This window comes from Cryobacterium sp. PH31-AA6, assembly GCF_030063195.1.
Classification (GTDB): Bacteria; Actinomycetota; Actinomycetes; order Actinomycetales; family Microbacteriaceae; genus Cryobacterium.
The window spans coordinates 228341-286011 of sequence record NZ_JASISS010000001.1; the positions used below are offsets into that span (position 1 = coordinate 228341).

Consider the following 57671-nt stretch of genomic DNA (forward strand, 5'->3'; position numbering starts at 1 on the left):
GCGGACGTCGGCAAGACGTTGGGGATCGATGGTGCCTCGGCGACTCTCCTCGTCTATGCGGATTCAGCACTGCTCCGCCCCGGCTCCAGCAACTGGGCGGTGGAGCGATGCCGACCTTTGTCGTCGGGGCCAGGCATCTGGCTGCGGTACTGGGGCAAGGACTGCCCGGTGTGGACGACGGTGCAACATGGCAGCTTGACCGCCTGCGGGCGACCGTCGCGGAGCGCGTGCGGTTCGCCTAGAAGCCAGCGGCGCGAGCAGGGCCAATGCTGTGTCGCGAGGATAGAGGGGCAGGCATCGGCTTACCGCCGCTAGCTAAGCTGGCCATACGAATCGACGGTCACGCAATGGGGAGACACACTTTGAAAAAGAGAATTAATGTGGTCGGTGCTGTCCTCACTCGGGGGCAGACGATTCTTGCGGCGCAACGTAGTTCGAGCATGTCTCTGCCCGGCATGTGGGAGTTCCCGGGAGGCAAGATTGAGCCGAACGAGTCACCGGAAGGGGCGTTGCTCCGCGAACTCGAAGAGGAACTGCTCTGCTCTGCAGAGGTTGGCAACCATGTCGCGACCACCGAGCACGAGTATGACTTCGGCATCGTCATCCTCACGACCTACTACTGCAGGCTCGTCGGCAAGGAACCTCGCCTAACAGAGCACGCGGAGCTTCGCTGGGTGGATGCCGCTGAGCTTGACCAGCTTGAATGGGCCCCCGCCGATATTCCGGCAGTCGAGCGGGTTATGAAAGACTTCCTCGTTTGAGTGACACCCGTAGTCAGCTCACGATCGACAACACTTTCGGTTTCCTGAATTCACACGTCACCGCTGATCAGGTTTTCCACCCCACTCTGATTTCAAATTCCGATGGCCAGACGATGCTTAAGGCGATCCTCGATGAGCTCAAGCGATCGCGAAATTTCGTATTTTCGGTCGCGTTCATCACACCGAATGCAATCGCGTTGCTTAAGCAGGCGCTCCTCGACTACCGAGGAACCGGCACGATCATCACGTCCACCTACCTCGGATTCAACTCGCCTGCCGCGTTCCGTGAGCTCCTCAACCTCAAAGGCGTGGATGTTTACGTGCATCCAGACTCCACCGCTGGGTTCCACGCGAAGGGATACATTTTCGAGCAGGAGGAGAGCACCACCGCGATTGTCGGCAGCTCCAACCTGACCGCAAAAGCGCTGTTGAAAAACCACGAATGGAATCTGCGCTTCTCCGCGCTCCCCGATGGGGACATTGTTCACCAGCTGAAGTCCGCGGCCCACGCACATATCGAAGCATCGACTGCCCTGACCCGGAGATGGATCGACGACTATGAGCTGACTTGGGCTCTGCAGCCTCGGCCGCCTCTTCAAGCATCCGCATCGATGGTGGCGCTTGGTGATCTGCCGCCGAGGGGAATGATTGTCCCGAACTCAATGCAGGTCGAAGCACTGGCTGAGATACAGACCCTGCGCGACGGAGGCGAGAATCGCGCAGTCGTCGTATCGGCGACAGGAACAGGAAAGACGATCCTTTCCGCGCTCGACGTTCGGGCATACGCGCCCAAGCGGATGCTCTTCGTCGTGCACCGCGAGCAGATTCTGGACCGCGCAATCGACGAGTTCAAGCTGGTGCTCAATGCCCCAGACAGCGACTTTGGCAAGTTCGTCGGGTCGAAGAGGGAGCTCGATCGACGCTACGTCTTCGCATCGATTCAATCGCTTTCTCGGCCCGAGAATCTTCGCGAGATCAGCCCCGATACTTTTGACTACGTTTTGATTGATGAAGTCCACCGGGCGGGTGCCGCGAGCTACCGGAAGCTGATCGATCACCTTCAGCCGGATTTCTTGCTCGGGATGACCGCGACCCCCGAGCGCACTGACGACTTCAACGTGTTCGAGCTCTTTGACTACAACGTGCCGTATGAAATCCGCTTGCAGAAGGCCCTCGAGGCAGACATGTTGGCGCCATTCCACTATTACGGCGTCACCGACTACGTGAAGAATGGCGAGGTCATTGATCAGGTCGCGGATCTGAGCCGGCTGGTCGCGAGCGAGCGCGTCGATCACCTCATTGCGCAGATTGAAAGGTATGGCCACGCTGGCGCTCCGGTCAAGGGGCTGATCTTTTGTAGCAAGAATGACGAAGCCGCAGAGCTGTCCAGAATTCTCAACCAGCGTGCTGTCCACGGACAACTCCTTCGAACGCGTGCCTTGAGCGGTGGCAATTCGGTCGAGGAACGTGAGCGGGCTGTGCAGATGCTGGAAAGCGGCGAACTCGATTACATAGCCACCGTCGATATCTTCAACGAGGGCATCGACATCCCCTCGGTCAATCAGGTCGTAATGCTTCGGCAGACGTTGTCGAGCATCGTGTTTACACAGCAGTTGGGTCGAGGGCTGCGAAAAGCTGCAGGCAAAGACCACCTCGTGGTGATCGACTTCATCGGTAACTACGACAACAACTACTTGATCCCTATCGCGCTGTTCGGCGACAGCACCCTGAACAAGGATTCGATCCGCAAGAAGATCATCGATGCGCAGGAAGCTGGAGCGATTGCGGGACTCTCGAGTGTGAACTTTGACGCGATTTCGAGACAAAAGATTTTTGCCTCCCTTGCGACAACAACTCTCGACAGCATGTCTAACCTCAAGAAATCCTTCGTTGATCTTAAGAACCGTTTGGGTCGATCGCCTGAGCTCATCGACTTCGCCCGCTTTGACACCGTCGACCCAACTGTCATTGCGACAAAACAGAAAAACTACTGGACATTTCTGAACAAGGTAGGAGCACTCGACGTCCAGGCGGAAGCCTTCGAGGGCGCGGTCCTGACGTTCCTTTCCGGAGAACTACTCAACGGCAAGCGGCCGCATGAGCTACTCCTGCTCGACACGCTTCTCTCGCAATCGGGTGGCGTGACGATTGAGCGATACCAGAATCTGCTTGCGGAGAGAGGGCTGGTTAGTGATGCGCCGACGCTCAATTCCATCCAGGCCGTATTGGACCTCACCTTCTTCACCGAAGCAGAAGCCGCCAAGTACGGCGCTAAGCCGATCGTCTTGCTTCGAGACGGGGCCTACAACCTCGCCGAGAACATCACAGCGGCATTGGCCGCAGACCCGATATTCAGAAAGCAGGTCCGAGATGTAGTCGATACCGGGTTGTACCTTGCGCGCCATCGTTATAACTGGAGCGGGCAGCTTGAGGTCGGGCGACGATACTCTCGCAAGGATGTCTGCCGGCTGCTCAACTGGCAGTCGAATCAGCAGAGCACAATCTATGGATACAAGGTCGACACCTTCTCAAACAGTTGCCCCATTTTCGTCACGTACCACAAGGGCTCAGAGGTATCCGAGAGCACGAAGTACGAGGACGAGTTTCTCAATCCGTCAACCCTGACTTGGTACACCCGGAGCAGACGAACACTCGCGAGCGGGGAGGTGAAGGCAATTGTTGAGAATCGTCTCCCGTTGCATGTGTTCGCCAAGAAGGACGATGCAGAAGGCACTGACTTCTACTATCTCGGCACAGCAAGATCGCGGGATGCTCGCCAGACGAAGATGTCCGGTGAGAGTGGGCATGACGTTGTCTCCATGACTCTTGGTCTGGCGAGTCCAATCGAGTCGAGTCTCTACGAGTACTTCGCGGCAAAAACTCCCGTGATCTAGCGGTTTCCGTCGGCGTTGCTTGCTCAGAATCCCTCTCCCGTGCGGACCTTGCCCCAGGGGTGAACGCCCAGCGCGGATCACCTTAGGTCGGGAAACATTCCACCCCGCCCCGCGTTACCCCTGACATGAAGTCAATTGTGTACAGCCAGACCGGTGACCCGTCCGTGCTTCAGCTCGTCGATCGGCCGGTGACCGAACCCGGAACCGGCGAGGTGCGGGTGCGGATCGTGGTCAGCGGGGTGAACCCCACCGACTGGAAGTCACGCCGCGGGTCGGCCCCTGGCCAATCGCTGGCGTTCGACGACGTCGTGCCCGGCCAAGACGGCGCTGGCATCGTCGAAGCGGTCGGCCCAGGCGTCGAGCACGTCAGCGTCGGCGACCGGGTGTGGCTGGCGCTCGCCGCGTACCAGCGGGCGAACAGCGGCACGTCACAGGAGCACGCCGTGCTGCCCGCGGAGCGGGTGTTCGCGCTGCCAGCGAATGCGAGCTTCGACCAGGGCGCGAGCCTCGGCGTGCCGGCGATCACGGCGTACCGGGCGTTGACGGTGGCCGAAGACGGGCCCAACCGGCTGCAGCCGGGCGCCCTGGCCGGGAAGGTCGTGCTCGTGGCCGGCGGCGCCGGCGCGGTCGGGCATGCGGCGATCCAGCTGGCCCGGTGGGCGGGGGCATCCGTCATCACCACCGTGAGCGGGCCGGCGAAGGCGGCGCTCGCCACGGCCGCCGGCGCGCAGCACGTGCTCACCTACAGCGACTCGGACATCGTCGACCAGATCCGGGCGATCGCGCCAGACGGCGTCGACCAGATCGTCGAGGTCGCCCCGGCCCAGAACGCGCCGCTCGACCTGGCCGTCATCCGCAACCGTGGGTCGATCGCGGTCTACGCCAACAACGGCGGCGACCAGATGACCCTCGACGTGCGCCGGCACTTCAGCCTCAACGTGCGCTACCAGTTCGTGCTGCTCTACACGGTGGGCGCCGACGTCATCCGTGCGGCGGCCGAGGACATCAACGCCGCGCTCTCCGACGGCGCCCTGGCCGTGGGGGAGGAGGCCGGGCTGCCCCTGCACCGCTTCGACCTCACACACACCGCGGATGCCCACGCCCAGGTCGAGAGCGGAGCGGTCGGGAAGGTGCTCCTCGACGTGTCGGCCGGGTGAACTTTGGGACTCTGCGCCCGGTGATCGAGGTTGAGTGTCGCGGGGCAGACCCAATGGTTCGCGCATCCGCGATGGGTGCTCCCGCAAGCGGGTGGACGGCGGTCAACTGCAGACCGACACTGCACATGTACATCGAGATCACGCGGATGTACATTTGAGGCATGTCGAAGTCAAGTGTCACCGATGCCAGGGCGCGCCTACCCGAGTTGATCGCCCAGACCAGCACGGAGGCCGTCTTCTTGGAGCGTCGCGGAAAGGTCGCTGCTGTGCTGGTGAGCCCCGAGCAGTACGCGCGCATGCAAGACGCGCTTGAGGACGCTGAGGATGTCGCGGCGTTTGATGTGGCGATGGCCGACGAGGGCGACAACATTCCCTGGGAGCAGGTCAAAGCGGATCTCGGCTGGACGTGAGCAAGTACCGGATCGAAGTGCGCCCGGCAGCGGTCAAACCCTTGCGGCGCATTGATCCGCAGGATCGTGGTCGGGTACACGGCGCCATCGCCCTGCTGGGCGAAGACCCACGCCCGCCCGGGGCCAGGGCGTTGCAAGGACGGGACGGCTATCGGGTGCGGGTGGGCGACTATCGGATTATCTACACCATTCGCAACGACATCCTTGTGGTGGTCGTGGTCACCGTCGGCCGTCGCCGGGACGTGTACGAGCAGCGCGTGGTGCAGTTGGGGATTGCGAAGGTCACGCCGACGAACCCTGCGCCGTGATGCACCCGACCCACACGGCGTCACGAGCTCGGGTGATGCCCACGAACAGTTCGCGGCGGTTGCGCTCGTCGCGTTCGATGCGCGAATCGGTCCACCCCTCGCCGGTGACGCCCGGGGACATCAGTTGTTCGTCGATCCAGGGCAGCAGCACCTGCTTGAACTCCAGTCCTTTGGCCCGCTTGATCGTGCCGACCTTCACGGCATCCGTTGGGCTACCGTCGTAATCGGTGAGTTCGACCACGGGAATTCCCGCGGTGCGGAGCAGTGTCACCGCGTCACGCACCTGCCAGGTGGTGGAGCAGAGCACACCCACGTCGCCCCAGCCCACACTCACGCTCTGCGCGGCCCGGCGGAGGTGCTGCACCAGTTTGCCGTCGTGCTCGGTTCGGGTGCGCGCCCGGGCGAAGAGGGGACGGTCACCGTGTCGCGGCGAGGTGATCGCGGCTGCGCTGGCCGCGGTGCCTTCGATGTCGACGTAGCTCGCACCATCGACGACCCGGGCGGCCAGGGCGAGGATCTCGGCCGTGTTGCGGTAGTTCACGTCCATGATCACACCACGGCCGGCGACGGAGAGACCGGCCTCGGCGAGAGTGTACCCGCCGGGGTAGATGGTCTGTTGGCCGTCGCCGATCAGGGTGAAGGCATCCGCACCTTCACCGGCCACGGAGGCGAGCATGCGGATCATCGCGCACGACAGGTCCTGAGCCTCGTCGACGATGACGGCGGTGTACCCGACCATTGGTTTGGCGCGCAGGGCCGCTTCGGCGAGCAGGATCAGGTCGGCGAAGTCGTGCACCTCGCGAGTGCGCAGAAGTGATTCGTAGCACTGGTAGAGCGCCCAGACCGAGCGGCGCTGGTCGAGGGTGAGGCGGCGGCGCCGGCCGATGCGGGCACAGTCGGCGTACTCGTCGAAGGTGGTGAGACCGCGGCCCTTGATCACGTGGTCGAGTTCCTCCTTCCAATATCGGGAGTTCGTGTCGATTTTCGCCAGCGGGCCGCAGGTCTGCTGCCAGGCCTCGTCGAACGACTGATCGGCCAGCTTCGGGCTGACCCGCACGTCGATGCCGCGCTCGTCGAGCACCTTGCGGGCGAACTGGTGCACGCCGCTGAACTCCACGCGACCCTCGACATCCGGGGCCATGCGGCCGAGCAGGTTGCTCAGTACATCGGGCAGCGTGCGCACGAACGTGGTCACGAGCACACGGGCGTTCGCCTGGGATCGTGCCAGGTACGCGGCGCGGTGCAGCCCTACGACGGTCTTGCCGGTGCCGGCAGCCCCGCGGATGCGAGAGGGTCCGTTGAAACTGCGGCGCACCAACTTGGCCTGGTCGGGATGCAGGAACGTCATCCACTCCTCGATGGGAGGGGCAAGGAGGCCTTCGAGGATCGCGGCCTCGATGTCGCTCTCGCTCGGGAGATGGTCCAGATCGAGAGCGGGTTCCGGGCCGATGATCGGTTCGGGCAGGGTCACATCGACCGGTGCCGGCGCGCCGATCAAGGGGAAGTACTTGATCGCGGCGGCCAACACCTGCTCGACGGCGGACGCGGTGAGTCGCTGCCCGCGGCGGGCGATGTGGCGCACGATGTCACCTTCACCGACAATCTCGACGCCGCCGACCGACGCGTTGACACCCTTGTGCCCGGCGAAAACGACCACGGGTCGTATCTCGCCTGGGGCGAGGCCGATCTCAGCCAGAGCCGCCTCCGTCTTCCAGGCGAGATCGGCGAGTCCGTCGAACTCGTCGGTGACATCGGCTTGCCCGCGGAATACCCGGCCCGCGGCGATGATCGGGTCTTTCCAAGCCTTGGTGTCCACGATGAACAGGCCGCCCGGCCCGACGACGACCATGTCGACCTGAGCGCGCCGGCTGCCGGGCCACTGACGATCGGGCAGGAAGTGGTAGCCGGCTGCGGCGAGGGGGGCGAGAACGTGGGCGATGCGTTTTTCGCTGTCGGCGGCGGCGAAGTAGTTGGCGGCCTTGGCCCGCGAGGATTCAGCGGCGAGCGCGTGCGCTTCTGAGAGCGCTAGCTGCCGCGTCGCTTCGCTCCATGCCGATCCGCCTGCCGACATGCGCTCCCCCAAGCCTAGATACAGGCTGAGCTTATCGGTATGTACTTGATCGGGGTGCCCCCTCGCTGTGGGGAAGAGGCCGGGCTGGCCCTGCACCGCTTCGGCCTCGCGCACACTGCAGATGCCCATGCCCTGGTTGAGAGTGGCGCGGTCGGGAAGGTGCTGATCGACGTTTCTGTGGGGTGATCGATCGACCAGCACTGGCGGCCGACGCCGGCGCCGACGGTCAGTAAGCGCCGGTCAGCACGGTGGGCTTGGCGCCGCTCAGCAGCGCGGCGCTGCCGGAGACACCGAGGCGGGTGGCGCCGGCTTCGATCATGGCCAGGGCATCGTCGAAGCTGCGCACCCCGCCCGACGCCTTCACCTGGGCCCGGTCGCCCACGGTTTCCTTCATCAGGCGCACGGCGTGCACGGTCGCCCCGCCGGCAGGGTGGAAACCGGTGGAGGTTTTGACGAAGTCGGCGCCCGCGGCCACGGCGGCCTGGCACGCGCCGACGATCTCGGCATCCGTCAACGCGGCGGATTCGATGATCACCTTGAGCACCTTCGGTGCCGGGATGCTCGCGCGCACGGAGGCGATATCGGCCTGCACGTCGTCGAACCGGCCGGCCTTGACGGCGCCGATGTCGATGACCATGTCGATCTCGTCGGCGCCCTGCGCGATTGCGAGGGCGGCTTCGGCGGCCTTGATGGCGCTGTGGTGCTTGCCGCTGGGGAAGCCGCAGACGACGGCGACCTTGAGGTCGGCGTCGGCGGGGATCGTGAGCGGCAGCATCGACGGTGAGACGCAGACGGAGTAGGTGCCGAGCCTGATGGCCTCGGCGACGAGGGCGGTCACGTCGGCGGCGGTGGCCTCGGGCGTGAGCAGGGTGTGGTCGATCTGGTTGGCGACGATGGCCGCGCTGAGGGTTACTGTGGGAGCGGAAATCATGGTTTGTCCTTAGTTGGTGACGAGCGCGGGTTCGGGTGAGGGTTCGCCTTGGCGCTCCACGACCACGATGAAGATGCGGTAGAGCACCAGGCCGAGGGCAGCGACCGCCGCGAGAATCAGCAACACCGTTCCGTAAGAGGCCGCCTGGTCGGTGCCGGCGACGCCGCCAAGCAGGTTGGGCTTGAGGTTCATCAGTGCTGCGGTGTAGGCGATGCCGATCGGCACGGCAATGTTGATGGTGAGGTTGTAGAAGCCGATGGCGATACCGGAATTCTCGACCGGCACCCGCCCGATGGCGGTCGACACGAGGGGGCCGTACATCAACGCGAAGCCCATCCCGAACAAGATCATCGAGATCACGAAGATCCCGATCCACTTGTCCACCACCAGTGCCGGGATCAGCATCGAGGCGATGATCACGATCAACGCCGTGGTGATGGCCTGCTTGGAGGTGAGGACCCGGGCGATCTTGCCGGTGGCCGAGCCGACTATTACGGCGGCGATATAGCCGGGGATCAGCAGCAGCGAGACCTCGCCGAGGTTGTAGCCGTAGATGTCGGATACCAGGAACGGGAAGAGGAAGGTGTAGCCCAGCTGCACCGAGTAGATGACGAACACCACGATGATCATCAGCGAGTATTGAGCGTTGGCGAAGAACGCGATGGTGATCACGGCGTTGTCGTGCGTTCGGATGTGCCAGATGAACAGGATCAGCCCCGCGACGACGGGCATCAGGTACCAGAGGTTGAAGTTCTGCATGAACAGGATGATGCCGGTGGCGAACACCGCGATCAGGAACAGCCCGAAAACGTCGACGTGGCCCTCATTCGTTGCCTCCGCGGCAACGGTGCGGAGCACGACCGGGATGGCCAGCAGCGAAAGCAGGGTGACCAGGAAGAAGGCCGCCCAGCCGATGTAGGTGGCGATGAAGCCGCTGCCGACGGTGCCGATCAGGAGCGACAGCTGGAAGGCTGCGGTGCTGAAGCCCAGGTACTTCTTCTGTTCGTCGCCCCTGAAGTGCTTGGTGACGTAGATCACGTAGAGGGTCTCGGCGGCCGCCAGGCCGGCCGTCTGGATCAGCCGGCCGACCAGGATCAGCCAGAAGTTGGTCTGGAAGATGAAGCCGACGAGCGACCCGATCGTCATCACGATGATCGCGAAAATGATGAGTTTCCGGATGCTGATCGAGTCGGCCAGCGCGGCGTAGACCACGGCACCGATACCGATCAGGATGCCGGTCAGAGTGGCTTGCAGGCTGACGGTGTTGACGGGCAGGTTGAGACTCTGCGCCAGCGCTGGCGACATGAACTTGAAGCCATTGTCCAGCACCAGCGAAAACACGAACAGGAACAGCAGGATGGGCACGGCCCGGGTCGGTGTGAAGACCGGGGTTGCACGCGTGGCGGGAGTCGCGGTGCTCATCAGATCAGTTCCAGCGCGATCTCGATCATTCCGGTGAACGCGGTCTGTCGTTCCTGGGGGGTGGTCTTGGCGTTGGTGACGAGGTGGTCGCTCACAGTGAAGATGCCAAGCGCATCGACGGCCCCGGCCGCGGCGTTGGCGAACAAGCCTGCCGACTCCATCTCGGCGGCCAGGATGCCCATCTTCATCCACTTGCCCATGGCGTCGGGATCGGCGCCGTAGAACAGGTCGGAGGAGAGTACATTGCCCACGTGGGTGCGTTGACCGCGCTCGTCGGCGATCCGTTTGGCGTGCTCGAGCAGCCTGTACGACGACAGCGGCGCCCATGAACCGGGCAGGTCGAACTGCTGAAGGTAATTGGAGTCGGTCGACGCGCCCTGGGCGATAACCACGTCGTAGAGCTCCATGTTCTCCTGCATGGCGCCGCAGCTGCCCACCCGGATCAGGTTCTTAACCCCAAAGAAGTGGATCAACTCATAGCTGTAGAGCGAGATGGAGGGGATGCCCATACCCGTACCCATCACGGACACGGGGCGCCCCCGGTACGTGCCCGTAAAACCCAACATGTTACGAACCTTGTTGAAGCAGCGGATGTCGTCGAAGTAGGTCTCGGCGATGAACTTCGCTCTCAGAGGGTCCCCCGGAAGGAGGATCGTCTCGGCGATGTCCACCCCCTTCGGATCGATGTGCGGCGTGCTGCGCGTGGGGGGATACAGACCCTTCGTCGTTGACTGTGATCCGACCCTCGTGGTGGTTGAACTCATGTTGACTCCTTCGTCGATGCAGTATGAGGTTATACCTCTCCGGTCACATATCAAATGTGGTACGTTCGGCGTTGACAAGGAGGTCTCGTGACGACCCGTTTGGAATCGCACCCGTTCTTGCACCAGCAGCTCCAGCTCGCCGTCGGCCAGCCGATTCGAGTCGCCGTCTACACGCGCCTCGCGGATGGAATCCGCTCCGGCGTGTTCCGGCTCGGCGAAATGCTACCGAGGGAAACGGAGCTCTCGGCGATGCTCGGCGTCAGCCGCACACCCGTACGCGAGGCGCTGATGCTCCTCGAAGAAGACGGGTTACTGGTCACCCGCCGCGGAGTTGGGCGATTCGTCACGGACTTCATCCCGCACGGCGGACTGGAGCAGCTGCGGCCATTTGAGATCGCCTTGGCCGACCCGAACATGACGTTGACTGTCCAGCCGGTGCGTTTCGAGTTGGAAGGGGTTACAGACTTCGTGGCCCACCGGCTCTCGCTCGACCCGGCTGCCAACGCCTGGATCCGCGAGAGCGTCTTGCTGCAGGATGGCGTTCCCGTTGCCACTGTTCAAGAGCATCTCCCCGCTGGGCGCTACCTTAGTGACGTGAGCGCGCGAATCGCATCCGAACTCCCGGAAATCGCCGCCGAGCCACGGACCCTCCTCGCCTCCATGCAGGCCAACGGCCACGTCTTCACAAACGGCGTGTGCCAGATCGTCGCAACCGACGCTGGCCCCACGCGAGCGAAACTGCTGAACATAGGGCCGTCAGCGGCGGTCCTCATCCTCACCCAGACAGCGGAGCACGGCGGAGTTCCCATCTACGCCGCAAAATGTGTCGTCGCGCCCGGTCACGGGTCGCTCTCGGTAAGGCAACATAACCCTAACTAGAGGCACTTCGGCGGGGGCAGGCTGAGGCGGCGTCGGCGCCGGCGGTCAGTACGCGCCGGTCAGGACCGGTGTGGCACCGCTGAGTAGTGCTGCGCTGCCGGAGACGCCGAGGCGGGTCGCCCCGGCCTCGATCATGGCGAGGGCGTCGTCGTAGCTGCGCACGCCGCCCGACGCCTTTACCTGGGCTCGGTCGCCCACGGTTCGCTTCATCAGGCGCACGGCGTGCACGGTTGCCCCGCCGGCCGGGTGGAAACCGGTGGAGGTCTTGACGAAGTCGGCGCCCGCGGCCACGGCGGCCTGGCAGACGGCGACGATCTCGGCATCCGTCAACGCGGCAGATTCGATGATGACCTTGAGTACCTTGGGTGCCGGGATGCTCGCGCGCACGGCGGCGATGTCGGCCTGCACGTCGTCGAAGCGGCCGGCCTCGGCCGCACCGATGTCGATGACCATGTCGATCTCGTCGGCGCCCTGCTCGATGGCGAGCGCGGCCTCTGCGGCCTTGATGACGCTGTGGTGCTTGCCGCTGGGGAAGCCGCAGACGACCGCGACCTTGAGGTCGGCGTCGGCGGGGATCGTGAGCGGCAGCATCGACGGCGAGACGCAGACGGAGTAGGTGCCGAGCCTGATGGCCTCGGCAACCAGGGCCGCCACGTCGGCGGTTGTGGCCCCAGGCGTGAGCAGGGTGTGGTCGATCTGGCGGGCGACGCTGGCGGCGTCAGGGGAGAGGGAGGTCATGAGGTGCGTCCTTGGTTGGTGATGAGTTCGAGGGTGCCCGGCGGCGGCGTGGCGGCGAGGGCGATGTGCGCGGCGGCGTTGACGCATCGAGGTGGATGCCGCGGCGGCGCGATAGCTCGGGGCCGACGGCGGACTCGGCAGATTCTTCACCGGGCGCCACGCGCCCGTCCAGTCCCCACCAACGATACCAAGCGTGGCTGTGGCTTGCCTCCACTGCTCGGCGGGCACGGAGGGTGGCGGGCAGTCCCGGGTCGCGGCGCTCCAGCTTCGAATGCGGGCTCGACGCCGTGCGTGCGCTCGTCACCCGGCAGAAGGCGGCAGCACCCCTGAGACTTCGTGTTTCTCGGCGCGGAATACCGCCGACCCCTGCAAATGCGAGATTCCTGCGGATAATCTGGAGCGCGTGAGGTACTTGTATCTCAAGGAGGTGCGTTCACGTGGCCATTTCAGTACGACTGACTCCCGAGGATGAACAACGTCTCGAGCAGCTCGCGGCGCGCACGGGGCGCTCGAAGAGCTTTTACGTTCGCGAAGCGATCCACGAGCATCTCGATGACCTGGAAGAACGGTGTTGGGCCGATCGGGTCATTCGTGGGTGGGAGGAATCCGGAAAGGAAAGCAGGCCTGCGGATGAGTTGTGGGCTGAACTCGGGCTAAGAGTCGCTGGCGATTGGAAACCACGGCGGAGTTCGATCGCGCGGCCCGAAAACTCGACAGATCAGCGCTGATTCGGGTGAAGAAATACCTGGACGGTTTGCTGGACCTGGATGACCCCGGTGAGGGCGGGCGTCGCCTGACCGGAGGCCTCTCAGGCTAGTCGCGCTTCCGTATTGGCGACTATCGCTTGATCGTCGAGATTCACGACGACGTACTGGTTCTAATTGCCGTCGGACTGGGGCACCGGTCCGAAATCTATCGCAAGGGTTAGGAAGCGGCCTTAGGGCAGGTCGACGATCTGCTGGCCGAGCGGCATCAGCGCCACGGGGATGAGCTTGAAGTTGGCGATTCCGAACGGGATGCCGATGATCGTGATGCAGAGCGCGATGCCCGAGACGAGATGGCCCAGGGCGATCCACCAGCCCGCCAGCAGCACCCAGACGACGTTGCCGAGGAACGACCCGACGCCCGCGTTCGGCGAGGCCACCACGGTCTTGCCGAACGGCCAGAGCGCGTAGACGCCGATGCGTGCCGCCGCGATTCCCCAGGGGATGGTGATGATGAGCACGAACATGATGAGCGCCGCCAGCATGTAGCCGAGGAACAGCCAGACCCCCGAGAGCACGAGCCAAATGACGTTGAGGAGGGTTTTCATGATGGTGTCATTCTCTCAGATCGCGTTCATGACCCGCCGAGGCGCTCGTCGATGTCCGTGGAATGCTGCATGATGAATTGGGGTACGTTGCACAGGTCGTGATGTGTTCAGTCGCTCTCAACGCTGTCGAGTCAAGGGGAGGCAAACACCGTGTCCACAGAAGGCCACGCCGCAGCATCCTTCAGCGTGTTCAGCCACCTGAACGCGCAGAACAGCGACGCCTATCGGCGAGTGCTCAGCACCTTTGTGACCGCCAAGGAGCGGTTCCAGGTGCACCTACGCCCCGACGACGTGCTCAGCCAACTGCGGCGCGATTCCGCGGCAAGCGATGTCCTCGCGTCGGCAGCGGATGCTTTTCGCCCGGCCGACGACCTCACGATCGAGGCCGTGACCGCAGCCCTCGATTCTCTGGTCGACTGGGGCAACCTGCAGGCGTCCCCCGATACCGGGCGGGTCGTGCAGGTAGAGGATTTCTACCGCAAACGCCATCTCTTCCAGCTCAGCCAGGCCGGCGAGGCCGCTGAAGATGCCCTCGAACGATTCGAGGAGATCCTCGGCCGGCACGGGGCGCTGCAGAGCGTCGCCCTCGAAGACATCGCGGTGACCCTGCACCAATTCGTGACGCTGATCGGAGCCGAGGACCTCGACCTCGGCCTGCTGCACCAGACCCTGGCCGCGCTCACCGTACGGTTCACCGAGCTCGCCGACAACGCGAGCGCGTTCATGGCGTCGCTGCAGCGCACCATCGACCTCACCGACTCCGATGAAGAGGCCTTCGTGGCCTACAAATCCCGGCTGGTCGACTACCTTGAACGCTTTATCCAGGACCTCACCGTGCGGGGCCCGCAGATCGCGAAACTGCTGGACGGAGCCGACAGCAGCTCGGTCGACCGCGCCCTCCACGCCCTGGCCGGCCGCGACGCGAGCGCCGAAGCGCCCGATCCGGATGACCCCGAGTCTCTGGCCGAGGCGGCGCGGCACTACGCCGCCTGGACGAACCGCTGGGAGGGCCTGCGATCCTGGTTCCTCTCCAGCGGCGGCCGGGACAGCCAGGCGAAGCTGCTGCGGATGGCGGCCCTCGCCGCAATTCCGGCGCTGCTTGATGCCGTGCGGGCCGTCAATGCCCGCCGCTCGGGCCGCTCCGACCGGTCCACCGATTACCTGCGCCTCGCCCAGTGGTTCCAGGAGGCGCCCGACGATAGCGACCGGCACCGACTCGCGCGGGCGGCGTTCGGTCTCTACTCCGCCCGGCATCTCACTGTTGACTCCGCAACCTGGCAGCACTGGACCGACAACGCCGCACTCGTGGGCGCACCCTGGGCGGATGCGCCCGCCATCGAGATCTCGCCGCAGCTGCGTCGAACGGGCAGTTACGAACGCAAAGGCCGCCCGAACCAGGTCATCGACCGGTCGAATGCCCGTGCCCTGATCGCGCTCCAAATGCGGGAACAGGCCGAGCAGATCGCCGCCGCCCGGAAGCGACTCGCTACCGACGGCACCGTCGAGTTGCGCGCGATCGCCGGGCTCGACAGCACGGCGTTCGGACTGTTCCTCACTCTGCTCGGAGATGCGCTCGTGGCCCGACCGCGGGGCGGCGGGCCGGTTCGAACCGCCTCGAGCGACGGCACCATGAGCATCGAACTGACCGAGCTGCCGGATGCAGCCTTCGTTGCTCTCGAGACCGAACGTGGCACGCTCTGGGGGCCTGACCACCTTGTGCGGATCACGGATCTGATGGTGGACGAAGCCGACGAGCCGATTGCCCAGAACGTCTTCGTGGAGGTTTCGTGAGCGTCTCCGCGGTTGACGACAAGCAGAGGGCCGCACGCCTTCTGTTGCGTACCCCTCTGATTCGCTCAGCCGATGAGGAGCGCTACCGCCTGGTCCGGCGACACGCGGGTGACCTGGCGGAGTGGTTCGAGATCAATACCGGCTGGGCGCTGCACGTGGACAGTGAAGTGGTGCGACTCGAACGCGAGCCGGCATCCGTGACGGATGCGACGCATCCGTTTGCCGCCCGGCGCGGAGGCGCGCCGTTTTCGCGCCGCCGCTACGTGTTGTTGATGCTCAGCCTGTCGGTGCTCGAACGCAGCGACAGTCAGATAGCCCTGGGTCGTCTCGCCGAGCAGGTGATGGTGGTTGCGACGGCTCCCGAGCTCGCGGGCGCGGGCTTCGTCTTCGAGCTGGCCAGCCGCGAAGAGCGCAGCGATCTCGTGGCCGCGGTACAGCTTCTCCTGGAGTGGGGCGTGCTCGCCCGGGTGGCCGGCGACGAAGCGGACTTCGTTCAGAACACCGGCGACGCTCTCTACGACGTGTCCCGCCGGGTGCTCTCCGAACTGCTCGTCACCCGGCGCGGGCCGTCGACCGTCGCGGCGACGACCCTGAACGAGCGAATGACGGCGATGCGTGACCGAGGAACCGCCCCGACCGCAGACCTGCGCAACCTTCGCCTGCGACACAGTCTCACCCGCCGACTACTCGACGACCCGGTGCTCTACCTCGACGAGCTCGACGACGACGAGACCGCCTACCTGCGCAGCCAGCGCTCACTGATCTGCCGTCGCATAACTGAGTTCACCGGTCTCGTCGCCGAGATCCGTCTCGAGGGAATCGCTATGGTCGACTTCGACGACGATTTCAGCGACGTGCGGATGCCGGAGAAAGGCACCGAAGGGCACGTCACCCTCCTGCTGGCCGAGTTTCTGGCCCGATGCGGGCAGCCGGAAATCGCCTTCGACGCCCTCGTCGCGCATGTGCGTGCACTCGCCCCCGACTACGCCAAATACTGGCGGAAGGGTGCCGACGAGGACGCGGTCGACCTGGTCGAGACCGCACTCGGCCGACTTCTGGCCCTCCGGCTCGTCGTTCGGAACGGGGACAGCATCCGCATCCTGCCCGCGCTCGCCCGATATGCCCTCGCTACACCGACGATCATTGGAGCTCGACAGTCGTGACCCTCGACATCGTTTCATCCCATAGTGCCCGTCAGAGCAGCGCTGAGCATCTGCCGGTCCCGACGAGTGGGCGCTGGCAGCCCCAGCGGCTGGGCCTCGTCGACCTGTTCTACTACGACAACGAGGAGTTCCCTTTCGTCGACGGCCGGCTGCTGCTGCGGGGCAACAACGGAGCGGGCAAGTCCAAGGTGCTCGCGCTGACCTTGCCATTCCTCCTCGACGGCGACCTGTCGCCGCAACGGGTCGAACCTGACGGTGACCGGCAGAAGCGCATGGACTGGAACCTGCTCCTGGGCGACGAACATCCAAACAGCGAACGGCTCGGCTACAGCTGGCTCGAGTTCGGCCGCATCGACGAAGCCGGGCAGCCGCGGTTCGTCACGATCGGCGCCGGTCTGAAGGCCGCGCGGGGCCGGGGTGTGACCCGGCACTGGTTCTTCGTGACCGAGGAGCGTGTGGGCGACACTCTCGACCTGATCGACGCGAGCCGGCTCGCGCTTGGGCGTGAGCGACTCGCCGAGGCCCTTGGCGACACCGGGCGGGTCTACGACACGAAGGGCGAGTACCGGCAGGCCGTGGACGCGAAGCTTTTCGGCCTCGGCGAGCGACGCTACGCGGAACTGATCGAGCTGCTGCTGCAGATCCGTGCCCCCCAGCTGTCCAAGAAACCGAGCGAGGCCGCACTCTCTGAGGCGCTGACCCGCGCCCTGACCCCGGTCAGCGACGACGTCATCAAGTCCGTCGCCGACGGTCTGCGTTCGCTCGACGAGGAACGCGACGAGGTGCAGCAGCTCGCCGCCGCCCAGAAGGCGGTGCACGGATTCCTGCAGCACTACCGTGGCTACGCGCAGGTGATGCTGAAACGGCAGGCCGTGGGCCCGCGACGTGAACAATCCGAGCATGACCGGTTCGGGCGCGCGATCCTCGAGGTGAACGCGGAACTCGAGCGTCTCCGGGGCTCCCTCGCCGCGGTCAGCGCGGCCAGCGGCGAGCTCCGTATCGAGCACAGCGCCCTCGAGGCCGAGCAGGAGGCGCTGCGCGACAGCGTGCACGCTGAGAGCGAGCGCCTGCTTGAGCTGGCGGATGCCGCAGCTCTGGCGGCAGGAGAACGCTCGGATTCCGCCAAGGCGGGTCTGGATCGCGCCACGTCCGCGCTGGGCGTTGTCGAGACCGAGGCCGTGGAGGACCGCACCGCGGTCACAGTAGGCGAGGTCCGGTTGCGCGAGGCGAGTTCCGCGGCGATCGCGGCCGCCGTCGGCGCCGGGATCGTGCACGGCCCGCTGTCCGTGCAGCCCCTTCCCGACGATGGCTTCGAGGCCGGGCTCGTTCACGAACGCACCGAGACGGCTGCCCGCGTGACCCGCCTACGCGAGTCGCTCGAGCGGGTCTCCGCGCTGATCGCTGTGCTGGAACAGTCGGAGGCGCGGGGCAGCGCGGCGGCCCAGCGCGAGGCCGAAACCGAGACACGCCTCGCTGAGGCGATCGACGACCGTGCCGTCACCGATGCCGAGGTCGAGATCGTCGTCGACGCCTACATCTCGGAGGTCGAGATCGTCCTGGCCGGGCTCACCGAACTCGCCGTCTCGGACGACGCGTTCGGTCGGTTCACCGACTGGGTGCGCCCCCGCACGGCCGAGAACCCGGCCAGTGTCGCCCTGCGGCAGGATGCGCAGCGTCTGCAGGCCGAGCTGGAACGGCAGCGTGCCGTTGCGCGGCACCGTCTGGGCGAACTCGCGACCCGTCGTGATGCGCTGAGCGCGGAGATCGCCGGGCTCGAGCAGGGGCAGTCGGTCGAGCCGACCCTGCCCCATACCCGTGGCATCGCACCCAAGGGGTCGATTCCGCTCTGGCGCGCGGTGAGCTTCCGCGATGAGGTCAGCGCCGGGCACCGGGCCGGTCTTGAGGCGGCGCTCGAGGGCAGCGGGCTGCTCACTGCGCTGGTGTTGCCTGACGGGGATGTGCGCCAACCCGGCGACGGACAGCTGTTGTTGCGCGGGTCGCGTGACGCGGCATCCGCTCGCACGCTGGCGTCGGTGCTCATGGCAGAGCCGCCGGCGGGGTGCCTTGTGACGGCGGAGACCATCGAAGCGGTGCTGCGAGGCATCTCCGTTGTCGACGGTGCTGCTGGGAATGAGTCTGAAGGTGACTCCTCGTCGGTGTGGGTGGGGCTCACCGGGCGGTATCGCCTGGGTTCCGCGCTCGGAGCCTGGTCGGTCGACACGGCGCGGTTTGTCGGCGAGAGCGCCCGGGAAGCGGCCAGAGCACGCCGGTTGCACGAGGCTCAAGCAGAAATCGACTCGATCTCCGCCGAGCAACGCGATCTCAACACCGACCTCGAGCGGATCGCTGCCCGGGCCGCGGTCGTGGAGCGCGAGCAGGCCTCGGTGCCGCATCCGACGGCGCTCGAGGCTGCGGATCGGGCCGCCGTGAGGGCCGCCGACCACGTCGTCCAACGCACGATCGAACGAGAAGAGGCGCGCGGCCGGACCGCCGTAGCACAGCGAGAACTCTCCGAGGCCACGGCCGAACTGGCCGAGGATGCCACGACGCTCAGACTTCCCACGGATCCTGATGCGATCCGCGGGCTCAGCACAGCGCTGTCCGAATACGAACGACGCGTCGAGGTGCGGTGGAACGAAGCCGAGCGGTGGGTGTCCGCGGTGCGACTGCTGGTGCGTGCCGAGGCTCGGCTCGCCGACTCCCTCGTCGAACGGGACCGTATCGCAGCCGAACGCGAAGCTGCCGACGCCGAACACACTCGCAGCCGCAGCTACCTCGAGACACTCCGCGGGCAACTCGGTGCCGACGTGCAGGGCTACCGTGAGCGGGTGGCCTCGGCGGTCGCGAGACTGAAAACGATCAGTGCCGAGCTGCGTCGCCTCGGCGAGAACGCACGACGGGACGGCGAGAAGCAGGCCGGTCTCGGGGAGCGGCTGCGCGGAATTCGTGCAGACCAGGACCGCGTGCATGCGAACCGGGTCGCCGCTGTCGCCGCGCTGCAGCGCACCACCGCGCTCGGCCTGGTGCAGGTCGCAGACCTGGCCTCGCTCGTCGGGAGCATCGTGGTCGGGCCGGACGCGGCCGGAGACGGGGATTGGACCGTGACCCGCGGGGTGCAATTCGCCCGCGCCATCGAAGCGGCACTGCCCAATCTTGACGCCTCCGACGAGCGGTATACCCGGCTGCAGTCGCAGGTGTTCACCGAGTTCGCCGACCTGCAACGTTCGCTCGGCCGCCATGGCCACGAGGCGGCGTACCACCCGAATGACGACGGGGTGCGCGTTGTCGTAACATTCCGGGGCCGGGAGATGCTGCTCGTGGAACTCGCTGACCAGCTCGGCGGGCAGATCGAACAGCACCTGCGCCTGCTCAGCGCCAAGGAGCGCGAGATCATCCAGTCGCACCTCGTCACCGAGGTGGGCGCGCAGCTGTCGGAACTGATCGGGGATGCGGACCGGCAGATCGTGCAACTGAATGAGGAGCTCCGTGCCCGGCCGACCACGACCGGCATGATCTTGCGGGTGCTCTGGAAGCCCCGCCCCGATGGCCCGGCAGGCCTGGTCGAGGCCCGGCGTCTGCTCGCGACGACCGCCGATGTCTGGGACGAAATGGACCGCGCGGCGCTCGGCGACTTCCTGCAGGCGCGCATCGCGGAAGTGAGGGATGCCGACGAGGCAGGGAACTGGTACGACCACCTCGGCGAGGCCCTCGACTACCGCCGGTGGCACCGTTTCACCGTCGAGCGCCAGCAGAGCGGGGTCTGGAAGACGGCGACCGGGCCGGCGTCGGGCGGGGAACGGGTTCTCGCCGCAAGCATCCCGCTTTTCGCTGCCGCGTCTTCGCACTATCGCACCGCCACCAATCCGCACGCCCCGCGGATGATCATGCTCGACGAAGCCTTCGCGGGTGTCGACGACAATTCGCGGGCGAGCTGCCTGGGCCTGCTCGCCGAATTCGACCTCGACGTGGTGATGACGAGCGAGCGGGAGTGGGGCTGCTACGCCGAGGTCCCCGGCCTGGGTATTTCCCAGCTGACCCGCTTCGACGGGACCGATGCCGTGCACGTGCAACGGTGGCGTTGGGACGGGCGGCGGCGGACGGCCGTAGCCGAAGACGATACGGCCGCGGGCGGGGCGGCAGGTGGGGGTTTGTGGTGAGGGGCTCCGAGGGAGACGATATCGAGGCTCTCTCGCGCATCCGGCGCCTGTTCGGCACTCCCGAGATGGCGTGGCTGCTGACGAGAATGCGCTCGCGGCTCGAGCAGAAGGGCACTCTCGAGGGAACCGTGACCAAGCAGGGAGCGAGCGCGTCCGAGCGGATGGCGGCGGCCCGGCTCTTCGGTCGGCCTGTGCGCTCGGGCTCGTCGGCGTCGGTGTCTCTCGACCAGCTCGACGAGATGCTGCGCCGTGATGCCTGGCCCTCCGGCCTTTCCTCCGCGGTCATCGCGCTCGTCGGTCCCATCGTTGGTCCCGATGTACGCCGTGCGGAACGCTCCAGCTGGCAGGAGGTGGCGGACACCCTGCGCGTGATCGCCATCGAACGGCCTGAGCTTTCGGCGTGGGTCGATACCGTGAACCGGTCGGGAGCGCTTCGGCGAGCAACGGCATCCGCTTCGGCAGCCCAGACGATGACGCTCCAGCTCGGTGTGCTCGCTCGAGCACTACCTGCGGAAGGCGATGCCCTTGGTGTGCTCGCGGCGCGCCTGTTCGGGGACGCCCATGCCCTCGACCCGAAGACGGCGCTCGGCTCGATGGCAGTCGGGCTCGCGGCGGCCCTGACCGGGCATCCTGCAGGCAACGGATCGCGATGGCGGCGCGACGCCTGGCAACTCTCGGGTGTCGTGGTGGACGAGCTGTCATCGACTGTTCTGACACTGGGGTTGCCGGGCGGGTTGTCGTCGCCGACGGCCCGTGCCCTGGCGGCGCTCGGTGAGGCAGGTCAACCCGCGGTGCTGACCTATCGGCAGTTGGCCGCGGATGACATCGGCCGTGCCCCGTCACGCGTGTCGGTGTGTGAGAATCCGGCCGTAATCGCGGCGGCGGCCGACCGCTTCGGTGTCGGAGCCGGTGCGGTGCCGCTCGTGTGTGTGAACGGGCAGCCGGGGGCCGCGGTGATCCGTATGCTGACCCAGCTCGTCGCTGGCGGCGCGCGCCTGCGTTACCACGGCGACTTCGACGCGGGCGGGGTGGGGATTGCCCGCACGGTCGCTCGCAGCGTGCCGTGGACGCCGTGGCGCCTCCGCGAGGCGGACTACCGCGCCGCGTGTGAGTCGAGTCTCGCAACATCAGTTTTCTCGGGCGCGGTCGGCGATACCCCGTGGGATGAAGGGCTCTCCGGAGCAATGGAGGAGCTGCGGCTTCGGGTCGAGGAAGAGTCAGTTCTTTCGGATCTGCTTGACGACCTCCGAGTGGAATAACCCCGCCCGCCATCCATCCATCCATAGTTCATAGCGGTAGGTGCATAACTCCTGCAAATTCAGGACCTCGGGGGATCTTCCCGCGTAATCACGCGGGAGTATCGGAGAGCGCCTCGAAATTGCAGGAGTTATGCGCGGTAGTGGCGGTGGTCACCCGGTCGCCGCACAGCTGAGGGACGTCGAACGCGCCAACTGGGCTCGAGAACTCTCTTCCCGAGCAACGGCCCGGTTGTCGCCCCGAGCGGCGGCGCGTGGGAGGCCTCGGCGATGAGTGTGGGGAGGGCGGGGATGTCGTCGGCCGAGCCGGCGGCGCGCACGGCCGCGATCCCGCCCAGGATCAGTGCTCCGCCGAGCAGCTGAAGGGGCGTGAGCGCTTCGCCGAGGAGAATCCAGGCGAAGAGGGCCGCGAAGACGACCTCGAGCAGGGAGACGAAGGAGACCAGCCGCGACCCGAGCGCCTCGGCCGCGGTGATGCCGGCGACGTAGGCGATCGAGGTGCTGACCACGGCGACGATGATCAGGGGAACCCACCATGGCAGCTCGACGCCCGCGAGCGGGAGGTCGCCGAGGGTGGCGGTGAAGGGGAGCAGGCCGGTGAGGCCGAGCAGGCCGAGCACGAGGCCGCCGAGCACGAGGCCGAAGGCCGCAAACGCCACCGGCGGCAGCCCGTCGCTGGGGCGGGCCGCGACCACGAAGTAGATCGCGCAGCCGACCATGGCGAGGAACGCGAAGGTGAGGCCGGCCGGGTCGGCGGCGCGCACGGCACCCGGCCCGATCACGAGCAGAAGGCCGCCCACGGCGAAGACCGAGCCGACCAGCACCAGGGCGCGCGGGATGCGCCGGCTCATCGCCCAGACGACGCCGACCAGGAGCAGCGGGGCGAGCAACTCGATGAGCAGCGCCGTGGAGACGGGAATGGTCTGGATCGCGGCAAAGTAGAAGAGCTGGGTGACGACGACACCGACGATGGCCATCAGGCTCACCCGCCACCGCGCCCGCCACAGGGCAGACCAGCGGCCGCGCAGCGACACGAGCGCGACCGGGAGCAACACGAGCCCACCCACGACGACGCGCGCGGTGACCGCGGCAGACGGGGACCAGCCCGACTCCAGCAGCGGCTTGATGAACGCGCCGGAGGTGCCGAACGAGACAGACCCGATGACGGCCACAACCAGGCCGGAAGACGTCGACGAGATTTTCACAATGCTTCCTTCTGACGCGCCCCGCGTTACGGCCTAGAATCGGTAATGACCATAACGTTAGGCGATGGTCCGTTAGGAGTCAACATGCAGTTTGCCCATGACACCGAAGAAGCGTTGGAATTCGCCGTTGTGCTCGGTAACACCGAAGCCGCGGCATCCCGGAGCGGGGCCGACGAGCTCGGCACGCTCGAGCAGCTGGTCGAGTTCAACTCCCGGTATCCCTTTTCCGGGCGCGTCGACGGCGACGAGCACGAGCGGCAGGATGTGCTGCGGGCCCGCGACCAGGTGCGACTCCTTTGGAGCCTGGGTCGCGACGACGCGGCGCTCCAGGTGAACAGCATGCTCGCCGAGGCCCACGCGCAGCCGTACCTCACTCGGCACGACGGGTCCGACTGGCACATGCACGCCACCGAGCCCGAAGCGCCGCTGGGGGAGCGGATGCGCGTGGAGTTCGCGCTGGCCCTGATGGACGTCATTCGGATGGATGAGATGCAGCGTCTGCGCATCTGCGAGGCCGACGATTGCACGGGGCTCATCATCGATCTTTCGCGCAACGGGTCCAAGCGCTTCTGCAGCGCACGCTGCGGCAGCCGGGTGAACATGATCGCGTTCCGCAAGCGGAAGGGCGAGCAGGACTCAGACGCGTCCCATTAGCGCTGCCCGGATGCCGCGGGTCGGCCAGGGCAGGTCGACGATCCGCTTGCCCAGCGGCAGGAGCGCCGGAGGTTCAACGCTCGCGGGTCAGGCCAGCGAGCCGGCCGGAACCCGGCCGGCCAGGGTCGCCTGCGCTGCCGCGACCACCGCATCGAGGTGGATACCGCGGCGGCGCATGACCTCGGGGCCGCTGCCCGACTCGCCGAACTCCTCGATGGACACCACGCGTCCGTCGAGTCCCACCCAGCGGTACCAGGCGTCGCCGCGGCCGGCCTCGACCGCGACCCGGGCGTGCAGCGCGGCCGGCAGCACGGACTCGCGGTAGTCGGCGGTCTGCTCGGCGAACCACTCCAGGCAGGGCATGGAGACCACGCGGGCGGAGATGCCCTGCTCGGCGACGTGGGCGGCGGCCTCGATCGCGAGGTGAACCTCACTGCCGGTGGCGAGGATCGCCAGGTCGCTGCCGTCGCCGTGCTGCCAGCGCACGTAGCCGCCGGCGGTCACGCCCACGGGGGTGGTGTCGGTGCTCTCCAGCACGGGCAGGTCCTGCCGGCTGAGGATGAGCGCGACCGGCCGGTCGGGGGAGGCGAGGATGCGGCGCCAGGCCGCGACCACCTCGACGGAGTCCGCGGGACGCACCACGTCGAGCCCCGGAACGGTGCGGAGCGACGCGATCTGTTCGACCGGCTGGTGGGTGGGGCCGTCTTCGCCGACGGCGACGGAATCGTGGGTGTAGACGTACACCACGCCGAGTTCCATCAGCGCGCCGAGACGGATGCTCGGGCGCATGTAGTCGCTGAACACCAGGTAGGTAGACGCGAACGGGCGCCACGGGCCCTGCAGCGCGATGCCGTTGAGGATCGCGGCCATGGCGTGTTCGCGGATGCCGAACCGGATGAACTCGCCGGCGGGGTTGGCAGCCGAGAAGCGTTCGCCGTCGACCTCCACCGTGGTGGAGCCGGCGAGGTCGGCGGAACCGCCCCAGAGGGGAGCCTCGCCCTGCAGGGCGCGCAGCACGGCGCCGTTGGTCTTGCGGGTGGCGATCATGTCGCCGGCGGCGCCCACGCCGACGGTGTCGAGGGCGGCGGTGCTGAACTCGCCACCCCGGAAGGCGCGCCAGCGCGCCGCGGCCTCGGGCTCGCGGATGCTCCACTCGAGGAGATCGGCCTCCCAATCGCGGTGCAGCTGCTCGCCGCGGGCGAGCGCGCCCCGGGTGTGCGCGAGGGTCTCGGGCGTGACGAGGTCCTCGAGGGGAGCGTCGGGGGCGAAGCCCAGCGTGGTCTTGACGGCTGCCAGCTCATCGGCGCCGAAACCGCCGGCGTGCGCGGCCGACGTGCCGCCGAACCGAACGGAGGGAGCGCCGATGACCGTGCGGAGGGCTACCAGGGTGGGGCGCCCGGTGGTGTCGGCCGCGTCGCGCAGGGTGGCCTCGATGGCGTCAAGGTCGTCGGGGGTGTCGACCTCGAGCACACGCCAGCCATAGGCCCGGTACCGGGCGCGCACGTCTTCGGAGAAGGTCTCGTCGGTGCCGGAGTCGATGGTGATGCCGTTGTCGTCCCAGATCAGCACCAGGTTGTCGAGGCCGAGGGTGCCGGCCAGGCTCGAGGCCTCACCCGAGACGCCCTCCTGCAGGCATCCGTCGCCCGCCACCACCCACGTGGTGTGGTCGAGGAGCGCGGATCCGGGGGTGAACACGGCGCTCTCGTGCCGGGCGGCCATGGCCATCCCGACCGCGGAGGCGACGCCCTGACCGAGGGGACCGGTGCTCATCTCGACGCCGACGGTGTGGTGCACCTCGGGGTGTCCCGGTGTCTTCGACCCGAGGGTGCGGCTCTTGGCGAGGTCGGCCAGGCTCAGCCCGTAGCCGGTGAAGTAGAGCTGGGTGTAGAGCGACAGGCTGGCGTGACCGGCCGAAAGAACGAAGCGATCCCGGCCGGGCCAGTCGGGGTGGCCGGGAGAGTGTCGCAGAACCCGGGAGAACAGCACATGGGACAATGGCGCCAATGCCATGGCGGTGCCGCCGTGTCCATGTCCTTTTGTCTGAACTACGTGGGCGGCCAGCGCCTGGGCGCTCGCGACGACTCGCGCGTCGAGCTCGGCCTGCGTCGGCGTTGACGGGGGATTCGAAGATTCGGTAGTCATGCGACATACTTTGGTATATAAATGTACTTAAGTCAATTACGGGTCCGGCGCCGTGACGAGCACAGGTCGGATTCGTAACGGGGATAGGAAATCGATGGCGCACACACTGTCCACAGGCTCCGGTGTGGTGCTTGGCCTCATTCGATCCGGCCAGGCCACGACCCGCAGTGATCTGATCGACCAGCTCGGCTGGTCGCGCATCACCCTCGCCAGGCGGCTCGACGAACTTCTGCTCGCATCGATCGTGGTGAGTGTCGGGCAACTCGATTCCCGCGGTGGTCGCCCACCCGAGGAGTTCGCGGTCAACCCGAACGCCGGCCTGTTGCTTGCCGTGGACATCGGGGGGTCACACACCCGCCTGGCCGTCACCGACCTGGTCTCCACCATCCTCAGTGAGGACGACGCGGACATCGGACTGGGCGAAGGTCCCGAGGATGTATTCGACTGGGCGATCCAGGTCTTCGACCACATGCTCGAGCGGCTCGGCAAGACCCGCGGTGACGTGGTGGGGATCGGTGTCGGGGTGCCCGGCCCGATCGACTTTCTGACCGGGCGACTCGCCGCCCCGCAGGTCTGCCCGCAGTGGGAGGGCGTGCTGGTGGAGGACTACTTCGCCGGACGATACGACCATGTCGTCTTCGCCGTCGACCGCGACGTGAACATCATGGCGATGGCCGAGGTGCGCGAGGGGGGGAGCGGATATCGGGACGTCGCGGTGCTGAAGGCCGGCATGGGGGTCGGTCTCGCATTCGTGCTCGACGGCTCGATCTACCACGGCTCACGCGGGGGAGCGGGCGACCTCAGCTCGGTGCGCGCAGGCGGAGCGCAGACGGAACGGCTCGAGACGATCGCCAGCGGTGCGGTCATCCGCCGCGAACTGCAGCGCCGGGGCTACAGCGTGCGCACCAGCACTGACATCGTCGGCCTCGCGCACCAGGGCGACCCGGAGGTGCTTCGGCTGCTCGGCGAGACGGGCACCGCCATCGGGCAGAGTCTGGCGCACGTGGTTGGGCTGCTGAACCCGGAGGCCGTTGTGATCGGCGGCAATCTCGCCCAGGCCGGCGAACCCTTCCTCGGGGCGATCCGGGAGGCGATCTTCTCCGGCGCCCGGGACTTCGCCCTCCAGGGGCTGGTGGTGGAGAAGTCGCGACTCGGTCATATTGCCGGGGTCACGGGTGCCTCACTGCTCGCGCAGGACGCGCTGTTCGATGCTGATCGAATCAGTCGGCTCACGCGCGGAGGCGTGCCCGGAGTCTCTCTCCGCGCCCTCGCGAACTGATCCTGCGCCGGTGGGGCGGCTGAGCATAGATCAAAGAACTTTGGTTCATTTGTAGACAAAAGGTCGCTAAGGGAAATAGAGTAAACCCAGTCGCCCCTTCTTGCAAGGGGGCCCGAATCCAAACAAAGGAGTTCATTCGTGACATTCAATCTGGCCGAGGCGCTGTCGTCGATCGTGACCCAAGCGGATGCAGCCGACTGGCGTGCCGCGATCCGACTCGCGGGCGATGGGCTGGTGGCCGGAGGGGCAGCGACTGAGGCCTACACCGACGAAATGATCGCGGCAGTCGAGCAGCACGGACCATACATCGTCATCGCACCGGGTATCGCCCTCGCGCACTCCCGTCCGTCGCCGGCGGTTCTCACCGGCGGCCTCAGCTGGGTCAGCCTGGCCAGACCCGTCGAGTTCGGCAACGCGGCAAACGACCCCGTGTCCCTCGTGATCGGACTCGCCGCAGTCGACCACGACGCGCACCTGCAGGTGATGCGAGCTCTCGCCGGAGTGCTATCCAACAGCTCGGCCATGGAGCGGCTCCACGCCGCCACGACGCCCGACGACGTTCGGGTCGTGCTCGGCGAACTCGCCACCGCCGCCGCGTAACGCACACCACGGGCATCCGCCCCCCTCTTTCTCACTCGTATCTCACCTCAATCGAAAGGCACCCCCATGAAGATCGTCGCCGTCTGTGGAATGGGCATTGGAACGTCAGTGCTCCTGAAAATGAACGCCGAGAAGGTTCTCGCCAAGCTCGGCATAGATGCGGATGTCGAAGCCGCCGACATGGGCGTTGCTCGCGGTGCCGCGCAAATGGCCGAAATCGTGCTCACCTCTGCGGAACTGGCCGAGGAACTCGGCGATGTTCCCGCCGAGGTCATCGTCATTAAGAACTTCTTCGATCTGGACGAGATCACCGAGAAGCTCACCGCGGCCCTCGAGTAACCCCCACACCTTCCCCCCTCTTTCTCACCCACTCACAGAATTAGGAGCACTCACATGGAGTGGCTCGTCGTCGTACTCAATTTCATCGGGCACCAGGTCCTCAACGTCCCCGCCTATCTGATCGGCATCATCACCGCCATCGGGCTCATCGCGCTCAAGCGCAACTCCGGGCAGGTGGTGGGCGGCGCACTCAAAGCGGCTCTCGGCTTCCTGATTCTCGGTGCCGGAGCCAACGTGGTGGTTGGCTCCCTCGACCCGCTGGGGAAACTGATCCTTGCGGTGACCGGCGCCCAGGGCGTCATCCCCACCAACGAGGTCATCACCGCCATCGCGCAGGAGCAGTTCGGCGCCCAGAGCGCCTACGTGCTGACCCTGGGGTTCCTGGTGATGCTCGCACTGGCGCGCTTCACCCCGCTCAAGTACGTGTTCCTCACGGGGCACCACATGGTCTTCATGGCCACCATGCTCACGGTGGTGCTGTCCGTCGGTTTCGGCGACGGCCTCGGCTGGCTCGTGGTCGTGATCGGCGCCCTTCTCCTCGGCGTGATCATGGTCGTGATGCCCGCCTTCGTGCACCCGTGGACCAAGAAGATCACCGGCAACGACACCATCGCGATCGGGCACTTCGGCACACTCGGGTACATCGCCGCCGGTGCCACCGGCCAGGCTGTCGGACGCCGGAGCAAGTCCACGGAACACATCAAGTTCCCCCAGGGGCTCAAGTTTCTGCGTGACTCGATGGTTGCCACCTCACTGTCGATGGTGCTCATCTATATGGTCTTCTCCGTGTGGGGCCTCATCGCGCTCCCTCTCGACGAGGCTCTCGCGATCTTCGGCTCGGCCGACGCCGGCGCGTTCCTCATGGCCGGATTCGGGCAGGCCCTGCAGTTCGGTGTGGGTGTCGCCGTGATCCTCTACGGTGTGCGTACCTTCCTTGGTGAACTGGTGCCCGCCTTCCAGGGAATCGCTGAGAAGGTCGTGCCCGGAGCGCGCCCCGCCCTCGACATCCCGGTCGTGTTCCCGTTCGGCGCCAACGCCGTGCTCATCGGCTTCCTGAGCTCCTTCGCCGGTGGCCTCATCGCGCTGGGGATTCTCGCGGCCTGGCTGAACCCGATGTTCGGGCTCGCGCTCATCCTCCCCGGCATGGTGCCCCACTTCTTCACCGGTGGTGGAGCCGGTGTCTTCGGCAACGCGACGGGTGGACGAATCGGTGCCATGATCGGTGGATTCGTCAACGGCGTTATCATCACCATCCTCCCCGCCATCCTGCTGCTGGTGCTCGGCGACTTCGGTTTCGCCAACAGCACCTTCGGCGACGCCGACTTCGGCTGGTTCGGCACCCTCGTGGGCGTCAGCGTCGGCGGCGGGACCGGAATGGGCATTGTGCTCTCGATCCTCATCGCGGTTGTGCTGGTCAGCGGCGCGATCGTCTTCCAGATCCGCGTCGTGGACAAGGGCTGGGTGCCCGGAGCCAAGCGTGACGCCTGGATTGCGGAAGAGGAGGCTGCGGAAAAGGCCATCCTCGACGCCGAGAAGGCTCGACGCAAGGCAGAGAAGGAAGCGGCGGCCACCGCCGACTAACTCAGTTGGTCGCATGTTCCGCCAGAGGGCGGCTCCGCAGTGCGGAGCCGCCCTCTGTTCGTGTCTGGGCTGGCTGGGCATCACGGCCACCTGGGTGGTCGTCGCACACTACGACGGAATTCGATTGCGCGGCCCGAAAACTCGACAGATCAGCGCTGATTTAGGCAGCGGGCTTAGGGCAGGTCGACGATCTGCTTGCCGAGCGGCATCAGCGCGACCGGGATCAGTTTGAAGTTGGCGATCCCGAACGGGATGCCGATGATCGTGATGCAGAGCGCGATGCCCGAGACCAGGTGGGTGAGGGCGATCCGCCAGCCGGCCAGCACCACCCAGACGAGGTTGCCGTGTTCCAGGCCGCATTTGGTTGGACCGACAGCCATCTGGACGGGCTATCGGTAGGGTGAATATACTGCTATCGGTAGAGTAAAAGTTCTGCTATCGGTAGAGTACAAACATGGACACATACCGTCGCCGCGTGGTGGACTCGGAGCTCGACGACCTGTTCCCGGTGCTGCCGGCGTTGAGTCTCGACGGGCCGAAGGGTGTGGGCAAGACGGCGACGGCCTCTCGTCGTGCCGGCACAGTGTTGCCGCTGGACGACCCTGCGACGGCCGAGGCGTTCGAAGCCTCGGCGCAACCACTCGCGGTGCTCCCGGCGGGAACCGTGGTCATCGACGAATGGCAGCGCGTCCCGAGGTCCTGGGATCTGGTGCGCCGCGCGGTCGATGAGGGGGCGGCACCGGGGCGCTTCCTCCTCACGGGCAGCGCGGTCCCGCGCGGTGCCCGGATTCACTCGGGCGCCGGGCGAATCGTCGGCTTGAGGATGCGCCCGTTGTCACTTGCCGAACGGGATCTGGGCCCGCCGACTGTAAGTATGAGGGCGCTGTTGCGATCCGGCCGCGGCGAGGACGGGGTCATGACCACTCTCCCGGACATCGTCGGCCACACCGACGTCAACCTCGCCGACTACGTGCGTGAGATCGCCGGGTCCGGTTTTCCCGGTATCCGCCCGCTGGCCGAACGAGCCCGGCGTGCGCAGCTGGACGGCTACGTGGAACGGATTGTCAGCCGCGAGTTCGCGGAGCTGGGCGTGCGAGTCCGACGCCCGGAGACGCTGCGCGGGTGGCTCCGCGCCTACGCGGCGGCGACATCGTCGACGGCGGCCTACTCGACGATCCTTGATGCTGCCACCCCCGGGCAAACGGATAAGCCGGCCAAAGAGACGACCATGATCTATCGAGACGTACTCGAACAGCTCTGGCTCCTCGACCAGGTTCCGGCCTGGCTGCCTGTGGGGAGGGAGTTCGCCCGGCTTGGCGCCGCCCCCAAACACTTTCTCGCCGACCCTGCCCTTGCCTGCAGGTTGTTGGATCTCTCGGAGCAGGACCTCATGGGCGGACATGGCGCGATTCCGCTTGGACCCCAGGAGGGCACAATGCTCGGCCGGCTCTTCGAGGCACTCGTGGCGCTGAGCTTGCAGGTTTACGCGCAAGCCAACGAGGCTCGCGTCGGGCACTTTCGAACTCGCAACGGAGATCATGAGGTTGATTTCATTGTGGAACAGGGTCCGAGGCGGCTCCTCGCTGTTGAGGTGAAGCTTGCTCGCACGGTGTCCGACGCGGATGTGAAGCACCTGTTGTGGCTCAAGCACCAGTTAGGGGATGACCTCGTCGACATGGTCGTGATCACGACGGGGGACACGGCCTACCGGCGCCGGGATGGTGTGGCAGTCGTCCCGGCCGCGCTGCTCGGGCCGTGAAGCAGATCGATGTTGAGGAGAGTCTTTCTGGTGTTTTCCACTCTCTCAGATCGTGCTCATCACCGTGAAAGCGGCCCCGAGCAACGCAGTGTCCCGCGATGACGAACCGGCTAAGAGTTCGAACTGCCCCGGTTCCACGACTCGTCGTCCTGCGGCATCCACGATGCTGCACTCGGCGACGGGCAGTTCCAGCCGCACCCGCGCGGACTCACCGGGTGCCAGCCCGACCTGGCGGTAGGTCTTGAGCTCCTTGTCCGTCCAGCTCACCGAGGTGACCACATCCCGCACGTACACCTGCACTGTCTCCAGCGTTGGACGCGTGCCGGTGTTTCGCACCGTCAGGTGTGCGACGATCGTGCCGGATGCCGAGAGCGCCGTCTCCTCCAGCATGAGATCCTCGTACGCGACCGTGGTGTAACTGCGCCCCTCACCGAAGGCCCAGACCGGCGATTGGGTGAGGTCGGCGTAGCGGTCGCCGTGCTGGCCGCGAACCTGGTTGTAGTACGTCGGCTGCTGCCCGACGTGCCGCGCAAACGAGATCGGCAGTCGCCCGGTCGGCTCCACCTCGCCGACGAGGATCTCGGCGAGAGCCTGGCCACCCCGCATTCCCGGATTCGCCGTCCAGACCACGGCTGCGGCTCGCTGGACGGATGCCGGCAGCACGAGCGGTTTTGAGGCGAGCAGCACGACGACCACCGGCTTCCCGGTCGCGATCAGCGCGTCCAGAAGGGCGTTCTGCCCGCCGATGAGCTCGAGCGTCGCCGTAGACCGACCCTCGCCGACGAGTTCGATCCTGTCGCCGACGACGGCGATCACGACATCCGCCTGGTCCGCCGCGGCGACGGCCTCGGCGATGAGCGTCTGATCGGGCTCGCACGGCACGACGTGCGACGGGCGGGGCTGACCATCCGGGAAGGTCGGGCCGGCGGGATCCGGCTCCAGCGTGAGGATGTCGGCGCCGCGCGCATGGGCCACAACCCAGTCATCCGGCGCGATCCGCCGGATCCCGTCGAGCACGGTCGTGATCATCTCGCGCGGCTGCCCGTCGAGCCAGCCGACCTGGCCCGATCCACCGGCCCAGTCGCCCAGTTGGGTCTGAGAGTCGTCAGCCAGTGGTCCCACCACGGCGACCCGCGTCGAGCGAGCAGTCGACAGCGGCAACACTCCGTCGTTCTCGAGCAGCACGATTGAACGGCGGGCCACCTCCAGGTTCAGCTCCGCGTGCGCAGCATTCCCCACGATTCCGGCCAGGTCTGCACGGGGAAGCCGCGGGTTCTCGAAGAGCCCGAGCTCGAACTTCAGCGTCAGGATGCGGGCCACAGCCGGGTCGAACGCGCTCGCGTCGAGAAGACCCTGGTCGACGGCCGCCAGCGCACCCTCGAAGAACTCCGGGGTTGTCATGATCATGTCGTTGCCGGCCCGCACGGCAGCGGCGGCTGCGTGCATATAGTCGGGTTGCACCTTCTGCTCCCAGACCATCCGGCCGACGTTGTCCCAGTCGGTGACCAGGGTACCGGTGTACCCCCACTCGCCACGCAGGACGTCGCTGAGCAGCCACTCATTGATCGTGATCGGCACGCCGTCCATGCTCTGGTAGCCGAGCATGAAGGAACGGCAGCCCGCGCGGGCCACCCGCTCGAACGGCGGCAGGAACCAGGAGCGGAGTTTGCGTCGGGAGAGGTCCGACTCGCTCGAGTCACGCCCGCCCTGCGTCTCCGAGTAGCCGGCGAAGTGTTTGGCGGTCGCGAGGATCGCCGTCGGATCGGCCAGACCGGTTCCCTGATAGCCCCGCACCATCGCCGACGCGAGCTCGCCGATGAGGAAGGGATCCTCGCCGAACGTTTCGCCCACCCGCCCCCAGCGCAGGTCGCGGGCGATGCACAGTACGGGGGAGAAGGTCCAGTGCACACCTGTGGCCGCGACCTCGACCGCCGTCGCCCTGGCGACCCGCTCGAGCAGATCTGCGTCCCAGGATGCCGCCATCCCCAGCTGCGTCGGGTAGATCGTTGCGCCCTCCCAGAACGAGTGGCCGTGGATGCAATCCTCAGCGACAATCAGCGGAATGCGCAGTCGCGTTTGGGCGGAGAGTTCATTCGCACGCAGGATCGACTCCGGTGAGGTGTGCAGGATCGATCCGGCATGCTTCCGCAGTACCTGGTCCTCGAGGTCCTCCTGCGCATCGAGTTGGAGCATCTGCCCGACCTTCTCCTCCACCGACATCCGTGCAAGGAGGTCGGCGACGCGTTCGGGGATCGGGAGCGCGGGGTCCTGGTACGGGAGGGAGTCGCTGAACGTCTCGGAAACCGTCATTTCGTGTTCCCTGCCTGACGCCGCGACGGGGTTTCGACGGTGCGGACGACGGTCATCGTGGCGTTGACGTCGAGGCCCTTCTTCTTCATCGCCCTGGCTCGCTCCCCGGCCGAACGCAGGCGCGGGTTGACGTACTCGTCGATGCCGAAGTTGATCAGCGACAGCGCGACGCCGAGGATGGCGATGCAGAGTCCTGCCGGCACGTACCACCACCAGAAGTCCGGGAAGGCGCCGTTCTGCTGGGCCCAGAACAGGATCGTGCCCCAATTCAGGTTGGTGATGGGGATCACGCCGATGAAAGCGAGGGTGGTGAGGCCCAGGACCGCTGCGGTGACGGTGCCGACGAAGCTGGAGGCGATGATCGCCATGAGGTTCGGCAGCATCTCCACAAGGATGATGCGGTGCAGCGGTTCGCCGTTCGCACGGGCGGCCTGAATGAAATCGCGGTTGCGCAGCGACATCGTCTGCGCACGGAGCACGCGTGCGCCCCATGCCCAGCCGGTTGCGGCCAGCACGGCGGCGATGAGGATGAGCGGCGGGTTCTCGAACTGGGACGCGACGATGATGATCAGCGGCAGCCCGGGGATGACGAGGAACACATTCGTCACCGCGGAAAGCGACTCGCTCCGCCAGCCCTTGGTGTACCCGGCGACGACACCCATGACCACGGCGATCGCGGTGCCGATGATTCCGGCCAGGAATCCGACGATGAGCACGCCGCGGGTGCCGTAGATGATCTGGCTGAGGATGTCTTCCCCCATGTGCGTCGTGCCGAGCAGGTGGGTCCAGGATGGCGCCTGACGGAGAGCCGTGAAGTCCTTCTCGAGCGCGCCATACGGGGCGAGGACATCGCCGAGGAGAGCGACCGCGACGAAGACGCACAGGATGACGAGTCCGGTCAGTGACTTCGGGTTGCGGAACATCGCGAACGACGACGCCAGCCGCGACCAGAACGTCTTCTCCTTGGGCGGGTTGGTCGCTGCCGGTGAATGCACTGTCACCGTTTCCGGGCTGCCGACGCTTGCCGGTTCGGTGAGGTTTTCTGCGGTTGTCATCTCAGGCCTCCGTCTGACGTGTGCGGGGATCGAGGATTGCATAGGCGACGTCCGCGAGCACGTTCGCGCACAGCACCGCCAGCGTGATGATGAGGAACACGCCCTGCATGAGCGGGTAGTCCTTCGCATTGGTCGCGTCCAGCAACAGCTTGCCGATGCCGGGATAGGAGAACACCATCTCCATCACGATCGTGCCGCCGACGATGAATCCGATGGACAGCGCGAAACTGGACAGCTGCGGCAACATCGCGTTGCGGGCGGCATAGTGCCAGAGCACGCGACGGTTCGGCAAACCCTTGGCCTGTGCCACAGTGATGTAGTCCTCGTCGAGCACAGTGAGCATCATATTGCGCATGCCGAGGATCCATCCACCCAGTGACGCGATGACGATCGTGATCGCCGGCAGTGCGCCGTGAGCGATCACCTGCCCGATGAAGTCGGCCGTGAAAACCGGCGACGAGCCCTTGTCGTAGGCGTGCGAGGCGGGGAACCAGCCCAGGGTCGACGAGAAGACCGCGATCGCGATCAGTCCGAGCCAGAAGTACGGCACCGTGCTGAAGAAGGTCGAGATCGGGACGATCACATCTGCTTTGCTACCGCGCCGCCAGCCGATGAGGGCGCCGGTCGCGGTGCCGAGAACGAACGACACGATCGTGGCGATCCCGACGAGGCCGAGCGTCCACGGCAGAGCCGAGGAGATGATGTCGCCGACCGGCGCGAGGCCGTTAGAGAAGGAGCGTCCGAGGTCGCCGCTGAACAGGAGCTGCCAGTAGCCTGTGTACTGCTCCCAGACGGAGGTGTTCTGGTCGAGGCCGAAGAGGATGCGCAGGGACCGCTCGGCTTCCGGGCTGATCTGCCCGGCATTGCGCTGCATGTAGGCGGTGACGGGGTCGCCCGCCATCATGCGCGGCAGGAAGAAGTTGATGGTGATCGCCGCCCACGCCGTGAACAGGTAGAACGCGGAACGGCTGGCGATGAAGCGGACCGGGATCTTCATGCGACACCGCCCTGGGGGCGAGTCGACGCCGTAGCGAAGTGCTTCTCCGGGTCGGGCGAAGCCGACCGGAGCTCCCGGGTGTACTCGTGCTGAGGGTTCAGGATGACGTCGTCGGCGGGGCCGTGTTCGACCACGCGGCCCTGGTGCAGCACCATGATCTGGTCGCTGAAGTGACGCGCTGTGGCGAGGTCGTGGGTGATGTAGAGCACACCCAGCCCCTCCTCCCTCTGCAGATCGGCGAGCAGGTGCAGCACACCGAGGCGGATCGACACGTCCAGCATCGACACCGGCTCATCGGCGATGAGCAGCGAGGGTCGCGACGCGAGCGCCCGGGCGATCGCGACGCGTTGGCGCTGTCCGCCCGAGAGTTCGTGAGGGCGGCGGTCGATGACCGCGTCCGCGTCCAGGCGCACCCGTTCCAGGAGGCGCCTGACCTCTGTCTCGGTCTCGTTCTGCGGGACGACGTTGTCCAGCCGCAGCGGACGCTCGATGTGGTATCGGATCGAGTGGTAAGGGTTGAGCGAGGCGAACGGATCCTGGAAGATCATCCGTAGCGTCTGGCGGTAGCTGCGGAGGCCTCGGCCGTGGCGCGGGATCGGCTTGCCGTTCAGCAGCACCTCGCCACTGGTGGGGGTCTCCAGCTGGGTGAGGATTTTCGCGATGGTCGACTTGCCGCTGCCGGACTGGCCGACCAGGGCGATGGTCTCGCGGTCGTGCAGGGTGAAGCTGACGTCGTCGAGGGCGAGCATCGTCGATGCCCCGCGCACCCGGTAGCGTTTGGAGACGTTAACAAACTCGAGCGTGGTCATCGGACCAGCACTCCCCTCTCGCCGGTCAGGCGGGGAAAGGACGCCAGGAGCGTCTTGGTGTACTCGTGCTGCGGGTGCTCCCAGATTTCTCGCGCGGGTGCGAGTTCGATGATTTCGCCGCCCCGCATCACCGCGATCCGGTCGCTGATCTCCAGCAGCAGGGGGAGGTCATGGGTGATGAAGATCACCGAGAAGCCGAATTCGTGGCGCAGCATCGAGATCTGACTCAGGATCTCGCGCTGCACGAGCACATCCAGTGCCGTGGTCGGCTCGTCCATCACCATCACCATCAACTGAGGGCGCAGAGCGAGCGCCATGGCGATCATCACGCGCTGGCGCATGCCACCGGAGAGCTCGTGCGGAAAGGAGCGGATGCGCTCGCGTCCGACGGCGACGAGCTCCAGCAACTCCTCACACGCGGCGCGGCGCTCGCGCCTGCTCAGGTCGGGACGGTGCACGCGGAACACGTCATCGAGTTGTGCGCCGATCGTGGTGACGGGATTGAGCGCGTTCATCGCCCCCTGGAACACCATCGAGATCTTGTCCCACCGGAAGCGTCGCATTTCTTCGACGTTGAGCGCGTTGACGTCGATGTCGACACCGGATGCGTCATGGAAGGTCACGCTCCCGCTGGCGATCACCGCAGGTGCCCGCAGCAGGCGCTGCAGGCCATAAGCGAGCGTGGTCTTGCCGCATCCGCTTTCGCCGGCGAGCCCGAGGATCTCGCCGCGCTGCAGTTCGAGGGTTACGTTCTTCACCGCCTTGACGGGAGGATCGACGTCATACACGATCGAGAAGTCGTGCACGGTGAGGAGAGGATCAGGCATGGTTCGTCGCTTTCGTGAAGGTCGGCGATGGAGGGGCGGATGCTGTGGCATCCGCCCCTCCAGGATTCGAGTTACTCGACCGGCTTGAGTTTCGTGAGGATCAGCGGGACGGTGACCTGCAGGGGGTCGGCCGTCGCGTATTGGTCCTTCTCGTTCGGCCAGCCCACGTAGTTGCGGGTGTTGTACTCGCCCAGCACCGGGTGGGTGCCGACCGGGATGACTGGCACGTCATCGACGAAGATGCTCTGGATCTCTCCCAGCGCTGCCGTGCGCTCCTCTTCGGTCGCCGAGGTCGCGTACGTGTCCAGCAGCTCGGTGGCACGCGCGTTGTCGTAGCGACCGAAGTTGTAGTCCACCTCGTCGCCCGTCAGTAGCCAGCGCCCGTCCATCGTGTCGGAGTAGAGGTCGTACGGCGTGGTGCCGCTGTCGGTCCAGTGCATGATGGCGTCGAAGTTGCCGGAGCGCTTGTTGGCCCACCAGGTGTCGGCGTCAGGCGTGTTCACCTTCGCGTCGGCGCCGAGGGTCTTCGTGACCTGGTCGGCGATGAGGCTGATGCCGGTGACGTAGTCGTTCCAGCCCTGCGGAACCTCGAGGGTGAAGGAAACAGGCTCGCCGTCGGGGTCGATCAGGGCCTCCTTGGCCCAGGTGTATCCGGCGTCCGTGAGGAGCGCGCGAGCACCCTTGACGTCCATCGAGAGTTCCTTGCCCTGGTACTTGGTGGCGATGTACTGCTCGCCGACGGGGGTCGGCAGACCGGTCACCGACTCCAGTTGGGGGCCGGCCTTCTCACGGGCGATCTCGGTGTGCGCCGCGCGGTCGATGACCATGTTGACTGCCTGGCGGAACGCCAGGTTGTTGAAGGGCTTCTTCTGGTGGTTGAGGAACAATACGTCGGGCGCCATCACGTTCGCCGCCCAGAAGACGTTGTGGTCGGGGTCCTTGTCGACGAATGCGCTCTTCACATTGGGGATGAACGCCTGCGCCCAGTCGGCATCGCCGCTGGCGAGGGCCGTGGTCAGCGCGGTGTTGTCGTTGTACGAGACGTAGTACAGGGTCGGCACGGCGAGGTCGCCGCCCCAATAATCGTCGCGGGCTTGCATCGTGACTGACTGGCTGCTGAAGTTGTCCAGCGTGTACGGGCCGGTGCCGACGGGCTTGGGGTTGGTGTCCGTGGTCGGGTCAGCCACATCGGCCCAGATGTGCTTCGGAACCATCGGGATGTGCAGAACCTGCGCCTGCTTGACGAACTTCGACTCGGCGAAGGTGAGGACAACGTTCTCGCCGTCCTTGACGATGTCGGTCAGCTGCAGGTTGCCCGTGTCGAACGCGGGAGTATTGCGGATGATGTCGAAGGAGAAGACGACGTCGTCGGCGGTGAATTTCTCACCGTCGTTCCAGGTCACGCCGGAACGTGGGGTGACGGTGAGCTGGGTGTAGTCGGCATTCCATTCGACCTTCTCGGCCAGCCAGGGGGTGGTCTCGTTCTGGCCGACCGCGTTCACCATCGCGAGGGGTTCGAAGATGACGTTCTTGTAGCCGAACTTGTTCGCGGACGAGTCACCCACCCAGGGGTTGTTCGACTCCGTGGCAATCACGCCGTCGGGCTTCGCGATGGTGAGTGCGGCCCCGGCCCCTGGCTGCGAGCCGGGTGCGGCGCCCCCGGCGCAGCCGGTGAGGGCGAGAGCCGCCACCAGTCCGACGCCGATGAAGGTTGATCTGAGCCTCATTGCTACTCCTTATGTGATGCAGCACCATCGGGGTGCTCATTCCGCATTTACTTACTTTCTGGTAAGTAAGTTGAGGCTGACGTTACCAACAAGTCAGTAATATGACAACTGACAGATCTGGGGGTCTCATCGTCGCCGCTGAAAGGAGCACTGTGCCGAACCAAGCCAAAGTCAAAACGCCTCGAACGAGGCCGGAGACACAGCGAAAGCGCAAGGAGATCCTCGACGCGGCCATCGACATCTTCGGCCAAAAGGGCTACGCGAATGGAACCCTTGCCGAGATCGCCGAACAGGTCGATATCACCCACGCCGGAGTGCTCCATCACTTCGGGTCGAAGCAGAACTTGCTGCTCGAGATGCTCACCTACCGCGATGAGACAGACGTCGCGGATCTCGACGAGCATCACATCCCGAACGGGCCGGAGCTCTTCCTGCACCTGGTGCGAACCGCCCTCGTGAACTCGCGGCGCGCCGGCCTCGTGCAGGTCTACACCGTTCTCTCGGCCGAGTCCGTCACGGACGATCACCCGGCGCGCACATTCTTCGAGAATCGGTACTCGACACTGCGAGGCCTGGTCACGGACGCATTCCGCGTATTGTGCGAGCAAGAGGGCGTCACCGAGCCTGCGACGATCGGCGCTGCATCGGCCAGTATTCTCGCAGTCATGGACGGGCTGCAGTTGCAATGGCTCCTGCACCCGAAGGACATCGAGCTCGCGGCGACCAGTGAGTTCGCGATCCGCGCGATCGTGAACGCGGTGCTTCTTCCGGGACCGGAACTGTCCCAGTATCGCCGAGGGTGACGCGGCCAGTGAGTGTGACTGCATATGGCTGCGAGCCATAATCGCAGCGTGGGCACGGGCCGTAAAAAAGGGACGCGTGCTCGAACGGGCGGGCCTGTAGCCGTGCCGGGTCGGCCGCTTCCGATGCGCCCTCGGCAGGCCCAAAGTCTGAGTAGATTCACAGAAAACTGCGATTTCTGCGATAGTTGGTGACTTCCATCGCCCGTATACCGGGCATCCGAGTGCCCGCACGCCAGGCATCCGAATAAAGGACTCCAATGACGGATCAGACTTTCCAGCTAGTGGCGATTGTTTTATACCTCGCCGGAATGATCGCGATCGGCTGGTTTGCCTTTAGGCAGACCAACGATCTTGACGACTACATGCTCGCAGGCCGAGGCCTTCGGCCGGGCACCGCGGCGCTCAGCGCCGGCGCATCAGACATGTCCGGCTGGCTCCTGCTCGGCCTCCCCGGCGCCATCTACGTCTCCGGTCTGGTGGAGGCGTGGATCGCCATCGGCCTCACCATCGGCGCCTGGCTGAACTGGAAGTTCGTGGCCCCGCGGCTGCGTTCGTACACGCAGATCTCGAACAACTCGATCACCATCCCGAGCTTCTTCGAGAACCGGCTCAAGGACACAACGCGGCTGCTCCGCGTGGTCTCCGGCGTGATCATCCTCGTGTTCTTCACGTTCTATGTCTCCTCGGGCATGGTCGCCGGCGGGGTGTTCTTCGAGAACTCGTTCGGCTCCACCTTCCTGACCGGCATGCTGATCGTCGCCGGCGTCACCCTGCTCTACACGCTCTTCGGCGGGTTCCTCGGAGCCACCCTCACCGACGTCGCCCAGGGCATCCTCATGCTGGTCGCTCTCGTGGTCGTGCCCATCGTGGCCCTCAACGCCACCGGCGGCCTCACCGCGACCATCGACTCCATCCGCGAGGTCAACCCCGACCTGCTGTCCCTGACCGCCGGGGGATCCGTGCTCGGCGTCATCTCCGCCGCGGCGTGGGGCCTCGGCTACGTCGGCCAGCCGCACATCCTCGTGCGGTTCATGGCGCTGCGCACCGCGCAGGACGCCAAGGCCGGTCGCCGGATCGGCATCGGCTGGATGATCATCACCGCCCTCGGCGCCATCTCCACCGCGCTGATCGGCATCGCGTACTTCCAGCAGAACCCCGACGTGACCCTGAGCAACCCGGAAACGGTCTTCCTGCTGCTCTCGCAGATCCTGTTCCACCCGTTCGTTGCCGGGCTGGTGCTGGCCGCCGTGCTGGCCGCGATCATGAGCACGATCTCGTCGCAGCTGATCGTCTGCTCCTCGGCCCTTGTCGAGGACCTGTACAAGATCGTCGGCAAGAAGGATGCCTCGGCCAAGCAGATGGTCAACCTCGGCCGTCTCGGCGTGCTGTTGGTGGCTCTCGCCGCCGGGTTGATCGCGCTCAACCGCGACTCGACCATCCTCGAACTCGTCGGCTTCGCCTGGGCCGGCTTCGGCGCGGCCTTCGGCCCCGTCGTGCTGCTCTCCCTCTACTGGAAGAAGCTCTCCACCTGGGGCGCGCTGTCGGCCATGGTCACCGGCGCCGTCGTCGTCTTCATCTGGGGCAACTCCCCGCTGGGCGACGTCATGTACGAGATCGTCCCCGGCTTCATCGCCAGCCTGCTGGTCGCCTTTGTGGTTTCCCTGCTTACCCACAAGCCGTCGGCCGAGGTTGAGGCCGAGTTCGACGCCGCGGTGGAGCAGTCTCACCACCTCTACGAGGCACCGGAGACGGTCGCCAGGTAGCAACCGGTACCACGCAGCACAACACCACGGCACCACCCGTATCGACAGCTGCCCCCGGCCCTTCCTGGCCGGGGGCAGTTTCGTGTGTGTCGGCACGTTCAGGCGTTCTGGGTCCAGTGGGGCGTGCCGCGACCTCGCCGGCGCCATTTCTGAGGAAATGCTTGCGCGGCCGCCGGGTCAGCGGGTACCGTATTTTTTACGCCAACACGACGAGAGGAGGCGCTCATGATTTGTACAGATTTCGCAGGAACAGCCTGCATGACCGCCGGCCCCGTCGGCGTCACCACCGCCTGACCGGCCGCGAGATTCCGCCGCCGTTTCGGTGGTGACACCCTCGATGCCCATACCGAATTCAGCGCACGCCGCGCCTTCGGCCCGATCGCTGCTGCGATCGATTCCCTGACATCGCGCACCTCACGATGTCACCCTTCGCCGCCCCGAGCGGCCCCGTCGGTGCGCGCGCCGGATGCCATCGCATCCGTGCGCCGGCACCGCCACAGTGAGGCATTCATCATGCATACAACCGTGTCGACCAAGCCCGGTCGCCTCGACCACCCGCCGCAACCGCGGCCCGAATCCGCTCCGGAGCGCTCGCAGCTTCGGTCGCGCCACGTGCGCCCGATCGATCGCCTGGCCCTGCACGTGGGCGCTGCCCTGATCAAATGGGGGCGGCGCCCCGCCGCGGTCCGCCCGGTCATCTCCGCCGTTGTGGAGGCCGAAGACTGGGAGGCCGCGCAACGCATCCGCGCGGAACGCGAGCAGGCAACGGAACGCCTGCGCGTGGACCTGCTCAGCTACCGGATGAGCGTTCCGTTCCGATGAGAAACGGTGACGCTTTGCGTGCACGGCGGCCTCCCCGGCCGCCGTGCACGCGTCTCGTCGCAAATCGTGAATTCTCGGAATGCATCCGGGCCGGGCGGGTCACTCTTCGGTTCGTTCGGCGGGCGGTTTCTGTCGCGATGCCCCGCAGTCCGCGCACATCCGTCGTAGAAACGGCGCGACCGGCCGTCAGCCGGCGACGGCGGTGCGGCGTGCGCGGCTGAACGCGTCGGCGAAGAGGGGCAGGCTGCGCTCGATCATCTCCTCGCTCGCGGTCAGCGAGATGCGGAAGAAGCCGGGGGTTTCAAACATCGTGCCCGGCAGCACGAACACGTCGCGCTGGGCGAGATCGTCGGTGAAGGCCGTGTCGTCGGGCGTGGGCGACGTGACGAAGAGGTAGAACGTGCCCTCGCAGGGCGCGACCTGGTAGCCCATCGCGGTGAGCGCGGTGACCATCCGGTCGCGTTTGCGTTGCAGCAGGCCGATATCGATGGAGAATTCCTCGAGCCGGGGGAGCGCGTATTGCAGCGTGGCGTTCGGGTAGATCCAGCCCATCGAGATCTGCAAGGCGGTGATCGTCCCGCGGAGTGCCACGCGGCTGGACAGGCCTGGCGGCAGGGCGAGGTAGCCGATCCGTTCGCCGGGCGCGAGGTGCGTCTTGCCGTAGGTGTACGCGAGCAGGGTGTGCGGGTAGTACTCGGCGGGGCTGTGGAACCGGGCGCCGTCGTAGACGATCCGGTTGTACGCCTCGTCGGAGAGCAGATAGATCCGGCGGTTCAGCCGCTGTGATGCGGCCTCGAGAATGGCCGCGAGCTCGCGGAGAAGCTCCGGCGGATAGATCCGGCCGGTGGGATTGTTCGGCGAGTTGACGATGACCACGCGGGTGCGCGGGGTGATGGCCGCGGCGATGGCGTTCAGGTCGAGGTCGAACGTGGTCGTGTCGATCGGCACCTTCACCGCGGTCAGGCCGGCTTCGATCAGGAGCGGCTCGTAGAGGAACCACGGCGGCAGGCTGTAAATCACCTCATCGCCCGGGTCGGTGACGGTCTTCAGCGCCAGCGCGATCGCGGTGAATGCCCCGGTGGTCAGGTGGATGTCCTCGGGGTCGAACGCGATGCCGGTGAGACGGTTCAGGGCGGCGGATGCCGCGGCCTGCGCCTCAGGGGAGTTCGTCTGGTAGGCGAACCACTCCTCGTTTCTTGGTTCAAGCACGCTGCGCAGCGCGGCGACGTAGGCGGCCGACGGCATCTCGTGCGGATTGCCGAACGCGAAATCGCACACGCCCGGCTGCCGTTGCCGGCTGGCATAGAAGGAGCCGTCCAGATAGGCGGTAAGCATTCTGAAATGGGGGATGCCGGCGAGCGTCGTGGCCCGGTGCGAGGCCGATCCGGACAGGTCGCTCATGTCGGGCCTCCCGGGCTGGTTGCCCGACTGCACCGAACCTGGCAACAGGGCCATTGTGGACTCGGCGGCGGGGGTTGTAAAGAGCGGGCGCCCTCGCACCGCAGGGATGCGCCGCACCGCGGGGATGACCCGCACCGCAATGCCTCGTTCGCGGGCGCGGCCCACGAGGTCTGCCGTTCCGCCCCTGCCGCGCGACTGCTCACCGTCCCAGACCGCCAACAGCAGATCGCAGCGATCCAGCATGGCGAGACCGGCGGCGAGGTAGGCGTCGCTGCCCACGGTGTCGATGTCGAGCGTCTCCACGGTCGTCGCCGCCGCGAGCTGTCGATCGAACGCAGCGCGCGCGTCCGGAGGCAACGTGGCACGGTAGTCACGGCCGGGAACGATCACGTGGAGCTCCCCGCCGAGGCCGAGAACTGCTTCCGCGAAGAACTGATCGGCGCCGGCCGCGAGCGCACTGATTCCGATCAGGGGCGTCGCCACCGTGCCGAGCTCGCTCGCGATCGCCTGACGGAGGCCCGCGGCATCCGCCAGGTCACGATGCCCGGTCACGCCGACGGTGGTCATCTCAGCGTCCGTGGCCGAAGAGGCTCTGCCAACGGGCATGCTCTGCATTGATCGAATCCTCGGCGACGCCGACGAACGCCGGCCAGTCGGCTTCCCCGACGAACACCACCCGGCGTCCGAGGTCGCGCAGGCGAACCGTTTCCTGCCGGTAGGTGCTCGCCAGCATCGAGTGCTGCCGTAGCTGAGACCAGGCCAGAAACGCGGCCGCGAATGCGCTCATCAGCCCGACCAGTTCCGCGGGAGGGCCCGCGAGCACCTGCACGGCCTTGAGGATGCCGAATAGCATGCCGCCGACCTCGGCGACGAGCATGAGAGTGAGCCAGAAACGGGTGCGTTTCGCGTGGTAGCCGGCCTTGGCGGAATACCACCGTTCCTGGTCCCTGATCCGCGCGTCGAAATAGCGGCTGCGCAGCTCGGTGAAGGGGAGGGCCCGGGTCGCGCGCATGTCGTCCGTGACCTCGGAGAACGCGTCGGTGTCTGAACCGCCGTGGATCAGGACGATGTCCTCGCCGAGCGTGGCGAAGGAGTCGACGAAATGAAGCTCCGCGACCGAGTCGGCGGTCTCCCGTCGCTCGTCTCCGGCGTCGGGGTGGGCGCGCTCGAAACCGGGCCCGCCGAACGCGTATCGGTAGCAGAGGGATTTGGAGATTTCGGCCGTCTGACGCGCCGAGTACCACACATCCTCGTCCTTGCGCTGCACCATCAGCAGGCGGAGCAGGAGACTGACTCCGAACAGGGTCGCCGCGATCACGCCGCTCCAGTTCACGGGCGGGCGTTCGGTCGCCAACGGGAAGATGCCGACGAATGCGGCGAGCACGATGAGCGTCAGCTGGGTGCGGTGCATCCGCAGGAAGGCGCGTTGGGTGGCGTTCGCGGTGGTGTCCGCGTCCACGCACAGCGGGGCGAGTTCCATCAGACCGGGACCTTCACCGTCGGAGGGTCGGGCGGGCGGGCCGTCTGCGCGGCGGGCGCGTCGAGTTCGCCCGATTTCAGCGCGGTGATGATTGAGGCGGCATAGGTCCAGTCCCAGCGTCGCCGGGCGCCGTAGCCACGCCACCCCGTGGCCGCCGACCAGGTCAGGATGTGCACCCCGGAGGGTGGCGGGCTGTCGCCGAGCGGCGCGAAAAGCGGCCACTGGGCTGCTCGTGCGCGGAATGCGCCCCAGCGCCGGGCCAATTCCGCCCTCGGCCAGGGGGCGACCACGATCATGAGCCGGAGCTCGTCGGCCCGGTTGGCGATGTGGTCCATCTCCCACTCGAGCCCGGGGCGCACCTCGGCGGGCGTGCCGGCCATCACGACGGCGCGGGCGCCGGCGACCCACTCCCGCACCTGCTCCTGCCAGGCGTCGTCGTTCACCGAGATCTTCGCGGCCCCGAGGTCGGCGAGGCGCTGCCTTCGTGGAGAGATCGCGATGACGGGCCCGAAAAGGCTGAGGTACCGCACGAGCACCTCCTCAAAACGGGGGCGGCCGAACGGGGTCAGCAACTCCAGAAAACCCTTCCGGGACACCGAATTGCGAATCCGCAGCCGATCCTCGTCGAAGCCCCGCAGGTAGAGAAAATACGGCCGGGTGTCGTTTTGGAGGGTCGCCTGCAGGGAGTTGCGGGCCACCCGCTGGCCCAATCGATCGAGGAGGTAGCCGGCGAAGACGGCCAGGAGAATACCCAGGAAGGCGGGACCGAAGTTGCCGCTCCGATCGAGGTAGCTCACGGCTCGCCGGAATTCGGCGTACACCGCAAGGAACGCTCCGGACTGCCGGTCGGCCTCAATCCCCTCATCGACCGTGACGCGGGTCGACCCTCGGTCGGCGAGGAGCTGGATGGTGGCGAATGCATAGAATACGAGGGCCATCCCGGCGAGGGCGTGGGCCGCGCCCCGCAGCAGAGAACCGACCACGCCGCCCATGGTGGGCCGGCCGATCCGGGCCCGGGCCATGCCGAGCAACGGATGCGGCCGCCAGACGAGTCTCAGGACCAGGCCGAACACCGCATACAGCGCGAAGGGTCCGACGAGTGCGAAGGCCAGCAGCCAGAGTCCCGCGTTCATCAGGGCGAACAACAAGTAGAAGTAGGCGACCACAACGCTCACGGTCAGGATCACCCGCCGCAGCACGAGGACGGCGAGCACGCGGCGCACAAGACGGTCGACGGCCGTGAAGTTGCGGTCGTCGGGGGCCGTCGCATAGCCCCGTGATCGTGCCCAGGACAAGATGCGCTGCGGGAGCACGAGCACGAGGAAGATCGCCAGCGGAAAGCCGAACAGGAGGATTCCTGCCAGTTTGAGCAGTTCCATGCCCGTCGTGTCCTCCCGCACCTGGCCGGGCAGGATCGCGGCGATCTCACGCGAATACTCCGCCGTCGACGTGGTGCACGTCTCGATGTCCGCGCGCGGGCAGGTGCGCTGCACGTTGACGTAGACGGACTCCTGTACCCAGGAGCGGGCGACGCCCGGCGTTCCGGCAGCATCCGTGAAGGTCGACACGACGTCGAGTTGGGCGCCGAAGGCGTAGGGCAGCCCTGCCGTGTTCGCCCGGTCGGACCAGGCGCCCCACTTCTCGTCGCGCACCTGGAAGGCCACCTCGGGAGACGTGCAACCCATCCAGAAGATGTGTACCGCCTCGCCGTCGGTTCCCGCCCAGTCCGTTGCGACGCCGACGGGACACCGCGCGGCGTCGACCGTGCCGATCGAGGACGTGCCGGTGAGGGTCCAGGTGTCATCCGGTTGCCAGTCGGCGAGCAGATCGTCGGGCAGCCGGTCGATCGTCGCTACGGAGGCTGCCGTGGCTGCGCCCGCGGAAGTCGCTGGGACGCCGACCGCGAACGCGAGCGGCACACACAACGCCGCAGTCACGAAAAGCCACACGCGGCGTGCGTTCATCGTCGAATCCCGTCGGGTTGGGCCGATGCTACTCCCAGCCGGTCGCGCACGCCAGAAAGTGGTGTGAGCGGCAGCCCGACCCGACCAGGGGGGTGCGGGGACAAATCTTTTCGTCTGCGGAATGCAACCGGCACCCGACCGGTTACCTCCCTGCGTAGCCGTGCATTGGCGCGGTTCTTTCTCCTTCAACGCTTGTCGCACCACATCGTTGCCGCACACCTCGACGGGACCTTCGCATGACCGAAACCGCCACGACCGACACGAATCCCGCAACCGCGGCCACCAGCACGGGCACGGCTGCCGCCGCGCACGAGGCCGCCGCATCCGCCGCCGAGAAGGCCCTCGGCGCCCGCAACCGCCTCGTCATCACCCTGTTGCTGATCTCGACCTTCGTCGTCATCCTCAACGAGACCATCATGGGTGTTGCCCTGCCGCGCCTGATGAGCGACCTGCGCATCACGGCCAGCGCCGCTCAGTGGCTGACCAGCGCATTCATGCTCACCATGGCCGTCGTGATCCCGATCACCGGGTTCCTGCTGCAGCGCTTCAACACCAGGCCCGTGTTCATCGCCGCGATGACCCTGTTCAGCACCGGCACGCTGATCGCGGCCGCCGCGCCCGGCTTCGAGGTGCTGCTGGCCGCCCGGGTCGTGCAGGCCACCGGCACGGCGATCATGTTCCCGCTGCTGCTGACCACGGTCATGACGCTCGTGCCGCCGGCCCACCTCGGCCGAATGATGGGCAACATCTCCATCGTCATCTCGGTCGCCCCGGCGATCGGGCCGACCATCTCCGGCGCCATCCTCAGCGTGCTCGACTGGCGCTGGATGTTCATTCTCGTGCTCCCGGTCGCGCTGACCGCACTCATCGTCGGCGGCATCCTGATGAAGAATGTGACCACCCCGCGCAAGACCCCGATCGACGTGTTCTCGGTGATTCTCTCGGCGCTCGGCTTCGGCGGACTCGTCTACGGGCTGAGCAACCTCGGCGCGGCCTCCGGCGGTATCGGCTCGGTCTCTGGTTGGCTCCCGCTCGCCGTCGGCGCGCTCGGCCTGGCCACGTTCATCCTGCGCCAGCTCGCGCTGCAGAGGCGCGACCGCGCCCTGCTCGACCTGCGCACCTTCCGTTCGCGCACCTTCACCTTCGCGATCGTGATGATGGCCATCAGCATGATGGCGCTGTTCGGCACCATCATTCTGCTGCCGATCTACATGCAGACCGTGCTCGGCCTGCCCGCGCTCACGACCGGGCTGCTGCTCCTGCCGGGCGGGCTCGTGATGGGACTGCTCGCGCCCACCGTGGGGCGGCTCTACGACCGCTCCGGGCCGACCCGCCTGCTCGTGACCGGCGCGGTGATCGTCAGCGCCGTGTTCTGGTCGATGACCCTGCTCGGCACGGACACCGCCCCGGGTTGGGTGCTCGCCGCCCACGTCAGCCTGAGCCTCGGCCTCGCCCTGCTCTTCACCCCGCTGTTCACCGCCGGCCTGGCCGCCGTTCGCCCCGAGCTCTATTCGCACGGCAGCGCCATGGTCGGCACCGTGCAGCAGCTTGCCGGGGCGGCGGGCACGGCGCTGTTCGTGACCGTGATGGCATCCGTCGCCGCGTCGCGGATCGCCGGCGGGGCCACGGATGTCGCGGCCACCGCCGCGGGAATCCACACCGCCTTCCTCTGCGGCGCCGTGATCTCGCTGTTCGCGATTCCCGCGGCGTTCTTCATCCGCCGCACGCCGCCCGCGCCCCAGGTGTAGCCTTTTTCTGGAACGAAATTGGGGGATTCTCGGCATGACGTCATCACTGCTGGCACCACTGCACACGCCAGCCCCTCAGGAACGGCCCGTGGCGGCACCCCGGCACGGCGCCGAACCGCTCGTGCAGATCAGCAACTTCCGGATGGACTTCGGCCGCACCACGGTCATCCGTGATCTGTCCTTCGACATCAACCGGGGTGAGACCTTCGGTTTTCTCGGCTCGAACGGCTCGGGCAAGACCACCACGATCCGGGCGCTGCTGGGCATCTACCAGGCCACGGCCGGGGTGCTGCACATCAACGGGCGCCCCTTCACCCCGGAGGACGGCGCCACGCTCGGTTACCTCCCCGAGGAGCGCGGGCTCTACAAAAAAGAGACCGTGATCGACGTGATGACCTACTTCGGCCGGCTCAAGGGACTGAGTAAGGCCGCCGCAGCCCACTGGTCGCGCGAGTACCTGGAACGGGTCGCGCTCGGCGACAAGGCCAAGGTGCGTCTGGACAAGCTCTCCGGCGGCCAGCAACAGAAGGTGCAGCTGGGCGTCACGATCATGAATGACCCCGAGCTGCTCATCCTCGACGAACCCACCAAGGGCTTCGACCCGGTCAACCGCAAACTGCTGATGGACATCATCGAAGATCAGAAGCGCGCCGGTGCCACCGTGCTCATGGTCACCCACCAGATGGAGGAGGTCGAGCGGCTCTGCGACCGGGTCGTGCTCCTGAAAAACGGCGTGGTGGAGGCCTACGGCACGGTCGAGGCCGTGCAGGACCAGTACGGCGGAACCGTCGTGCGGCTGCAGTGCTCCGGCGAGATCCCGGCATCCCGCCACTACACGGTCACCCGGCGGGGGAGCAGCTACGCCGAACTCACGGTGAGCGGCCCGGTCGACGAGGCCGTCATCCTGCGTGAGCTGATGGATGCCGGGGTCACCGTTCGCGGGTTCACCGCCGGGCGCCCATCGCTCGACGACATCTTCGTCGCGGTGTACGGAGACCAGAACGCCGGCGACACCGCCGACACAGCCGCGGGGGAGTAGAACAATGGCTCGGCACAATCTGGGCACGGTCATCTCCTTCGAGGTCACCCGCACGTTCAAGAAGAAGCAGTTCTGGCTGACGACCCTGCTGGTTCCGGTGGTCCTGGGCATTGTGATCGCGCTCGTCGTCATCTCCAACAACTCAACCGCGAGCATGGTGGACTCCCAGAAGGATGCGGTCCTCACGTTCACCTACAGCGACGCATCCGGTCACATCGACCCGACCATCGCCTCCGCGTTCGGCGGCACCGTGGCGGGCGACGGGGCGCAGGCGATCGCCGACGTGAAGTCGGGCAAGTCAGCGGCCTACTTCGCCTACCCGGCCCAGCCGGCGACGGAGGCCACGATGGTCTACGGCGCCGACCTCGGCATCTTCGACAACGGCAAGTACTCCTCGATCGCCACGGGTCTGATGGTCGCCAGCGCGCAGGCCGAGATCAACGACCAGACCCTCACCGCCCTGGCAAAGGGCTCCTTCCCGGTGGATTCGATCACTTACAAGGACGGTGCGGAGTCCGGCGGCGTCCTCGGCGCCCTCGCGCCCCTCCTCTTCCTGCTGATCTTCTATGTCGTGATCGTGATGCTGGGCAACCAGATGCTCACCAGCACCCTGGAGGAGAAGGAGAACCGGGTCACCGAGATGATCCTGACCACCCTGAACCCGACGACACTGATCACGGGGAAGATCATCTCCCTGTTCATCATCGGGTTGGTGCAGATGATCGTCTTCATCCTGCCGGTGCTGATCGGGTACCTGTTCTTCCGCACCGCGCTGAGCCTCCCCGACGTGGACCTCTCCCAGCTCATCGTGAACCCCGGTCAGATGGTGGTCGGCGCGCTGCTGCTGATCGGCGGGTTCACCCTGTTCATGGGGACACTCGTCGCGGCCGGGGCGATCATGCCCACCGCCAAGGAGGCCAGCCAGGTTTTCGGCATCATGATGGCCCTGGTGTTCGTGCCCCTGTATGCGGCGTCGCTGGTGGTCTCGGACCCCAGCGCGCCGATCGTGCAGATCTTCACGTACTTCCCCTATTCGGCACCGGTGACGGCGATGCTCCGCAACGGGCTGGGGTCCCTGAGCCCCGTCGAGGCAGGCATCGTCATCGCGGAACTCTTCATCCTCGGCGGGATCGTGCTCCGGCTCGCCGTGCAGTTGTTCCGGTACGGCTCGGTCGAGTACTCGAAGAAGGTCTCGCTGCGCACCGTGTTCGCCCGCTCGCGGGGATGACCGTCCGCCGCGGGTCGAGCCTGCGGTGCTCGAGCGAGCGGTGGTCGAGCGTGCGGTGGTCGAGCCTGCGGTGCTCGAGCGAGCGGTGGTCGAGTCTGCGGTGCTCGAGTCTGCGGTGGTCGAGCGAGCGGTGGTCGAGCCTGTCGTGGTCGAGCCTGCGGTGGTCGAGCCTGTCGAGACCACGCCCGTGATGTCGTCAGGCTCACTCACCGCCGACAGCTCTCGGCCCTGGCGCGATCGCGGGTATACGTTCGAGGCATGGTGAAGTCGGTTCCGATTGACCGGGTGAGTGCGGACGACCTGATGTCGCTGGCCACCGAGCGCGGAACGATGCCGACCCAGGTCGGGGCCGTGCTCTTCCTCGACACGACAGCCTGGCGCGATGAACAGCCCCGCGTTGATGCCGCGCGTGCGGTATCGGTGCTCATCGCGCGCCTCCCCGTGGTGCCGCGGCTGAGGCAACGGCTCGTGCCGGTGCCGTTCGGCTGCGGTCGGCCGATCTGGGTCGACGATCCCGCGTTCGACCCGACCCGGCATCTGCACGTCATTTCCTGCCCGGGACCAGGGGGAGAACAGGCAGTACTCGACCTGGCCGCGACGATGCTGGTAGCCCCGTTGCCGCGGGACCGCGCACTGTGGGTGGCCGCCCTCGTGACCGGGGTCGCGGAGCACGAGGCGGCGCTGATCCTCGTGTTCCACCACGTGCTCGCCGACGGCGTGGCCGGTCTGGCTGTGCTGGCCGGGCTCGTGGACGGCGTCGGTGCCGGCGCGGTAGCTGACCCGGACCCCGGCGCGGGTGCCGACTCCGCTCTCGAGACCAGCACGTCCGGGTTTCCGCGGCCGCAGGCATCCGTTCGCCGGCTGGCCTTCGACGCCTGGTCCCGGCGACTCGAGTCGGTGCGGAGGATGCCTGCGCTGCTGCGCCGAATTCGCGCCGCGGCCGTGGAGTTGCGTTCGGTGCGCGTGACCCGCCTGCCGCGCACCTCGCTGAACGTGCCGACGGGCCCGCGCCGGTGCTTCGCCACCGTCACGGTGCCGGTGGACGCGATACGTGCCAGAGGACGAGCCCAGAACGCCACGATAAACGACGTGGTGCTCACCGCGATCGGCGGCGCGCTGCACCGCCTCCTCACCCTGCGGGGCGAGCGTGAGGACCGCTTCATCGTCTCGGTGCCGTTTTCCGAGCGGCGCGGCGCCACGGACGGGGAACTCGGCAACCGCAGCGGGGTGATCCCCATTCGGGTGCCCGGATCCGGCGACCCAGCGCGCCGCCTACGATTCGTGGCCGAGGGCACTCGGGCGGCAAAGCGGTCGGCGCCGGGCGCGACGACGGCGCTGCTCGGACCGTTCTTCCGCCTCCTCGCGCGGGTGGGCCTGTTCCAATGGTTCGTCGACCGGCAGCGACTCATCCACACCTTCGTGAGCAACGTGCGCGGGCCGGAACACCGGCTCGCGGTCGACGGCTGTCCGGTCACCGCGCTCGTGCCGTTGAGCGCCGCGACCGGCAACGTTACGGTGTCATTCGCGGTGCTCTCCTACGCGGGGAGTCTCGTGGTCACACTCATCGCCGACCCGGATGCCTGCCCCGACCTGGCCACGCTGCAGGGGATGCTCGCCGAGGAGTTGGAGAGTGCCGGATGCGGCGGCACCCTCGACCGAACGGAATGATCGAGGGGCGTCGCAGGACAATCCGATGCGCCCCCCGGAGTGTCCGCGGAATCCTGGTGACGTCGGGAGTCGTACGCTGGAGGCACCGCACGTCCGACGAAGCCGAGGGGTACCGATGACCGAGCTCACTGCCGATCTGTACGATGAGCACGGGGAAGACCTCCAGTCCGTCTCCCTCCAGTTCCAGTCGATGGGCGGACGTGCGCGGTTCAGCGGCCCGATTCGCACCGTCTCCTGCTTCGAGGACAACGCCCTGGTCAAGTCCGTTCTCGCCACACCGGGGGACGGGGCCGTGCTCGTGGTCGACGGGGCCGGCTCACTGCGCACCGCGTTGATGGGCGACATGATCGCCGAAAGCGCGGTCGCCAACGGCTGGGCGGGCGTCATCGTCAACGGCGCCATCCGTGACCGGGTGGCGATCGGCGCCCTCGACCTCGGGGTCAAGGCGCTCGGCAGCAACCCGCGCAAGAGCGCCAAGCGGGGCTTCGGGACAGCGGATGCCGTGGTCGAGATCGATGGCGTCAGCTTCACTCCGGGCCGCACGGTCTACTGCGACGAGGACGGCATCCTCGTCGAGCGCTAACCCGCCCGCCCAGCTTGGTGCGCGGGCGTGAGTCGCGCACAAACCACCTTCGCGCGCGGCGCGAGGGTGTAGTCCCCGCGACTCAGCGGGGGACATCCGTGGCTCTGGCCCGACCGCCCACGGCGGAGTGGTGCCCGCCTGTGGAGAGTTGGCGCGGGCATCGCGTGAGTGCGGCATCCTCGAGCGCATGGCAGCTCGCATCCCGCTCCCCGACGAGTTCGCCGGGCGCCCGTTCGCGGTCAGCGAGGCGCTGGCCGATGGCATCGGCCGCTCGCGCCTCGCCGGGCCCGACCTGCAGAGGCCGTTCTGGGGCATCCGCGTTTCCGGGGCGGCCGATGACGACGTCGAGGCGCTCTGCCGTGCACTCTCCCTGCGGATGCCGCCCGGCGCCTTCTTCACGCACGCCACCGCCGCGCAACTCATGCGACTTCCGCTGCCGCGGCGTCTCGAGCTGATGCCGCCGCTGCACGTCGGTGTCGCGGTACCGGCGCGCGCCATGGACGCCAGGGGCGTCGTCGGCCACCGACTTCGGGTCACGCCCGCCGAGCTGGCGGCGTGGGGCGGGCTCCGGCACACGGGGCCGGCGCGCACCTGGTTGGACCTCGCGTCGGCGCTCAGCCTCGTTGAGCTGGTGGCCGTCGGCGACCACATCGTGCACCGGGCGCATCCGCTCGCGACCGTGCAGCAGCTGACGGATGCCCTGGGCCGCTACCCGAGCCGCCGCGGTCTGGTGCGCGCCCGGGTGGCGCTCCCGCTGCTCCGGATCGGGGCGGAGTCCCCGCGTGAGTCGGCGCTGCGGGTGATCATCGTGCTGGCGGGCCTGCCGGAACCCGAGTGCAACGTGAACATTTTCGATTCCGACGGGCGTTTCCTGGCCCGCGGCGACCTGGTCTACCCCGAGTTCAGGCTCGTGCTCGAGTACCAGGGGGACCACCACCGCACCGATCGGGCTCAGTGGCGCCGGGACATCCGTCGCGTGCAGAGTGTGGAGGACAACGACTGGCAGATGTTGCAGTTCACCGACGACGACCTTCGCAACCCGGCCGAGCTCGTGGCGCGCATCGAGCGCCGCCTTCGCGCGCGCGGATGGGCGGGCACGCGCCACCCCCGCCGCTAAGCCCCGCCCTGCGCTCCCGTGCCTGAGTTCCGGAGAACGCACGTTGGGGGGCGCCGCGAAGGTGCTTTGTGCGTAACTCAGCCGCGCTGCGGGGCGCGGCGGGGCTAGCTGAAGAACCCGATGAGTAGCGGCGCGAGCGCGGCCGGGTCGACGTTGTGGTCCTGCGCGTCGAGGGTGAGCCGCCGGGCGCCGGGGATCGCCGCCACTGCAACGGATGCCGCGGTGCCCGCCCACGCCGGACTCTCGGCACCGTCGATGAGCAGGGTCGGGACCGCGATCTTCCCGAGCTCGTCGGCGTCGACCATCCCGTCCCCGACCAGCGCGAGGTCGTAGCGGAGCGTATGCGCCACGGCGAGCATGCCCGGCCACCAGGGCTGCCGGGTCATGGCGGTCACGCCCTCGGGATCGGCGCCGATGCCCACCAGGAAGAGCGTGGCGGCCTTGTCGCGGTCGTCGGCATCCAGCGCGGCCAGCACGTCCTCGCGCCAGCCGAGGGATCCACGCCCGTTCTCCTCGGCGGTGAACGGCGGTTCGTAGGCGACGACCTTCGTGATCGGTAACCCGGTGGCGGCGGCCTCGAGCGTGAGCACGGCACCGGAGGAGTGCCCGTAAACCATCGCGGACCCGCCGGCCGCGGCGATGAGCGCCGCGAGATCCTCGATCTCGCGGGCGATGGCATAAGGCTGCGTGTCGGCGCTGTCGACTCGGCCGCGACGGTCATACACGTGCACGGTGAAGTGCGCGGCGAGCAGCGGAACGAGCGCGCCGGGCGACATCCGGGTGTTGAAGGCCCCGCCAACGATGATCAGGGCCGGCCCCGTTCCCGTCTTCTCAAACGAGATCGTGGTTCCATCGGCGGATTGCACGGTCTGGTACATCGGGGACCCCCTCGGCAGCGGTGCGTTGCATTGCTTCGATTGTGGGGCATCCGCCCGCCTGCCGCCAGCATCATCCGCCCACGCAAGCCCCGCGAGCGCCCAAACGCCGCTGAGTCTCGGAGATCGCACCCTCGTGGTCGCGGGGAACGTGTTTTCTCCGCAACGCAGCCGCCTACTCGGTCGAGTGCGGCACGCGGACCTTGCTGCGCCTGGCGGTCTCCGAACCCTAGGGGGTATCCTCGGCAACACGCTCAGCCGGAGCCGGGCCGCGGCATCCGGAACACTCACACCAGTGAATGGTCGTCCCGATGTCCCACAACGCCCGCGTTTACGGGACCATGACCGGCGGGATGCCCTTCCTCACTTTCGGGGACGGACCTCCGCTGGTCGTGCTCCCCGGGATCAGCTCGAACCATGTGGCACCCTTCGGCGCCCAGCGGCGGGCCCTGGTGCACCAGCTCGGGCCGTTCGCTCGGTTCCGCCGCGTCTGGTGGATCACCCGGCGGCCGGGTCTCGACCTCGATGCGACCATGGCGGGCCTGGCCGGCGACTATGCCCGGGCCCTGACCAGCCGGTTTGCCGGCCCCGTTGACGTGCTGGCCTTCTCGACGGGCGGCAGCGTGGCGCTGCAGCTTGCGGCCGACCACCCGGATGTCGTGCGTCGGCTTGTGATCGTGTCGGCCGCTTACCGGTTGGGGCCACGCGGCGCGCCGACTCAGCAGCGCGTGGCGGAAGAGTTGCGGGCGGATCGACCCCGGCGCGCGGCCGCCCGACTTTTCGGCCTGCTCGGTGCCACCCCGGCAACCCGGTGGGTCTTCGCCGCGCTCGGCTGGCTGGTCGGCCGCGCCGTCTTCCGCCGCACGACGGCCGACCTCCTCGCCACGATCCACGCCGAGGACGGCCTCGATCTGCGCGGACGCCTGCAGGAGATCACCGCGCCGGCGCTCGTGATCGGCGGCGACCGGGACGCCTTCTACACTCCGGAACTCTTCACCGAAACTGCGGCGCGGATCCCGCACGGCAGACTCATTCTCTATCCGGGCAGGGGACATGCCGGCACCCAGGCGGCGCCCGGTTTCGTGCAGGAGGTGCTCGGTTTCCTCGACGGTCGGCCCAGCGCGGGCGCGCCGCCGACCGTGCGCCGCAACCGCCGCCGGGCGTGATCGACACCGCTGGCCGACGGGCATCCGGTTTCGGCCGCCGGGCTTGACCGGTCCGCCTCGGTTGCTTGCCGGGTCAGACCACCGGGTCCATCGAGTTGAGGTGGCAGGCGTCGTTCCACCTCTGCAGCACCCGGGTCTCCCGCTCCCAGCCGAGGGTGGAGACGGTCGCCGTGCCGAGGCTCAGGCGCCGACCCGCGGATGCCGGCAGGCCCATCCAGCGGGCCGTCATGATCCGCAGGAAATGCCCGTGTGCGAAGACGACGACCGGTCCGGGCGCGGCCAGGCAGCGGTCGATGGCGAGGTCGGCCCGAACCCCGACCTCGTCGACGGTCTCCCCGCCGTCGATGGGGGAGGTCCAGACCGACCAGCCGGGGTCCGACGCGCGGATTTCGGCCGTCGTGCGCCCCTCGAACACGCCATAGTCCCACTCGAGAATGTTCTCGTCCGGCATTCCTTGACCGGCGCATCCGGCCCGTTCCATGGTCTCCCAGGCGCGCGTCAACGGACTCGCCAGCACCAGGGAGAAATCATAGCCCTGCAGCATCTCGCCGAGGGCATCCGCCTGCTGCCGGCCGAGGTCGGTCAGCGGGATGTCGGTGCGCCCGGTGTGCTTGCCGGAAATGCTCCACTGGGTCTGCCCGTGTCGCACCATTACGATCTCGCTCAATGCCATCTGGTCCACCCTCGCGTTCCCCGGCGTTGCTCGCCCGTGCAGT

General features: G+C 66.8%; 49 protein-coding genes and 1 pseudogene. 30 read left to right on the plus strand and 20 right to left on the minus strand.

The window, feature by feature from the left end; all coding sequences use genetic code 11:
- Nucleotides 1–107 precede the first annotated feature (107 nt).
- From QMG61_RS01080 to QMG61_RS01105, 6 genes are all read left to right on the plus strand, one after another.
- Nucleotides 108–242, plus strand: coding sequence for a hypothetical protein (locus tag QMG61_RS01080; protein WP_283492478.1), 135 nt, complete (start codon nt 108–110; stop codon nt 240–242).
- Between the two features lie 120 nt (nt 243–362).
- Complete coding sequence (locus tag QMG61_RS01085; protein WP_283492479.1) at nt 363–761, plus strand: (deoxy)nucleoside triphosphate pyrophosphohydrolase; 399 nt, start codon at nt 363–365, stop codon at nt 759–761.
- Entirely contained in the window at nt 758–3655 is a 2898-nt protein-coding gene (locus QMG61_RS01090) for a DEAD/DEAH box helicase (RefSeq protein WP_283492480.1), read from the plus strand. The genes QMG61_RS01085 and QMG61_RS01090 overlap by 4 nt, the downstream gene beginning before the upstream one ends.
- A 125-nt stretch (nt 3656–3780) precedes the next feature.
- Entirely contained in the window at nt 3781–4812 is a 1032-nt protein-coding gene (locus QMG61_RS01095) for an NADPH:quinone reductase (protein WP_283492481.1), read from the plus strand.
- A gap of 161 nt (nt 4813–4973) precedes the next feature.
- The gene (locus tag QMG61_RS01100) at nt 4974–5222 is read left to right on the plus strand and encodes a type II toxin-antitoxin system Phd/YefM family antitoxin (protein ID WP_283492482.1); all 249 of its coding nucleotides are present in this window, start codon (nt 4974–4976) and stop codon (nt 5220–5222) included.
- Complete coding sequence (locus tag QMG61_RS01105) at nt 5219–5530, plus strand: type II toxin-antitoxin system RelE family toxin (protein WP_349357669.1); 312 nt, start codon at nt 5219–5221, stop codon at nt 5528–5530. Before QMG61_RS01100 ends, QMG61_RS01105 begins: the two co-directional genes overlap by 4 nt.
- Here the strand turns inward: QMG61_RS01105 and QMG61_RS01110 are convergent.
- From QMG61_RS01110 to deoD, 4 genes are all read right to left on the minus strand, one after another.
- Entirely contained in the window at nt 5505–7601 is a 2097-nt protein-coding gene (locus tag QMG61_RS01110; RefSeq protein ID WP_283492483.1) for a nuclease-related domain-containing DEAD/DEAH box helicase, read from the minus strand. The genes QMG61_RS01105 and QMG61_RS01110 overlap by 26 nt on opposite strands.
- Nucleotides 7602–7827: 226 nt before the next feature.
- A complete protein-coding gene (gene deoC / locus QMG61_RS01120) occupies nt 7828–8532 on the minus strand; it encodes a deoxyribose-phosphate aldolase (protein ID WP_283492484.1) in 705 nt (234 codons plus the stop codon).
- A 9-nt stretch (nt 8533–8541) separates the two neighbouring features.
- Nucleotides 8542–9954, minus strand: a complete 1413-nt coding sequence (locus QMG61_RS01125) for an MFS transporter (RefSeq protein WP_283492485.1) — start codon at nt 9952–9954, stop codon at nt 8542–8544.
- Nucleotides 9954–10718, minus strand: coding sequence for a purine-nucleoside phosphorylase (gene deoD / locus QMG61_RS01130; protein WP_283492486.1), 765 nt, complete (start codon nt 10716–10718; stop codon nt 9954–9956). The genes QMG61_RS01125 and deoD overlap by 1 nt, the downstream gene beginning before the upstream one ends.
- Before the next feature lie 87 nt (nt 10719–10805).
- Between deoD and QMG61_RS01135 the strand changes: the two genes are divergently transcribed.
- Nucleotides 10806–11597, plus strand: coding sequence for a GntR family transcriptional regulator (locus QMG61_RS01135; RefSeq protein WP_283492487.1), 792 nt, complete (start codon nt 10806–10808; stop codon nt 11595–11597).
- Nucleotides 11598–11642: 45 nt separating this feature from the next.
- Here QMG61_RS01135 and deoC (QMG61_RS01140) read toward each other — a convergent pair whose 3' ends face one another.
- Nucleotides 11643–12335, minus strand: coding sequence for a deoxyribose-phosphate aldolase (gene deoC / locus QMG61_RS01140; protein WP_283492488.1), 693 nt, complete (start codon nt 12333–12335; stop codon nt 11643–11645).
- A 437-nt stretch (nt 12336–12772) separates the two neighbouring features.
- Here deoC (QMG61_RS01140) and relB point away from each other — a divergent pair, with 437 nt between their 5' ends.
- Both relB and QMG61_RS17480 read left to right on the plus strand, forming a co-directional pair.
- Nucleotides 12773–13063 carry a type II toxin-antitoxin system RelB family antitoxin gene (gene relB, locus QMG61_RS01145; protein ID WP_283492489.1) on the plus strand — a complete coding sequence of 97 codons (291 nt, stop codon included), beginning with the start codon at nt 12773–12775 and terminating at the stop codon, nt 13061–13063.
- A gap of 101 nt (nt 13064–13164) precedes the next feature.
- Entirely contained in the window at nt 13165–13263 is a 99-nt protein-coding gene (locus QMG61_RS17480) for a type II toxin-antitoxin system RelE family toxin (protein ID WP_502846986.1), read from the plus strand.
- Nucleotides 13264–13272: 9 nt separating this feature from the next.
- On the opposite strand, the gene QMG61_RS01150 is transcribed toward QMG61_RS17480, so the two are convergent.
- On the minus strand, nt 13273–13647 hold the full coding sequence (locus QMG61_RS01150) for a YccF domain-containing protein (protein ID WP_283492490.1): 375 nt from the start codon (nt 13645–13647) through the stop codon (nt 13273–13275).
- A 150-nt stretch (nt 13648–13797) separates the two neighbouring features.
- On the opposite strand from QMG61_RS01150, the gene QMG61_RS01155 reads away from it, so the two are divergent.
- The 4 genes from QMG61_RS01155 to QMG61_RS01170 are packed head-to-tail and all read left to right on the plus strand — an operon-like array spanning nt 13798 to nt 22017.
- A complete protein-coding gene (locus QMG61_RS01155) occupies nt 13798–15438 on the plus strand; it encodes a TIGR02677 family protein (RefSeq protein WP_283492491.1) in 1641 nt (546 codons plus the stop codon).
- Nucleotides 15435–16601, plus strand: coding sequence for a TIGR02678 family protein (locus tag QMG61_RS01160; RefSeq protein ID WP_283492492.1), 1167 nt, complete (start codon nt 15435–15437; stop codon nt 16599–16601). The genes QMG61_RS01155 and QMG61_RS01160 overlap by 4 nt, the downstream gene beginning before the upstream one ends.
- The gene (locus QMG61_RS01165; protein ID WP_283492493.1) at nt 16598–20758 is read left to right on the plus strand and encodes a TIGR02680 family protein; all 4161 of its coding nucleotides are present in this window, start codon (nt 16598–16600) and stop codon (nt 20756–20758) included. Before QMG61_RS01160 ends, QMG61_RS01165 begins: the two co-directional genes overlap by 4 nt.
- On the plus strand, nt 20755–22017 hold the full coding sequence (locus tag QMG61_RS01170) for a TIGR02679 family protein (RefSeq protein ID WP_283492494.1): 1263 nt from the start codon (nt 20755–20757) through the stop codon (nt 22015–22017). Before QMG61_RS01165 ends, QMG61_RS01170 begins: the two co-directional genes overlap by 4 nt.
- A gap of 128 nt (nt 22018–22145) precedes the next feature.
- Here the strand turns inward: QMG61_RS01170 and QMG61_RS01175 are convergent, their stop codons facing one another.
- A complete protein-coding gene (locus QMG61_RS01175) occupies nt 22146–23219 on the minus strand; it encodes a DMT family transporter (protein ID WP_283492495.1) in 1074 nt (357 codons plus the stop codon).
- 84 nt (nt 23220–23303) lie between these two features.
- On the opposite strand from QMG61_RS01175, the gene QMG61_RS01180 reads away from it, so the two are divergent.
- Nucleotides 23304–23873, plus strand: a complete 570-nt coding sequence (locus tag QMG61_RS01180; protein ID WP_283492496.1) for a CGNR zinc finger domain-containing protein — start codon at nt 23304–23306, stop codon at nt 23871–23873.
- Between the two features lie 87 nt (nt 23874–23960).
- On the opposite strand, the gene tkt is transcribed toward QMG61_RS01180, so the two are convergent.
- A complete protein-coding gene (gene tkt, locus QMG61_RS01185; RefSeq protein WP_283492497.1) occupies nt 23961–26015 on the minus strand; it encodes a transketolase in 2055 nt (684 codons plus the stop codon).
- A 94-nt stretch (nt 26016–26109) separates the two neighbouring features.
- Here tkt and QMG61_RS01190 point away from each other — a divergent pair, with 94 nt between their 5' ends.
- The 4 genes from QMG61_RS01190 (at nt 26110) to ulaA (ending at nt 29814) form a co-directional block, all read left to right on the plus strand.
- Nucleotides 26110–27294 carry an ROK family protein gene (locus tag QMG61_RS01190; protein ID WP_283492498.1) on the plus strand — a complete coding sequence of 395 codons (1185 nt, stop codon included), beginning with the start codon at nt 26110–26112 and terminating at the stop codon, nt 27292–27294.
- Nucleotides 27295–27432: 138 nt separating this feature from the next.
- On the plus strand, nt 27433–27894 hold the full coding sequence (locus tag QMG61_RS01195; protein ID WP_283492499.1) for a PTS sugar transporter subunit IIA: 462 nt from the start codon (nt 27433–27435) through the stop codon (nt 27892–27894).
- Between the two features lie 66 nt (nt 27895–27960).
- Nucleotides 27961–28233, plus strand: coding sequence for a PTS sugar transporter subunit IIB (locus tag QMG61_RS01200; RefSeq protein WP_283492500.1), 273 nt, complete (start codon nt 27961–27963; stop codon nt 28231–28233).
- Nucleotides 28234–28287: 54 nt separating this feature from the next.
- Complete coding sequence (gene ulaA, locus QMG61_RS01205) at nt 28288–29814, plus strand: PTS ascorbate transporter subunit IIC (protein ID WP_283492501.1); 1527 nt, start codon at nt 28288–28290, stop codon at nt 29812–29814.
- Nucleotides 29815–29987: 173 nt separating this feature from the next.
- Here ulaA and QMG61_RS01210 read toward each other — a convergent pair.
- A pseudogene (locus QMG61_RS01210) lies at nt 29988–30158 on the minus strand (YccF domain-containing protein); the annotation flags it as partial.
- Between the two features lie 110 nt (nt 30159–30268).
- Between QMG61_RS01210 and QMG61_RS01215 the strand changes: the two are divergent.
- Entirely contained in the window at nt 30269–31573 is a 1305-nt protein-coding gene (locus QMG61_RS01215; RefSeq protein ID WP_283492502.1) for an ATP-binding protein, read from the plus strand.
- 45 nt (nt 31574–31618) lie between these two features.
- Here the strand turns inward: QMG61_RS01215 and QMG61_RS01220 are convergent, their stop codons facing one another.
- The 6 genes from QMG61_RS01220 to QMG61_RS01245 all read right to left on the minus strand — a co-directional run bounded on the left by QMG61_RS01220 (nt 31619) and on the right by QMG61_RS01245 (nt 39298).
- The gene (locus QMG61_RS01220; protein WP_283492503.1) at nt 31619–33883 is read right to left on the minus strand and encodes an exo-beta-d-1,3/1,6-glucosidase; all 2265 of its coding nucleotides are present in this window, start codon (nt 33881–33883) and stop codon (nt 31619–31621) included.
- Nucleotides 33880–34938: an ABC transporter permease gene (locus tag QMG61_RS01225; protein ID WP_283492504.1), complete on the minus strand. Its 1059-nt coding sequence runs from the start codon at nt 34936–34938 to the stop codon at nt 33880–33882. The genes QMG61_RS01220 and QMG61_RS01225 overlap by 4 nt, the downstream gene beginning before the upstream one ends.
- Nucleotide 34939: 1 nt before the next feature.
- On the minus strand, nt 34940–35935 hold the full coding sequence (locus QMG61_RS01230; RefSeq protein ID WP_283492505.1) for an ABC transporter permease: 996 nt from the start codon (nt 35933–35935) through the stop codon (nt 34940–34942).
- Nucleotides 35932–36744, minus strand: coding sequence for an ABC transporter ATP-binding protein (locus QMG61_RS01235; RefSeq protein WP_283492506.1), 813 nt, complete (start codon nt 36742–36744; stop codon nt 35932–35934). Before QMG61_RS01235 ends, QMG61_RS01230 begins: the two co-directional genes overlap by 4 nt.
- Nucleotides 36741–37571: an ABC transporter ATP-binding protein gene (locus QMG61_RS01240; protein ID WP_283492507.1), complete on the minus strand. Its 831-nt coding sequence runs from the start codon at nt 37569–37571 to the stop codon at nt 36741–36743. Before QMG61_RS01240 ends, QMG61_RS01235 begins: the two co-directional genes overlap by 4 nt.
- Nucleotides 37572–37642: 71 nt before the next feature.
- Entirely contained in the window at nt 37643–39298 is a 1656-nt protein-coding gene (locus tag QMG61_RS01245; RefSeq protein WP_283492508.1) for an ABC transporter substrate-binding protein, read from the minus strand.
- 152 nt (nt 39299–39450) lie between these two features.
- On the opposite strand from QMG61_RS01245, the gene QMG61_RS01250 reads away from it, so the two are divergent.
- The 3 genes from QMG61_RS01250 (at nt 39451) to QMG61_RS01260 (ending at nt 42686) form a co-directional block, all read left to right on the plus strand.
- On the plus strand, nt 39451–40101 hold the full coding sequence (locus QMG61_RS01250; RefSeq protein WP_283492509.1) for a TetR/AcrR family transcriptional regulator: 651 nt from the start codon (nt 39451–39453) through the stop codon (nt 40099–40101).
- A gap of 257 nt (nt 40102–40358) precedes the next feature.
- Nucleotides 40359–41864 carry a sodium/proline symporter PutP gene (putP, locus tag QMG61_RS01255; protein WP_283492510.1) on the plus strand — a complete coding sequence of 502 codons (1506 nt, stop codon included), beginning with the start codon at nt 40359–40361 and terminating at the stop codon, nt 41862–41864.
- A 513-nt stretch (nt 41865–42377) separates the two neighbouring features.
- Nucleotides 42378–42686, plus strand: coding sequence for a hypothetical protein (locus tag QMG61_RS01260; RefSeq protein ID WP_283492511.1), 309 nt, complete (start codon nt 42378–42380; stop codon nt 42684–42686).
- A 186-nt stretch (nt 42687–42872) separates the two neighbouring features.
- On the opposite strand, the gene QMG61_RS01265 is transcribed toward QMG61_RS01260, so the two are convergent.
- Genes QMG61_RS01265 through QMG61_RS01275 form a run of 3 tightly spaced genes read right to left on the minus strand, consistent with a single transcriptional unit; the run spans nt 42873 to nt 47531 of the window.
- Nucleotides 42873–44654: an aminotransferase class I/II-fold pyridoxal phosphate-dependent enzyme gene (locus QMG61_RS01265; RefSeq protein WP_349357680.1), complete on the minus strand. Its 1782-nt coding sequence runs from the start codon at nt 44652–44654 to the stop codon at nt 42873–42875.
- 1 nt (nt 44655) lies between these two features.
- The gene (locus QMG61_RS01270; protein WP_283492512.1) at nt 44656–45567 is read right to left on the minus strand and encodes a DUF4231 domain-containing protein; all 912 of its coding nucleotides are present in this window, start codon (nt 45565–45567) and stop codon (nt 44656–44658) included.
- Entirely contained in the window at nt 45567–47531 is a 1965-nt protein-coding gene (locus QMG61_RS01275) for a hypothetical protein (protein WP_283492513.1), read from the minus strand. The genes QMG61_RS01270 and QMG61_RS01275 overlap by 1 nt, the downstream gene beginning before the upstream one ends.
- Nucleotides 47532–47767: 236 nt before the next feature.
- On the opposite strand from QMG61_RS01275, the gene QMG61_RS01280 reads away from it, so the two are divergent.
- The 7 genes from QMG61_RS01280 to QMG61_RS01310 all read left to right on the plus strand — a co-directional run bounded on the left by QMG61_RS01280 (nt 47768) and on the right by QMG61_RS01310 (nt 54914).
- A complete protein-coding gene (locus QMG61_RS01280; RefSeq protein WP_283492514.1) occupies nt 47768–49279 on the plus strand; it encodes a DHA2 family efflux MFS transporter permease subunit in 1512 nt (503 codons plus the stop codon).
- Nucleotides 49280–49421: 142 nt separating this feature from the next.
- Nucleotides 49422–50318 (plus strand): ABC transporter ATP-binding protein, encoded by an 897-nt coding sequence (locus tag QMG61_RS01285; protein WP_283492623.1) that lies wholly within the window; start codon nt 49422–49424, stop codon nt 50316–50318.
- Between the two features lie 4 nt (nt 50319–50322).
- Nucleotides 50323–51546, plus strand: a complete 1224-nt coding sequence (locus QMG61_RS01290; RefSeq protein ID WP_283492515.1) for an ABC transporter permease — start codon at nt 50323–50325, stop codon at nt 51544–51546.
- Nucleotides 51547–51571: 25 nt separating this feature from the next.
- Complete coding sequence (locus QMG61_RS01295; protein WP_283492516.1) at nt 51572–51811, plus strand: hypothetical protein; 240 nt, start codon at nt 51572–51574, stop codon at nt 51809–51811.
- A complete protein-coding gene (locus QMG61_RS01300; RefSeq protein WP_283492517.1) occupies nt 51805–53214 on the plus strand; it encodes a wax ester/triacylglycerol synthase domain-containing protein in 1410 nt (469 codons plus the stop codon). Before QMG61_RS01295 ends, QMG61_RS01300 begins: the two co-directional genes overlap by 7 nt.
- Nucleotides 53215–53329: 115 nt before the next feature.
- Entirely contained in the window at nt 53330–53797 is a 468-nt protein-coding gene (rraA, locus tag QMG61_RS01305) for a ribonuclease E activity regulator RraA (RefSeq protein ID WP_283492518.1), read from the plus strand.
- Nucleotides 53798–53984: 187 nt separating this feature from the next.
- Nucleotides 53985–54914 (plus strand): putative endonuclease domain-containing protein, encoded by a 930-nt coding sequence (locus tag QMG61_RS01310; RefSeq protein WP_283492519.1) that lies wholly within the window; start codon nt 53985–53987, stop codon nt 54912–54914.
- Nucleotides 54915–55018: 104 nt separating this feature from the next.
- Here QMG61_RS01310 and QMG61_RS01315 read toward each other — a convergent pair whose 3' ends face one another.
- The gene (locus tag QMG61_RS01315) at nt 55019–55792 is read right to left on the minus strand and encodes an alpha/beta fold hydrolase (protein ID WP_283492520.1); all 774 of its coding nucleotides are present in this window, start codon (nt 55790–55792) and stop codon (nt 55019–55021) included.
- A gap of 308 nt (nt 55793–56100) precedes the next feature.
- Between QMG61_RS01315 and QMG61_RS01320 the strand changes: the two genes are divergently transcribed.
- Complete coding sequence (locus tag QMG61_RS01320; protein WP_283492521.1) at nt 56101–56955, plus strand: alpha/beta fold hydrolase; 855 nt, start codon at nt 56101–56103, stop codon at nt 56953–56955.
- Between the two features lie 73 nt (nt 56956–57028).
- Here QMG61_RS01320 and QMG61_RS01325 read toward each other — a convergent pair whose 3' ends face one another.
- The gene (locus QMG61_RS01325) at nt 57029–57628 is read right to left on the minus strand and encodes a histidine phosphatase family protein (protein ID WP_283492522.1); all 600 of its coding nucleotides are present in this window, start codon (nt 57626–57628) and stop codon (nt 57029–57031) included.
- Nucleotides 57629–57671 lie beyond the last annotated feature (43 nt).

What these genes read in the sequence shown, in the direction of transcription:
- QMG61_RS01080 (WP_283492478.1), top strand. Translation starts at nt 108, where the DNA reads ATGCCGACCTTTGTCGTCGGGGCCAGGCATCTGGCTGCGGTACTGGGG.
- QMG61_RS01095 (WP_283492481.1), top strand. Translation starts at nt 3,781, where the DNA reads ATGAAGTCAATTGTGTACAGCCAGACCGGTGACCCGTCCGTGCTTCAG.
- QMG61_RS01100 (WP_283492482.1), top strand. Translation starts at nt 4,974, where the DNA reads ATGTCGAAGTCAAGTGTCACCGATGCCAGGGCGCGCCTACCCGAGTTG.
- QMG61_RS01110 (WP_283492483.1), bottom strand. Translation starts at nt 7,601, where the DNA reads ATGTCGGCAGGCGGATCGGCATGGAGCGAAGCGACGCGGCAGCTAGCG.
- deoC (WP_283492484.1), bottom strand. Translation starts at nt 8,532, where the DNA reads ATGATTTCCGCTCCCACAGTAACCCTCAGCGCGGCCATCGTCGCCAAC.
- QMG61_RS01125 (WP_283492485.1), bottom strand. Translation starts at nt 9,954, where the DNA reads ATGAGCACCGCGACTCCCGCCACGCGTGCAACCCCGGTCTTCACACCG.
- deoD (WP_283492486.1), bottom strand. Translation starts at nt 10,718, where the DNA reads ATGAGTTCAACCACCACGAGGGTCGGATCACAGTCAACGACGAAGGGT.
- deoC (WP_283492488.1), bottom strand. Translation starts at nt 12,335, where the DNA reads ATGACCTCCCTCTCCCCTGACGCCGCCAGCGTCGCCCGCCAGATCGAC.
- QMG61_RS01150 (WP_283492490.1), bottom strand. Translation starts at nt 13,647, where the DNA reads ATGAAAACCCTCCTCAACGTCATTTGGCTCGTGCTCTCGGGGGTCTGG.
- QMG61_RS01180 (WP_283492496.1), top strand. Translation starts at nt 23,304, where the DNA reads ATGCAGTTTGCCCATGACACCGAAGAAGCGTTGGAATTCGCCGTTGTG.
- tkt (WP_283492497.1), bottom strand. Translation starts at nt 26,015, where the DNA reads ATGACTACCGAATCTTCGAATCCCCCGTCAACGCCGACGCAGGCCGAG.
- QMG61_RS01190 (WP_283492498.1), top strand. Translation starts at nt 26,110, where the DNA reads ATGGCGCACACACTGTCCACAGGCTCCGGTGTGGTGCTTGGCCTCATT.
- QMG61_RS01200 (WP_283492500.1), top strand. Translation starts at nt 27,961, where the DNA reads ATGAAGATCGTCGCCGTCTGTGGAATGGGCATTGGAACGTCAGTGCTC.
- ulaA (WP_283492501.1), top strand. Translation starts at nt 28,288, where the DNA reads ATGGAGTGGCTCGTCGTCGTACTCAATTTCATCGGGCACCAGGTCCTC.
- QMG61_RS01215 (WP_283492502.1), top strand. Translation starts at nt 30,269, where the DNA reads ATGGACACATACCGTCGCCGCGTGGTGGACTCGGAGCTCGACGACCTG.
- QMG61_RS01220 (WP_283492503.1), bottom strand. Translation starts at nt 33,883, where the DNA reads ATGACGGTTTCCGAGACGTTCAGCGACTCCCTCCCGTACCAGGACCCC.
- QMG61_RS01225 (WP_283492504.1), bottom strand. Translation starts at nt 34,938, where the DNA reads ATGACAACCGCAGAAAACCTCACCGAACCGGCAAGCGTCGGCAGCCCG.
- QMG61_RS01230 (WP_283492505.1), bottom strand. Translation starts at nt 35,935, where the DNA reads ATGAAGATCCCGGTCCGCTTCATCGCCAGCCGTTCCGCGTTCTACCTG.
- QMG61_RS01235 (WP_283492506.1), bottom strand. Translation starts at nt 36,744, where the DNA reads ATGACCACGCTCGAGTTTGTTAACGTCTCCAAACGCTACCGGGTGCGC.
- QMG61_RS01240 (WP_283492507.1), bottom strand. Translation starts at nt 37,571, where the DNA reads ATGCCTGATCCTCTCCTCACCGTGCACGACTTCTCGATCGTGTATGAC.
- QMG61_RS01245 (WP_283492508.1), bottom strand. Translation starts at nt 39,298, where the DNA reads ATGAGGCTCAGATCAACCTTCATCGGCGTCGGACTGGTGGCGGCTCTC.
- putP (WP_283492510.1), top strand. Translation starts at nt 40,359, where the DNA reads ATGACGGATCAGACTTTCCAGCTAGTGGCGATTGTTTTATACCTCGCC.
- QMG61_RS01260 (WP_283492511.1), top strand. Translation starts at nt 42,378, where the DNA reads ATGCATACAACCGTGTCGACCAAGCCCGGTCGCCTCGACCACCCGCCG.
- QMG61_RS01265 (WP_349357680.1), bottom strand. Translation starts at nt 44,654, where the DNA reads ATGACCACCGTCGGCGTGACCGGGCATCGTGACCTGGCGGATGCCGCG.
- QMG61_RS01270 (WP_283492512.1), bottom strand. Translation starts at nt 45,567, where the DNA reads ATGGAACTCGCCCCGCTGTGCGTGGACGCGGACACCACCGCGAACGCC.
- QMG61_RS01275 (WP_283492513.1), bottom strand. Translation starts at nt 47,531, where the DNA reads ATGAACGCACGCCGCGTGTGGCTTTTCGTGACTGCGGCGTTGTGTGTG.
- QMG61_RS01280 (WP_283492514.1), top strand. Translation starts at nt 47,768, where the DNA reads ATGACCGAAACCGCCACGACCGACACGAATCCCGCAACCGCGGCCACC.
- QMG61_RS01285 (WP_283492623.1), top strand. Translation starts at nt 49,422, where the DNA reads ATGGACTTCGGCCGCACCACGGTCATCCGTGATCTGTCCTTCGACATC.
- QMG61_RS01290 (WP_283492515.1), top strand. Translation starts at nt 50,323, where the DNA reads ATGGCTCGGCACAATCTGGGCACGGTCATCTCCTTCGAGGTCACCCGC.
- QMG61_RS01300 (WP_283492517.1), top strand. Translation starts at nt 51,805, where the DNA reads ATGGTGAAGTCGGTTCCGATTGACCGGGTGAGTGCGGACGACCTGATG.
- rraA (WP_283492518.1), top strand. Translation starts at nt 53,330, where the DNA reads ATGACCGAGCTCACTGCCGATCTGTACGATGAGCACGGGGAAGACCTC.
- QMG61_RS01310 (WP_283492519.1), top strand. Translation starts at nt 53,985, where the DNA reads ATGGCAGCTCGCATCCCGCTCCCCGACGAGTTCGCCGGGCGCCCGTTC.
- QMG61_RS01315 (WP_283492520.1), bottom strand. Translation starts at nt 55,792, where the DNA reads ATGTACCAGACCGTGCAATCCGCCGATGGAACCACGATCTCGTTTGAG.
- QMG61_RS01320 (WP_283492521.1), top strand. Translation starts at nt 56,101, where the DNA reads ATGTCCCACAACGCCCGCGTTTACGGGACCATGACCGGCGGGATGCCC.
- QMG61_RS01325 (WP_283492522.1), bottom strand. Translation starts at nt 57,628, where the DNA reads ATGGCATTGAGCGAGATCGTAATGGTGCGACACGGGCAGACCCAGTGG.